Origin of the sequence: Anianabacter salinae (genome assembly GCF_019061145.1) — a bacterium.
GTDB classification, from domain to species: domain Bacteria; phylum Pseudomonadota; class Alphaproteobacteria; order Rhodobacterales; family Rhodobacteraceae; genus Anianibacter; species Anianibacter salinarum.
This window is the reverse complement of sequence record NZ_JAHQZS010000003.1, coordinates 219,582-275,207: the sequence shown is the minus strand read 5'-3', so window position 1 is coordinate 275,207 and position 55,626 is coordinate 219,582. Positions and strand designations below refer to the sequence as shown.

The window sequence follows — 55,626 nt, the reverse complement described above, 5'->3', positions numbered from 1 at the left end:
ATCGAGCGACCATTCGACGACGCATCCGCGCCCTCGACATAGACCCACTTGCCGCTGTGATCGCCGTTCACGTCATACCCGGCCTCGGCCAGCAGCGTGCGCAGCGGCACGCCGGAATATTCCATGTTGTGGATCATGCCGTGGGTGAACTGCACGCCGTTCAGCTGCGCGCCCGCCCATTCCATGCCGGTGTTGGCCGCGCATTCGCAGAAATAGACGTGGTTCTCGCGCGGGAAGCGTTCCAGATCGGCATAGTCGAACACCATCGGCGCGCCGACCATTCCATTGACCATCAGCCGGTAGTCCGCCTTGGCCAGTTCGATCGCACCGGAATGGTGACGCTCGAACGCGCAGCCCTGCGGCGTGATCGTGCCGTCAAGCGCATGGATCGGCGTGAAGTTGATCGACGAGATCGGATCGGCGGTCAGCCACGGCACGTTGCGCCGGATCACGTCATCCTCAAAGCGGATCGGCAGGCCGTAGGGCGTTTCGTCGACGCCGTCGCCGAACTCCTGCGCCCAGGGCTGTTTCTCCAGGATCAGCGGATCACCTTCGGCATGGGCGACACCGGCGGCCAGTGCCCCGGTTCCCATCGCTGCGGCCGAGCCCAGAAAGGCGCGGCGCGATGTGGTTGGTCCCTTCGGATCGCTCATTCTCACTCCTCCTTCGGACGCGCAGGGTCAGGCGTTGACCACCTGCACGCTGTCATTCTCATTGACGGTGACGGTGCCCTTGCGGGCGATGTAGCTTTCCACCACGTCCCAAATCTGCGGGCCTTCGGTGCCCTCGTTGACGCTGGCCCAGCCCGCGACGACGTAGCTGCGCGCCGGGTCGATGGCCTCGCCGGTGGCGCGCAGCGTCATCTCGCTGATGCGCTCGCCCTGCGGCTTGGTCACGTCGATGCGGTAGCCAAGTCCGCCGGTGCGGACCATGTCGCCGCCCTGCTGGTAGTAGGGATCGGGGTTGAAGATGTTGTCGGCCACGTCTTCCATGACGACCTTGAGGAACTCGCCGGTCATCTCGGTGCGGTAGGCGGCGCCGTAGGTCATCGAGGTGACGTTCCAGATATCCTCGCGGGTGATGTCTCCGGGGATCAGGCTTGGCCCCCAACGCACGCCGGGCGACAGGGCAATCTCGGCCTCGCGCTCTTCCAGCAGGGCGTCGCAGATCAGGTCGTCCCACGATCCGTTGACGTTGCCGCGCCGGTAGAGAACGCTGTCGGTCTGGCCGATCACCTCGGCCAGCGTGTCGGCGTAGGGCGCGCGTTCCGCCTCGATCGCCGCCGTCACCACCGGGTCCGGCGCGATCACGTCCGAGAAGATCGGGATCAGCTTGTGGCGGAAGCCCATCATGCGGCCGTTCTGGATGTCCAGATCGACGCGGCTGACGAACTTGCCGTTGGACCCCGAGGCGACGATGATCGTCTCGCCGACCAGCACAGGCTCGGGCAGCGCGTCATGGGTGTGGCCCGACAGGATCACGTCGATGCCGGTGACGATGGACGCCATCTTTTTATCGACGTCAAAGCCGTTGTGCGACAGGCAGACGACCACGTCGGCGCCCTGCGCGCGCACCTCGTCGACCATCGCCTGCATGTTCTCGTCGCGGATGCCGAAGCTGTATTCGGGGAACATCCAGCCGGGGTTGGCGATGGGCATGTAGGGAAACGCCTGCCCGATCACGGCGACGTTCAGGCCGCCGCGCTCGAAGAACTGGTAGGGCTTGAACATCTCGGCCGGCTCGTCCCACTCGGCGTCAAAGATGTTCTGGCCGAGCGCGGCAAAGGGCAATCCCTCGACGATCTCGTGCACGCGGTCCGATCCCAGCGTGAACTCCCAGTGAAAGGTCATCGCGTCCGGCTTCAGCGCGTTCATCACGTTGACCATGTCCTGCCCCTGCGTCTGGTAGCAGGTGTAGGAGCCGTGCCAGGTGTCGCCGCCGTCCAGCAGGATCGCTTCGGGACGGTCGGCGCGGATCGCGTTGACGACCGTGGACACGCGGTCGAGACCGCCCATCCGGCCATAGCTGCGCGCCAACGCCTCGAAGTCGCCCGAGGACAGGGCATAGTGCGACGGGCTGCCGTCGGCGATGCCGTAGAACTTGCGGAAGTCGGCGCCGGTCAGGTGCGGCACCTGCCCCCGGTTGCCGCCGACACCGATGTTCACCGATGGCTCGCGGAACAGGATCGGGACCATCTGCGCATGGATGTCGGTGATGTGGATCAGGGTCAGGTTGCCGAAGGTGTCGAAATTCAACAGATCGTCCTGCGTCAGCGCCTGCTGGGCGGCAAGGCGGGACCAGTTGCCGAACCCCGAGGCGCTGTAGAGGGCGCTGGTGGCCATGGCCGCTTGCAGAAAATCACGACGCGAGATCATCCCCGGCATCCTTTCGTCCATTGATCTTATTTATTCGCATCAGTGAATGCAACTGTTGTGAAAACGCCCGCGCCGGGAGGTCCCGGGCGGGCGCTGGTCTTAGTTGCGGACGGACGGGCCTTCGACGGACAGACCGTTGCCGCGCGAGGCGACGTAAAGCTCGAGCGCGATGAACTCGTCGCTGCCGGGCGCAAAGGTCTCGGCCATCGTGTCGCGGATGCACCCCTTGAAGCGGTCATGCGCCGCGTTCAGCTTGGTGTTCTTGAGACGATAGGTCGGGAAGCCGTTGATCTGGCCCTGGCTCAGGTGGTCAGCGCGGATCATCATGCCATAGCTGTTCTCATGGCAATTCGCGCAGGACTGTTCCAGAAGACCGTAGCGGGTGTAGTAGATTTCCTTGCCCGCTTCCCAGGCCGACTGGGCCGGACCGTCGATCGCCACGTCCACCGGAACGCCGCGCGACACCGATGCCAGCAGCGCAACCATGTTGGTCATGCCGCCGCTGGTGTAGCCCCACGCCTCGGCGCCCATGCGGGTTTCGCGGCAGTCGTTGATCTGCATCTCCAGCGTGCGAACCTCGCCCGCCTCTTCGTTCCACTTGGGATACACGGCCTTCACGCCGCGCATCTCGGTGGCATCGCCGTGGCAAGACGCGCAGCTTTCGCCAGCCGAGCCATCGACGGCCTGCCAGACTTCTTCCGCAGCGGCGACGCCCAGCATGCCGGGGTTGTCGAAGTCGTCCATCTGCATGGCCTGGGTGCCGTCACCGCGGAACCGCCAGCCGGAATAGATCGTGCTGATCCCGTCAAGATGCGCAGGCGCGGCGGTTTCGGTCACGATCTCGATATCGCCGTTGATGACCAGCGAATCCTCATCGGGGTCCGCCATCGCCGGAACGGCAAGGCCTGCCACGATCGCGAGTGCGGCGACCAGCGAGCGGCCAGGAGCGTAAGCTCTCTTCATTCGTTTTCCTCCCTGTGAAGGCGTCGCCAGTGGACCCGGCGACGCAGCTCTCGCGTGTCGTCAGGCGACGCTGATCGACTGGGTGTCGGTGTAGACCGAGCCGTCGTCGTCGTACCAGGTGAAGGTGAATTCACCCGATTCCGGTACGGTGGCCGAGAACTCGACATAGGGGTTGGTCGAGATCGCGGGCTCGAGGGTCATGTCGATCACGTTCTCGCCGTTGAAGTCGACGACGAAGCGATTGATGATCGAACGCGGGATCGGGTTGCCGCTGGAGTCCTTGCGCTGGCCGGATTCCATCGGGTGCGAGATCAGCGTCTTGATGACGATGGCCTCGCCGGCCGAAGCGGACTTCGGCACTTTCACGCGGGGTTTTACGTTGTCTGCCATGATCTTGGTGTCCTTGTCCTGAGCCTTAGCCGCCGCAGCCGCCGATGGTGACCTTCACTTCCTTGCGGTCGCTGACGAAGCTGCCGTCGGCCATCTTGGCAACGGCGACCACGTCCTGCGTTCCGGCAAGGCGGATACGGGTCGAGGCGGACTGCGAGGCCGCGAGCGGGCCGAAGTTGAACGTCGCCACAGCCGGGGTCGGGTTCCCTGCAGCAAATACGGCGATCGAGACCGCACCGGGTGCGGACACTTCGATCGGAACCGTGTTGCCGTTCTCGGCGATCTCGGGCGCGGTCAGCGTGATGCCGCCAGAGCCAGGCTCTGCCCCGCCGGTGAACTCGGCGATATTGTCCTCGACGGCGGCAAAGGCGCGGAAGGGCAGAAAGGCTGCAACCGCGGCGCCAAGGCCTGTGAGGATCGACTGGCGTCGTGTGAAATTCATGTCATTCTCTCCTGTCTCGGTAGCCTACATGTCCTTGAGGGTCATGAGGTAGGCAACCACATCTTCGACTTGCTGGGCCGTCAGAAGCGGAGCAACCTCCCCCTCTGCGGCCTTGCCGGTGAACTTGTTGCCCGGACGGATGAAGCCTTCGGTCTTGTAGAACGACGGCATCATCGAGTCGGGGAACATGATCTTTGCGTTCGTCACGATCCCGCGCAGCTCAGCCTCGGACCAGCGATCGGCGACGCCGTCGAGGATCGGGCCGATTTCGCCCTGGAAGGCATATTCGGGAAGATCGGTGACCTGGTGGCAGGCAACGCAGTTGCCCGACCCCTTGTTCATCAGGATCCGGCCCGCTGCCGGATCACCGGGCTGACCGGACAGCGACATCTCGACCGCACCGTCGGTGAAGGCGACCGCAGTCGGTGCGATGGCGTTGCCGTGGCTTTCGGCGTTCGCGGCGGACGCCGCGCAAACCGCAAGGGCAACGATAAGCTGCGATGTTTTCATAGATCCTCCCTGATCCCTTATTTTCGGTATACGGTAGCGCACCGTTCGACCCGGACGCAACATTAAATTCATTAACTTGAATTTTGAAATATGTTGCGCCGCAGCATTCCTCGGTCGGTTCTCAGTCGGTGCCGCCCTGTTCCAGCATGCGGGCGTGATACTTCTGAAAGTTCTCGTCTCCGTCATAACCATGCTCCAGCACCCATGCCAGCAGGTTCCGCGTGGTGCCGGGACCAAAGGCACCGGGCATCACCGCAACGGCAGCGTCCTCGGCGGTCACGCCTTCGGGCACCTCTTCGGGGAAGAACATCAGCGTCGGAGTGAACATCACCCCCCAGCGGCGGATCGCATCCTTTTCAGACATCGATTCGCCGTCGAAATCGGTGATCTCGACATCGCCGAACATGTTGATCTGCACGACGAAGTAGTTGTCATTCAGCAGCGCCGAGATGTCGTCGCGCGGATAGACCTCTTCGTGCATCTTCGTGCAGTAGATGCAGCCGCGCTGCTCGATCATCACCAGCAGGCGCTTTCCCTCGGCATTGGCCTCGGCGAGATCCTCGCGCAGGTCCTTGAAGGTGTCGTGCATCCACTCGGTCTTGTGCAGGCCGTCGTCGCCGATTGTCACGGCCGCCGCCGTTCCGGCCCAGATCACGGCCAGAAGCGTCATCAGAACACGTTTCATCTCAATCCTCCCGTTCAGCCAATCGTCGGCCATATCGTCAGCATCGCGTTGGCGATCCAGTTGACCATGTTTGTCGCAATCAGGATGCCGAACACCACCAGAAGCGCGCCCATCGCCTTTTCGATCTTGCCCAGGTGGCGACGGAACCCGCGCATCCAGCGCAGGAACGGCCCGATGAAGAAGGCGGCCAGCACGAAGGGCGCCGTCATCCCCACCGCATAGGCCAGCAAAAGCCGCATCCCCTCGCCCACCGAATCCTGACCGCCTGCCATGAACAGGATCGCCGCCAGCACCGGCCCAACGCAAGGCGTCCAGCCAAAGGCGAAGGCAAGCCCGATCACGTAGGCGCCCAGGAGCGACGTCTTGGACGTGTCGCCCGCGTTGGTGTTGAACTGACGGTAGAGAATGCCGATGCGGATCACGCCAAGGAAATGCAGGCCCATCGCGATGATGATCGCCGCCGCGATCCACCGCAGGATGCCGAACCAGTCGCGCAGCACCTGGCCAAAAGCGGTCGCCGTGGCCCCCAGCGCGACAAAGATCGTCGCCACGCCAAGCGCAAAGAAGATTGACGCCAGAACCGCACGGTTGCGCGTTCCCGCCGGAATCTCTGATCCGTCCTGCAATGACTGGACACTGGCTCCTGCAAGGTAGGACAGGTAGAAGGGGACGATAGGCAGGACGCAGGGCGACAGGAAGGACAGAAGCCCCGCAAGCAAGGCCCCTGCGAGCGTAACATCGAACATGGCCCCTCCCTCGGCTTGCCCGGAATACATAAACACATTATGATTGGCGAATATGGTAGGTCAATCGACATTCCTTTCCGCACTCAGACTGGGCTTGGCAGCACTCGCGCTTCAGGCCTCGGCCTTGTGCGCGCAGGCGGAAACCCGGCTTCTGATGGCCGAAGAAGCGGGCTGCATGTGGTGCGCCCGCTGGAACGCCGAAGTCGCGCCAGAATATCCGCTGACCGCCGAGGGACAGGCCGCGCCGCTCTTGCGGGTGGATATCCACGATCCCCTGCCGGACGGCATCACGCTAGATACACGCTTGCATTACACGCCGACCTTCGTCTTGATTCGCGACGGACAGGAATTAGCTCGCATCGAGGGGTATCCGGGGGAAGATTTCTTCTGGGGGCTGCTTCAGCGGATGCTCGATGACGCTGGGATCGACCATGACCAGGCCGGATGACGCAATGGACGGAAATGATCGCCTGACGGACGACGCGATGGACCACGCCGAGGGCGTGCCGTTCCTGTCGCTGCCGCGCATCACCGCAGACATGTGCGACGACGACATGGACCGGATGATGACGAACGCCCAGCGCGCGTCGAACTTCCTCAAGGCGATCAGCCATGAAGGCCGGTTGATGATCCTGTGCCACCTCGCCTCGGGCGAGAAATCCGTGACCGAGTTGGAAGACTTGCTGTCGGCCCGTCAGGCTGCCGTCTCGCAGCAACTGGCTCGCCTGCGTCTCGAAGGGCTGGTCACGCCGCGCCGTGATGGCAAGGCGATCTACTATTCCTTGACGGACGACCGCCCCGCGCGGATCATCGACGTTGTCTATGACCTGTTCTGCAGGCCGGACGCGCCGGAGGACAAACAACACAAATAACTCCGGCGCCTTGGGAAGGGAGCCTTGGGATGCTGGATCTTTTCGGAGAGCCATTGATGGTGGCCGTGATCGGCTTCGGCGGCGGTCTGTTGCTGGGTCTTGCTGCGCGGCTGGGGCGGTTCTGTTCGCTTGGCGCGATCGAGGATGCGCTTTACGGCGGTGACACCCGCCGGTTGCGGATGTGGGGCGTGGCCATCGGCACTGCGGTGCTGCTGACCTTCGCGGCGGCGGCAGCGGGCTGGGCGTCGCTTGACCGCTCGGTCTATCTGGGAACCGCGTGGAACCCGGTGGCAGGCATCCTTGGCGGCCTGTTGTTCGGCTATGGTATGGCGCTGGCGGGAAACTGCGGCTTCGGCGCGCTGGCGCGGGTCGGCGGCGGCGATTTCCGGTCCTTCGTGATCGTCCTTGTGATGGGATTGTCCGCCTATGCGGTGCTGTCCGGCCCGTTTGCCGCGCTGCGGGTCTGGGCCTTCCCCGGCTATGCCCTCACCGGCACCGCGCCCGGCATCGCGCATCATCTGGCAAGCTTTGCCGGGGTGCCTGTCGTGGCCACCGGCATCCTGATCGGCGGGGCGATCCTGGCGTTTTCGCTGGCCGACCGGCGCTTTGCCTCCACACGCGGCATGGTGTTCTGGTCGGTTGTCGTCGGCGTGGCGATCGTGTCGGGCTGGGTCGGCACGACCTGGGTGGCGACCAACGGGTTCGACGGGCTGCCGGTGGTGTCGCACACCTTCGCAGCGCCGCTTGGGGATTCCATGCTGTACCTGATGACCGCGTCCGGCCGCAGCGTCAGCTTTGGCGTCGGGTCGGTGGCGGGGGTGCTGGCAGGCGCCTTCGCGGGCAGTCTTGTGAAAGGACATTTCCGTTGGGAAGCCTGCGAGGACCCGCGCGAATTGCGCCGCCAGATCATCGGCGCGGCGCTGATGGGCGTCGGCGCGGTGCTGGCGCTCGGCTGCACCGTGGGTCAGGGGTTGTCGGCGTTCTCGGTGCTGGCACTGTCCGCTCCGGTCACCGTCCTGGCAATTTTCGCGGGCGCGGCGCTTGGCCTGCGGCAGTTGATAACCGGGCTGATGCCCGCAGAATGATCGGTGTCCCCGGCGGCATCGCTGCCGCCGGGGAAGTGGATCAGGCGGCGTCGAAACGGTCGGCGTCCATCACCTTGACCCAGGCCTTCACGAAGTCCGCCACGAACTTCTTCTCGGCGTCGCTGGCGGCATAGACCTCGACCAGCGCGCGCAGCTGCGAGTTCGAGCCGAACACCAGATCGACCCGCGTGCCGGTCCATTTGACCGCGCCGGTGTCGCGATCCTTGGCCTCGTAGACGCCGTCCTCGCCGTCCTTGGCGGCCCACTTGATGCCCATGTCCATCAGGTTGACGAAGACGTCGTTCGTCAGCTGGCCAGGGCGGTCCGTGAACACCCCGTGCTGCGATCCGCCATAGGTGGCGCCCAGCGCACGCATACCGCCGACAAGCACCGTCATCTCGGGCGCGGTCAGCGTCAGAAGCTGCGCCTTGTCGATCAGAAGCTGCTCGGTCGGCAGGGTGTAGTCGGTCTTGAGGTAGTTGCGGAAGCCATCCGCCATCGGTTCGAGCACGTCGAAGGATTCCGCGTCGGTCTGCTCAGCGGTGGCGTCGGTGCGGCCCGGGGTGAACGGCACTTCGATGTCGTGGCCCGCGTCCTTCGCCGCCTTTTCGACCGCAGCCGAGCCGCCCAGCACGATCAGATCGGCCAGCGACACGCGCTTGCCGCCGGATTGCTTGCCGTTGAAGTCCGACTGGATGCCTTCCAGCACGCCCAGCACCTTCTTCAGCTGCTCGGGCTGGTTGACCTCCCACCCGGCCTGCGGGGCAAGGCGGATGCGCGCACCGTTGGCGCCGCCGCGCTTGTCCGACCCGCGGAACGTCGAGGCAGAGGACCATGCGGTGTAGACGAGTTCCTGCACGGTCAGGCCGCTGTCGAGCAGCTGTGCCTTCAGAGCATTCACATCGGCGGAGTCGATCAGGTCATGATCGCGCGCCGGGATCGGGTCCTGCCAGATCAGGTCTTCCGCAGGCACTTCCGGTCCAAGATACCGCGTCTTGGGGCCCATGTCGCGGTGGGTCAGCTTGAACCACGCGCGGGCGAAGGCGTCGGCGAACTGGTCGGGGTTCTCGTGGAACCGGCGCGAGATCTTCTCATAGGCCGGATCGACGCGCATCGCCATGTCGGCGGTGGTCATCATGGTGATCTGCTTGCCGGACGCGTCATGGGCCTTGGGCGCCATGTCTTCCTCGCGCACGTCCTTGGGCTGCCACTGCCACGCGCCTGCGGGGCTCTTGGTCAGCTCCCACTCGTAGCCGAACAGCATGTCGAAGTAGCCGTTGTCCCACTTGACCGGGTTCGGCGTCCAGGCGCCCTCGATCCCCGAGGTGATGGTGTCGTCGCCGTTGCCGATACCGTGGCCCGACATCCAGCCAAGCCCCTGCTCGACGATGTCCGCGCCCTCGGGTTCCGCCTGCACCAGCGATGCGTCGCCCGCGCCGTGGCACTTGCCGAAGGTGTGGCCGCCAGCCGTCAGCGCGACGGTTTCCTCGTCGTTCATCGCCATGCGGGCAAAGGTCTCGCGGATATCATGCGCCGAGGCTGCGGGGTCAGGGCGACCGTCGGGGCCTTCGGGATTCACGTAGATCAGGCCCATCTGCACGGCGGCCAGCGGGTTCTCAAGCTCGCGCTCGCCCGAGTAGCGGCTGCCGGGCTTGTCGGAGGTGGCGAGCCACTCTTCCTCGGTGCCCCAGTAGATGTCTTCCTCGGGTTCCCAGATGTCCTCGCGTCCGCCGCCGAAGCCAAACGTCTTGCCGCCCATCGACTCGATGGCGACGTTGCCCGCCATAATCAACAGGTCCGCCCAGGACAGCGCGCGCCCGTACTTCTGCTTGATCGGCCACAGAAGGCGCCGCGCCTTGTCGAGGTTGGCGTTGTCCGGCCAGGAGTTCAGCGGCGCAAAGCGCTGCGAGCCCGAGGACGAGCCACCGCGCCCGTCGCCGGTGCGGTAGGTGCCCGCCGAGTGCCACGCCATGCGGATGAAGAACGGCCCGTAGTGGCCATAGTCCGCAGGCCACCACGCCTGGCTGTCCGTCATCAGCGCATGCAGGTCCTGCTTTACGCCGTCATAGTTCAGGGTGTTGAACGCATCGGCATAGTCAAAGCCTTCGTCCATCGGATCACCCAGCGGCGAATTCTGATGCAGGATCTTAAGGTTAAGCTGGTTCGGCCACCATTCGCGGTTGCTCCGCGCACGGTTGGTGGCGTGCATCACGGGGCACTTGGCGACGTCGTTTCCGTCCATGGTTCTCTCCCATACAGAGGTATCGAGTGGATTGCGCGGGCGGCTCCGCGCCGCGCCTTGCCCTGCATATGGGGACGAAGCGTCGCAGATTCCGCCATTGAGAGGCGGTTTAGCGTAGAATTAGAATTTGTTTAAGTTGCAATTATTGATAATTGTGATTTGAAATACTTATCACGATGACATCGGACACTTGGGCCGCGGTCAGACCTCGGGCGATGCAAGCTGGCGGCGAGCCGCAGTCAGACCTGCAAGTGCAAGGTCTTGACTGCGCGCGCTGCGCGGCGCGGCGCCCTGATCTGCCAGCGCGGCGCCGTAAGCCTCTGCCAACGCGCCCTCGCCCGCAACAACGACCGTCTGACCCAGCCAATACGGCCGCGCGGCCGCCAGTTCCGCCCCGATCAAGGCCCCCGAAATCCGCGCCTGAACCGCCGCTGGGGCAAGCGCATCGAGGTCGGCCTCTGCCCGCACCGCGCTCAGCATCGACGCCAGACCGGCGGGACGCGACATCGCCTCGGCAAGCGCCGCCGTGAAGGCGTCCCGGTCGTCGTTCTGCTGGTTCATGTCCGTGCCAAGCATCTCCAGCATCTCGCCGGTCATGAACGTGGCAAAACTCACCACCTCGCCCGCGCTCAGCCGGGCCCAGACCGTCGAGGCCGCGCCGCACAGGCACAGCACGCCGTCGAACCCCGGCGCTACGGCGAAAAGCCCCGCGATGACCGTCTCGCCGCCGCGCATCACCGCCCGCGGCTGCCGCTGCGCAAGTCCCGGCAGAACGCGCAGGTCGAGGCGCGGATCGGGTGTCGGCACGCGCGCAGCCTCAGCGATCCCCGGCGCAGCGCAGGGCACCGTGCGCAACGGCGCAGCGCCTTCCAGTCCGCAGGCGATCACCGGCACGGGATCGATCCGGTCCGCCAGAGACATGCCCGCAACAAGAGGCAGAAGACGCGCCGCGACATCGTCAGGTGTCACCGGCTGCGCGGCTTCCTGCAGGACATGCCGATCCAGCACCGAGCCGTCCGCCGCCATCAGCCAGACCCCAAGCGCACCCTCGCAGCACCAGACGCCGATCCAGTCCAGCCTAGCCATCGGCGGCACCGATGAGCCTGGTCCAGCCACGACGCAAGACAGGCCCGCGACGGGCACTGGCGATGGGTGTCAGAACACGCTCTGTCATCTCGTTTCCCGCTGGTGACGGGCGCGGTGTAGCCGATCCTGCCCGCCCCGACCACACCCCTGCAGAAATGGGGGGATGACCAATTCACCGGAATTCAAAGAATCCGGATCGAGAAGACAGTCCTGTTTGCTTCTGGGCTTTGCACGTCGATATTCCAGTTGCAGGCTTCGCAAATACGTTTGACGATCGCCAGACCAAGACCCAACCCGAACGAGCCTTCCTCGGCCGCATTTCTGGCACGGTAGAAGGGGCGGAAAATCTTCTCCTTCTCTTCTTGCGAAATGCCGGCGCCATTGTTGCCTACGCGCAATTCACCCTGTCGGAACGTCAGGTCAATCTGCCCACCTCGGGCACCGTGACGTATGGCATTGCGCAGCAGGTTCGACACAACCGTTGCCAATGCTTCACGTGGCACCTCAACTGGAGTCGGATCACAGTGCCCCAATACGATGAAAACCTCCCGCGCTTCAGCCTCCGCGGCGTGCAACGAAATGACTTCCGCAAATAACTTTGCAATCTCTACGCGGGACCTGATGCCATAATCTCCATCACGCGCCAGCAACACGAAACTTTCAATGGTTTCGCTCATGTGATCAAGGGCAGCAATCATTCTTATCAAGCGACGTTCGTTTCGCACCTCAAGATTGGGGTTGCCGACGATTACTTCACAACCCGACCGAACAACCGTGATCGGCGTGCGTAGTTCATGTGCTACGTTCGCGATGAACTCTCTCGAGCGCTCATCGGGATCGTAGAGCAAGCGCACATATTCAGTATATGTCAGCGCCAAGGTAGAGGTACTGGCACCTTGCGACTGGAACGCTTCGCGCGCGGCATGCGACATTTGTCTCCCAATCCGTCGCCGCACCATGGGATCATAGCGCAATAGAAATCCGGCCCACCAAGGAGCAAGCGCCACGGTCGCCGCCACGAGGACCAACGCGGTTCCTCCAAGCAGGCGCAACAAGGTAGCGCGCTGTTCCAAATGCGGTGCCGAAGCATACAATACGATACTTCGCCTTCCCTCTGTCATCGGCCTTACGACTGCGTGAATAGTGCCTTCAGGGCGTTGCAAAAGGTGGTGACCGACAGGTAAGGCCGCGATATCGGGTGGTGGGACTTCGGCCAAAGGGTCGCGTCGTGGCAGAACCCAAGCCACTCCCAGGATTGTATCGATCCCGCCGCTCGTCAGAGCGGGCGCCAACGTATTGGCTCGTGCCTCAGCTTTTCGGAACTCGAAGGAACGTTCGGCCTGCAGGGTGACGAGATAAGCCGCAATAACCGAGACGAGAACCGCGAAGACAACGAAAATTGTCAGCTGGGTCGCCAGCTGGAGTTTCGGGATCGAGGTTGCTTTGACAAACATCAGGGAACAGCGCTACCGGCGTCCAAAAACTCGGGCGACAGCCGGTAGCCTATGCCATGAAGCGTTTGAATTGCGACCGGCAGGCTGTCCGAGTGCAAGGCTCGTCGCAGGGTCGACATATGGGCACGCACTGCCTCGGACCGCATTTCATCATTGCCCCAGACGATCCGTTCAATCTCGGCACGACCGAAAGTTCTCTGCGGCTGTTTGAGAAAAGCCAGCAGGATCTGAAGACTTTTGGGTTGCAAGACCACTTCGCTGCCTTGCAACCAGACCGTCTGGGAAAGGGGATCATAGCTTATTGGGCCTGCAGCCAGCGGCTGCAGAACCACCGCTCCACCGCGTCTGTTTACCAAAGCCTTCAGACGCGCCAGCACTTCTTCCATGGCAAATGGCTTTGCAAGATAGTCGTCCGCTCCGGCTTCGAACCCTTGGACCTTGTCCTTTACAGAATCTAGCGCAGTCAACATGAGGATCGGCACATCGACATGCCGATCCTTCCGCAGCACTCGACACACATCCATACCCGAAAGCCGGGGAAGAAGTAGATCAAGGACAACGGCGTCGAACTCCTCAGCAGCCAGCATTCCAAGCGCTGCATAGCCATCCTGCACCCACTCAACCTCGTTGCCCGCACCTTCCAGGTAATCATAAAGATTACCCGCGATGTCTTCATTATCCTCAACGATCAGAATGCGCATGCCACAACACTCACCTTCAGAGGGGGTACGTCAACGAAAAGCTGATCAGCGCATGAAAGAGGCTTCAACAACAGGGACAAGCAAGGGCAAGGCAAACAGATCCGGAAATACTCCAACCAGTAATGTCATGATGGCACAGACAACCAATGGCCACAGCATTCGCCCATCCACTTCCGTACCGAGGCGAACAGGCGGAAGCCGCGACAGCCTAGCACTCCGCTCTCCAGTCCACCCCATGAAAATCGCAAGCGCTCTCAGGTAGTAGGCAGCAGACAGCATGCTGGACAAGATCAACGCCGCTAGGGCGACCATGCTTCCGGCATCCTGCGCCCCGGCAAAGAGATACCATTTGGAAATGAAGCCGGCCGTCAACGGCAGTCCGATCATGCTGAACGCGCCGATCGCGAAGGCCAGTACCGTCAGCGGCATCTCCCGAGCCAGTCCAGCCATCTCAGACACGTATTTCTTGTGGGTCGCGACGTAGATTGCCCCAGCGCAGAGGAATAGCGTGATCTTCGACAAACCGTGATTGAGGATGTGCAACATCCCGCCCATCGCCCCATCTGGGTTCGCAAGAGACGCACCCAGTACAATATAGGCCAGTTGGCCGATGGTCGAAAACGCAAGCAGGGCCTTTAGATTATCCAGCCTTAACGCATAAAGCGACGCCGCAACGACCGTGAAAGAGGCCAACCAAATTCCAATCTGGTCCAGCCCCAGGCTAGTCAGCACCGGTGCGCCGAAGACATCACTGAGTATGCGTAGTACACCGTACGCCCCTGCGTTCACCACCGCCACCGCATGCAAGAGTGCCGACACCGGAACAGGCGCCACCATCGCCCCGGGCAACCATCCGTGCAACGGCATGATTGCGACTTTCGCGCTGCCTGCCAGGAACAGAACAAAAGCAAGGGTCAGCATCCCGCGATGGGTCTCGGTGTCCAAATCTGCGAACAGCCCGCCCTGCACAAAGCTGAGCGACCCGGCAAGATGCCAAGTCAACCCGATCGCCGGCAGAAGGAACGCAATGGACGTACCCAGATGATAAGCTAAGTAGCGCCGCCCTCCGGCATGTGCCTCGTCCGTGTCATCATGCGTGACAAGAAAATAGGTTGCGACCGTCATTGCCTCGTAAAACAGATAGAGCGAGACAAGGTTTGCGGCAAAGGCCACGCCGACGGTGAAAGTGATGGTCAAAGCAAAAAGCGCCTGGAACCGGCTTTGGTTGCCCGACTTCAGAATATCGAGGTAACCGAAAGAATAAATTGCCGTCACCAGCCACAGTATCGACGCGATCAGGGCGAAGGTGAGACCAAGTCCATCAACCCGAAACGCAAGGCCAGCGCCGGGCAGCAGCGTCGAGATCTCCAAAGTCAAAACCTGACCGTCCAGAACGGCGGGAACCATGTAGAGTAACACCAGCGTCTGACATACCGCCGCAACAAGAACCGCCGTATTGCGCATTCGCACTGAGGCGTGGAAAGCTCCTACGCCGACCAGCCCGGCAAGAGAGGAGAAGATAGCGAGAATCGGGGCTAGGGAAACGGCACTCATGTCAATGCTCTCCGTTGCAAGGGAAGGATTGGGCGATGTCTGGGCGCGTTGAACGCGAAGAAGAACTGTTCACGACGCGTCCTCCGACATGTTCGCACGCTCCATTTCCACGGCATTGGTGAGCTCGGGCGTTTTCCCGTTCTTCTCTGCGACACGCACGGTCTGGCGTTGAATCTCCGCCGCGACACTGGCGCGGGTCATGCCTTCAGGCAGACTCGGGAACAGCCCGAGCACAACGACTGCGAGTATCATCCCTGCGCCAACCAAGGCTTCGGGACCACGCAAATCGCCGATACCGACAACCCGTCCGGGAACAGGACCCAGAAAGCCGCGCTGATACGCAGTGAAGAAATACCCAGCCCCCAGCAATACGCCTGTGACCGCGATCAGGCCGAAAGCCCAGCCTGCCTCAAAGACACCCTTCAATGACAGTATCTCGCCTGCGAAACCGCTCGTGCCTGGAACCCCGATCAGGGCCAGCCCGGAGACGAAGACGACCGCTGTCAACCGTGGTGCCTTGGCGATCAAACCACCCATTGCGCGCAGGTCCGATGTTCCAAGGCGCCGCTCGATGAACCCGACACATATTGCGAGGGCCGCCGTTGCAATACCGGCGTTCAGCATCATCAAGATTGCGCCACGCCAGCCGTCCTCGGTGCCCGAGAACACGGCCGCCGTCATCAACCCCACATGCCCGATAGACGAAAAGACCAGCAGGCTGCGCAGATCGCAACGCGTAAGCGCGATCAGCCCGGCATAGACCACGGCAACCACTTCCAACCCTATGATCCAAGGTGCGAAACTCAAGGAGGCATCCGGCGTGAGCGGCAGAACGAACCGCAGAAACCCATAGGTTCCTAGTTTCACGCCAAGCAACCAAGCCATGATTGAGACCGGTGCCGAAGCCACGCTTGACCCTAGCCACAGATGCAGAGGTAGCGCTGGGGCCTTCAGCCCGAACCCAAAGACCAGAAAGGCAAAGACCACCAGTTCCGTGCCCTGCGGCAGACCGGCAGCGGCCAGATGATCAATATTGAAGGAAAGGACGCCGGTCGTTTCCTCCGCAGAACCGCCTGCCAGCACCAGACCCGCCATGATCGGTAGCGACCCGAGCAGCATGAATATCATGTAGCGCCGCGCTGCGCCTGCCGGGTCATCCGCGCGGCCTCCCAACTTGATCAGGAAATACCCCGGAACAAGGGCAACCTCGAAGAAGACGAAGAACAACATCGCATCTGCAGCGGCAAAACATCCAAGCGTCGACGACAGGAGGACCAGCAGATTTACATTCACCCATCGCCCACCTCCCTTAGGAAAGCAAAGCATCAGCGCCACGAATAGAAAGGCCGTCATCGGCAGAAAAAGAATGCTGATACCATCCACGCCAACTGCATAGTCCACACCCAGACCGGGCAGCCACGCCACGCGTTCCAGCATCTGATATCCAGAGAAATCGGACCGGAATACCAAGACCGCCAGAACCGAAAGAAGTGCAGACAGTGATGCACCGGTGACCGCCCATAGGCGCGCGGTTCGGGGATTTGGCGTCACGGCAGACAGGATGGCGGTCAGCAAGGGCAGAAAGATCATGAAGGAGAGGATGGGAAATCCAGGGGTCTCCAGAAAGGTCAAGTCCTGCATCAATCAGCTCCTTCAGTTGGCGTCGGTGGTGTTGTGGGATTGATGGAAAGCGCTGGGCAAGACTTGGGTCACTGCAGAGTGTTCCCTGATGGGTTGCCGCGCCGAAATGGCTTCGACTGTGGGCCTTGCAAGAGCGATGAAAGGGCCCGTGTTCAGGCCAACCAGCAACACAACAGCGGCCAACGATCCTGCGATCAGGCGTTCGCCGCCTCGAAGGTCACTGAATCCCGAGCCGTCCTGACCCGGGCGGGCCGGTTCCATAAAGGCGCGCATGAAGAAGCGTAGCAGATAGGCAGCGGTCAACACGGTGGACGCCGCAACAGCCAGGGCCAGCGACCAATGTGTCTTGACGGCCCCGATGACAACAAGGTGCTCGCCGTTAAAACCGGACGTCCCCGGCATACCGACCGCAGCCATGGCAGTCAGCAGGAACACTCCTGCGAGCCATGGTGCGCTGGACAGCAGATCGCCCAGATGTCTTACGTCGGGGGATGCGACACGTTCGGCGATGAAAGAACCAAAGACATACAGTCCCGCAACCGCCATCCCGATGGTAAGCATCTGCAGCAGCCCACCCTCAATCCCGTAAACATTAAATGAAAACAGGCCGATCACGATAACCCCCATGTGGGCAATGCTGGCATAGCCAAGCAGCCGACGCAGATCTGTCTGGATCAAAGCCATGAGCCCGCCATAAACCGCGCCGATTGCGCCGAGGACCGCGATGATCCAGCCATATTCGGCGGTTGCGTCCGGCAGCGGCGCTATGACGAAGCGGAGGAAACCGTAGGTGCCGATTTTCAAGCCGACTAGGAAGACACCCAGTCCCATGGCCGGACCCGCGTTCAAAACCTGCGGCAGCCAAGCGTGCAGCGGAAACAGCGGCGCACGGATCGCAAAAGCCAGAGATAGCAATACGAATGCACCACCCTGAACCGAAGCTGGAACAGGTGACGTCGCCATAAGCCCGTAGTGGGACCCGCCCAAGTAGCCAGCCAGCAGTTCCAGTCCAACGAGGGACAGACCCGCAGCCAGAACCATGGTAACTGCAAAGCTTCGTGCAGACCCGCCATTGCCTGACCCGGTCTCCGTTACCCGCCCAAAATACCTGAGCAGATACCAGGCTGGGAACGCCTCGGCCGACAAGCACAGCCAGAACAACCGCATGTCGGCGACGACAAAGGCCCCGGTCAAGATCGTAGACAGTGCCATGAGGGCCGCGAAGTATCGGGTCTCGCGAAGTGTGGACCGGGTCAACTTGGAGACCTCAGGCCCGGTGCGAGCGGAGTTCTGGGCCAGCTCGCACACGTCGCTCTGAATGCCCTCCCAGTGCCGTGGGCGGGTTGCCAGCAGACAGAACAGCGTCAGGATCGCGGTAAGCGGGAGGAACAGGATGCTAAGCCCGTCAATACCCAGACGGTAGAAGCCCACCGTCTCGGCAAGTTGTAGCCCAGCATGGTCGGTCCGAAATGCGATCATCACTACGACCGCTAGAAAAAGTTGCGTCAAGGCAGCGGCAATGGCGAACTTGCGCGCACCGACTGGTGACCCGCCAAACCAGAGCAAAAGGGTGGCAATCGCAGGAACCAAAAGAAGCAACGAGAGCAATGGAAAGCCTGCTTGTTCGACCGCAGTCAAAGTGGACATGTTCATGGGTTACGCTCCCGCAAGGGCCAGAAGGGCCACCAAGATGATCACGCCGACGCTGACCACAGGTCGCCCGAGCGCTCGTTCTACAGCCAACGCACTTCTGCCAAGCAATCCGGAGCTTCGGTCGAGAGTTTCTTCAAACCCTTCCGTCGCCTTCGTTTCCGCATGTCGCGCGGCCTCGGCCATTTGCATGCCGACTATTCCAGGAATTGACTCCACGGCTGCGCGTGGCGCAGCGTCAAGCCATCCGATGGTATCACCTGCCGCATTCGCAGTGCGTTCGGTCAGCAAGGGCAAGGCCTGAGCCAGACGGTGATCGGCTCGGGCAAGACGCTCTGAGAAGCGCAATACAGAGGCCATCAAGACCGACTTCAGCACAGCATCGACCCAGAACCGGTTCCGTGCCGCCCGGTGCAGCGCGCGCAGCAGGGTGTTGCCGGACAGGCCAGCCTCGGGGGATGACCGTGTGACGTGCAAGACTGAATAAACCGAGTGCAGGGCCGCGAGCGCCAGAAGAAATGCCAGAAGCGGGGCAAGCGCAGGGACCGCCAATGCCGCATTGCCTTGTGGCAACCCAAGAAACTCGCCGAACCCTGCATCCCCGGCTTCGACGGGAAGAATCTGCAAGAGCACTCCGGCCATGGCTGCGATGACAATTGTCACGGCCGCCTTGGCGGCGGGGCCCAGACGAACCCGCGCCGGCACATGTTCATGGCTGTGGTCATCGTGTCCGGTTTGGGCAGAGCGCACGGCTTTTGCCGCCATCCAGAACAGCAACGTTGTGGCCAACGCCGCAGCACCCAAAGTAACTGCAACCCGCAGCGTCAGCCCGATCTCCGTTCCGGTCATCGTCAACAGCGGCGGAGTAAGCGCCATCACAGCGGCGAAAAATAGCGCGACGCCTACATTTGCAGGGACAGGGTCCGGTACCGATTTGTCCGAGAAATCCGGCCGCCCATGCAATATGTGCAGGATCGACGGTGCCGTCAGGAACTGATAGCCGGTGTAAAAGGCGTGCGCGATGATATAGAAAATCGCCCATTCATAGGCGCCCAACCCGCAGATGACGAACATCATGCCAAGGTGCATGGCCGATGTATTCACAAGAGCGCCCTTGATGTCGTTTGCGGCCTGCGATGTCAGGGATGCGATGATCGCCGTCAGTCCGCCGAATACAGCGAGGATCGTCAGTACTGCAGGTGCCAGCTCGAACAAGGGTGACAGTCGCACGACCAGAAAGACACCCGCGCTCACCATGATTGAGCCGTAGAACAGCGTACTGGTCGGTCCAGGGCCCTCCATGGCGCGGTTCATCCAACCACCCAGTGGAAACTGTCCCGATTTTGCCATAGCTGCCACCGCAATACCCAAGGCCGCGGCAGGCGCTACCCATGGGTCTGCGGACAACAGCGCTTCGGGGAGTTCCGAAAGCCGTACGGTTCCAGCACCGATTGCCAGGATGATGATTGCAAGAATGAAGGCAGCATCGCCCAACCTATTCGTGACGAAGGCTTCCGTTGCAGCCCGGGCCGAGGCCGTCCGTTCGGTGTAATGGCCGATCAACAGGAAAGAACACAGGCCAACGCCTTCCCAGCCGAGGAACATCAGGACAAGATTGTCCGCCAGGACAAGCATCAGCATCGTCACAATGAACAACGCATAAACCAGGAAATAGCGGCTGAACCCGATTTCGTTGTGCATATAGTTTATCGAGAAACGGCAGATCAGGACCCCGAAGACCGTAACCAGCGCTGCCATCATGGCCGAGAGCGGATCAAGCCGGAAGGCGATGTCAACAGACTGACCGCCGATCTGGAACCATTCCATAACCCTGACCGTTGCAGTCTGTGGCGTAGCAAGTCGCGAAGCGAACAGGCCCACCCCACCCAATGCGGAAATCCCCGTAGCAGCCAAAGCCACCATCTGAACCTGTTTCCATCCAAGCCACCTGTCGCCGGAAAACAGGCTCGCGCCAATCGCAGCCACAGCAAGCATGGTTGGCAGAAACATCAATGCGAGAAATATGTTGTCCATCTGGTGTCCCCTTCAGTGCAAAACCGCATCCCAGCGGGCTTGCGGTTCCTTGATCCGAGCCGGCGGCAGGAAGCAGTCATGCTTGCCACGGATCCATTCATAGCTGTGGTCGACCTCGGCCAGCTCGGTCAGCGGCTTGTCCCACTGCTCGAAACCGACCCCCGGCACGAAGCGATGGAAGGTACAGGTTTCGGGGTCATGGGCGATCAGGTGGACCCATTGTCCGTTCAGCAGCTCCTGAATGCCCGGCTGGCGGCCATAGATTTCGCCCAGCACTGCAAGGGGCGCATCCACGATCAACTGAAGGCGCATCGCCTCGTGAACCTCAGTCATCTGACGTGGCAGGCCGGTGGCCAGATCACCCTCGGCTCCAGGCATCACACCGATCATGCCAACAACGTTGTGTGGCACCTTGGTGCCCGAGCCGTAACCATCGGGGTTGACGGTAGAAAAGTAATATTCAAGGTTGATCCCCGCACCAACCGGCCCGACAGCCAAGAGGATCCGTTCGAGAACGGTGCCATCCGAATCCTGCGTCGGATCGTAGGAAATAACGAAGCCACGCCTGTCAAAAAACAGCCCCTGCGTCAGCGCACGACGCCCAACAAGCGCAAAGGCATTCGTTGCATGACCCCATTCCGGGCGCACCTGGCTTAGATCCTGCGAGCGAGCCTTCACATGCGACCACGACGATTCCGTTGATGCGTCCTTGGGGGCGGACCGAAATCGGCGGCAGCGTTCGCGCGCGGCACGGCGCGAGGTTTCTTCCAGATCCTTGGCGACGACTTCCCACGCTCCGGACAGTTCGTCTGGAATGTCCTCGACATCAAAAATCAGAATGTCATCGTTGCAGGTGTTATGCTCTGCCCCGACAAGCCAGCTGTCGTCGGGGATATCGATACCTCGCGACCGCAATACCTCGCGCACGGCCGGTTCATTCGCCAGAGCCGCGAAAAGACGCGCGTTGGGCCCCCCTGCCTTGCCGCCGCACGCACCGCAATCATGCGCATTCTCGTGCGGATTGTTCACACTGAACGATCGATGGGCGCATATGACCACGATCGGTGCAAACTGGTAGGTCAGGCCCCAATTCCGCAGCTGTGCCTCGACCCGGTCGGCAGCTTCTTCGATCGAAAACCCGAAAGGGAGCGCCTCCGCATGCAGCCCCAGCCTCGCAAGAACATCCTCGGGAAGCTTGGTGTGGGTCAGCCTTGTTGCGACTTCGGGCAAATATCGCGATTGTACGTGGTCGGACACCCGCTGGTAGCCAAGCGGGGCAAACACCCGGCCGACCATTGGAACTGCGTGAAACAGTCCTGTCAGTTGCGCGGTCACATAGGCCACCAGCGGATTTCGCCTGGCCTCCCACATCACCGCTGCAAATGCATCGGAATAGACCTTTCTGCCCTGGACCAGTGGCCAGGTCGTGTCCAGGTCGCTATCACGCGGCACTTCCGCGATGCGGTGACCGGGGGTCGCAACTGCGGGGCATAGCGGCGTATGATCGTGGCCGCCCAAGGGGCTGTGTGCGATGGCAATTCCAAAGAAGCCCGCAGCGCCGAGGGTTTCGTGGTCTGGGTCAAGCTCTGCATAGTATCGGTGCAGGTTTTCTTCGCGCTCGTCGATACAGAACACCACTTGCGATCGCGGCCGCCGATCCCGGCCGTTGATCCACCGTCCGCGCCCCTTGTTCTGGGCAAGGGCGTTCAACACCTCGTCACGATAGTGCGTTTCAAAGGCTTCCAGCCAAATCCGGCTTGCCTTGCGAGAATCCACCTTGTCGATTTCGGAAAGCAGAACAGCCAAGGCGCCCGGTGCGTCGGCAAGTTGCTGCGGTGTCAGACCAAGGGCCGCACAGACGCGGGTTGCGCGATTCGAGGTCTGCGCGACATGCGCCTTTCTCTGTTCAACCGCGCTGACAAGCCATGCACGCCGCGCCAGATTGACGATCTGGCGACGCTCAACAGCGGTCGGCGGACGCATTGACAGCATGAGCGAGGCGGCTTCTGCAACGACCGGTTCCAGATCACCCCGGTGCAAGGCCAAGCGAAGCGACACTTCGGCACTGTTGCGCATGGCCCAATCCGCAAGCGCGTTCTTTTGCGGTGCTATGCCACACACTTCCTGAAGGATACGACCGACCACGGAAAGTTCAGTGAACAGACGAACCGCAAGATACTGGATCGTATCGGCGGGATGCAGCGCCTGCTTGGGGTGTCGGGGATGGATTTCCATCCAGAACATCATCCCGGCCCAGCCCCTTAGTTGTACCAGCATCCGGCCCAGAAATGGCTCCCATGCGGCTTCTGGGATACCGATCCGATCCAACATCGCGATCAACGCCTCGCCGGCATCCTCGGGCAGGGCCGAAAGTTCATCCTGCCAACCTTCGAGTGCCTCAAATCGCAACAGCTCGTCGAAGGGGGCTGCCTGCCGCCAAGCCGCAAACAGGCCCAGGTGACGATCAGGCATCCGCAACGAGGAAATGCCTTCGTCAGTAAATGCCGAAAGGTGCCTGATCATCGCGGCGTTGACCTTCTGTGCAACGTCGATACCAGTCAGCTCCCGCACCAGATCCGACAGATCACGCCCCTGGTACAATCCCTCTACCAGGTCGTTTGCCTGGTCCAAGCAATGCGCCTCGAAGATTTCAGTCGCGGTGCCGGCTGCAAGTTTGCGCGCGGCGGCACGGTGCTTTGTGTCACCCGCAACTTCTGCCAGACGGCACAACTCGGTCAGTTCGGCGTCGTCAACATAGCCGGCGACCAACGCCGTCTTCAGTCGGGATAGAGACGGCTGCTCTTCCGGGGCCACGCTCCGGATCATCGTGTTCAACAGGTCCAAACCCTGAACGTCGAGAGGGCGCAGGGTATCGAAACCAGCACCACTTCCAAACGGAGTGGCTTGATGGTCGATCATATGCGGCCCGTCGGGGTAAAGGTTCGCAAGTACAGCGGAATGCAGGGCACGTACCGCATAGCCTGCGGGCTGATCCAGGAAGCTGGCAACGATCGAATCCAGTTTGCCTTCGCAATCAAGTCGTTCGGCGGCGATTTCTGCCACCAAACGGGACTCGATGGCCAACGCCAACGCCGCCAGGTCGCCCCAACGATCAATCATCAGCGCGAGATATAAATTTGCACGAGGATAGGAAATGCCCATGTCGGAGAGGGACCGATCCGCATCGGCACCCACATTCTGGCCCGCTGCCTCGCACAGGGCCTCTTCGATCATGCCGTCGACATCAAGGCCGAAGTGGCGTCCGAGCCAGGCTCCCAATGTCAACGTCTCGCCGATTTCCTCGCGTATCGTCGCGACGGTTGCCCGGCCTTCGGCGGCCAGCCTTCGCTCCAGGACCAATTCATCTGGACCAAGCGCCAGCAAGCCACTTTCCGGATCAAAACTGTTTCTGATCGCAACCGGCGTAAGCGGCGTCACGGCTCCGTTTCGAAGGGTCGCCTTTACCAGCTCGGCCCGGGTAATCGGACGCCCGGCAACCGTCGTGACAATGGTTTCGGGGCCAAAGTCGGGTTGCATCGACAGACTGGTGTCCAGATCCACTTCGGTGATCCGGCCATCAGACAAGTCCTGGAGGAACTTCGCCTCCGGCTCGTAGCCTTCTATTCCCAGCGTCTGACGTGCCGTTTCGATACCTTCGTGAAAATGCGATGACTGCAAGCCCAAGAGCGTATTATTGTGAACAAAGGTAATGTTCATCGGTCCCTGTTCACTAAGCATATGCGCCGTGTGATGCACCGCGTGGACGAGGTGTTCCTTGCGCTTGGCTTCGGAACTCTTGGCAGAAGTCGCCGAGTTGCGGGGCTTCGCTTTGGATGATGTTGCCATGGTTACGCTCCGGTTTTTCAGGGTTGCACGGCGGGCAGCACGCCTGCGGCCAGATTGGCGATTGGTGATGGGAACAGACCGAGCAAAACCATCAGGATGGCGAGCGGCACAATCCCGGCGAGATCAAGCGCTCCAAGGTCACGCAACACGACGCCTTCGCGCTGCGACGGTGCCAGAATCAACCTTCGAAAGACCCGCAGCGAATATGCCGTTACCAACAGGATCCCGATCCCGGCGATGGCCACGGATTGACCCCAGCGCTCGTAGCCTCCCATCAAGACCTGAAACTCACCAACAAAGCCCGACAGGCCGGGCAGTCCCATCGATGCCAGCAAGGCAAGGGTCATCAGAATTGCAAAGCGGGGTGATCCACGACCGATCCCCGACGACAGGATCAGGCTGCGGCTGTGCGTCTGCGCGTAGACAACTCCGACCAATGCGAACAGCGCGGCTGTCACAAGGCCATGGCTGAACATCTGCACCGCAGCACCGCGTACCCCGATTTCTGTCATCGATCCGATGCCCAGAACGACAAAGCCCATATGGCTGACAGAGGAATAGGCTATCATCGCCTTTAGGTCGTCCTGCCGGAACGCCAGAACAGCACCATAGATGATGGTGACAAGCCCGAGGACCAACACGGCACTCCCGAACATTTGGAAGGCGCCGGGCACCATCTCGGACAGCCGGATCATACCGTAGCCACCCATTTTCAGCAGAATTCCCGACAACATGATGGAAGCTGGAACCGGTGCTTCGACATGCGCCATGGGCAGCCAGCCGTGCAACGGAACCACGGGAACCTTGACGGCCATTCCGGCAAAAACACAGATAAAGACGAAGACCTGAAGTGATGCAGGCGCGGACTGCATTGCCTCGGCGATCACAGACATCTCGAAACCATGGGCGATGCCCTGCGCAGTGGCCTCGAGATAAGCGGCCATGAGTCCGATAAGCATCACGACCGAACCCGCGAGTGTGTACAGAAAGAACGAATAGGCAGCGCGCGCGCGCCGCTGTCCGCCCCAAACACCGATGAGAAAGAACATGGGTATCAAGGCAAGTTCCCAGAAAAGGTAGAACAGGAACCAGTCCCGCGCCAGAAACACCCCCATGACCGTGGCTTCCAGCAACAAGAACCAAACAAGGAACGGGCGGTTTACCTTCCCCATAGTGCCGGGGACAGCGACCAGTGCAGCGACGCTCAACAAGGCGGTGAGCAAAGTCATCAGCGCTGTAAGCCCGTCGAGACCAATATGAAACTGGACGCCGATTTCGGTTATCCAGGCGATATTGGTGACGTATTGGACCCCAGCTCCACTTTCGATTCTCAGGGCCATGATCAGCGCTGTGGCCAGCACGACTCCGGCAGCGGCAATAGCCGTCCAAAGCGGTCCACGACCGTCGTTTCCGGCAGGTGCGAAAATGATTGCAATTGAGCCAAGGATCGGCAGGCCAAGCAATAACACGGAAGCGCCCATCACAGTCTCCATAGATCTAGATTTTCCGGCAGCACGTGCCGCGCGCCCTGGTTGGCGCGCGGCATGGTATCGTTCAGGTCAGCCAACAGCCCGCATCGCGCCGACAGGACTTTGGGCAAGAGGCCGCAGCTCATCTTTGCCGACCACATGAACACTGCCGCCGCCTCGGGCATACTCCGCTTCGAAGTCGTGAAGCTGCTCATGCACGGTGTGGTCAATGTAGCGGACCCCGGACAAGTCCAACGTCAACGCGCGGCCCTGGGGCAGTTCGTCCAGCTTGCCGCGCAAAGACAGGAAGTTCAGGAACCCGTGGGAACCCCTCAGGCGCAAGGTGATCTTCTCGCCCGTGCCAATGACCTCGGCATCGGCCGTGACGCTGCGTACACCGCGCACGGCGTTCACGATGGCGGCGACGATAAAACCGGCCGCCACTCCCGCGAGCAAGTCCTCGAAGGCGACGATCAGCGCCGTGAACACCATGTAGAAAAGCTCTTCCTTGCCAGTCTTGTAGGCGTGTACGAACTCTTTCGGATGGGCGAGACGGAAGCCGATGAACATCAGCATTCCAGCCAATGCAGCCAGCGGGATCATGTTCAGAACCACCGGCAACAGCACGACTGCCAATGCCAGAAAGACGCCGTGAAACAGGTTTGCCCATCGGGTCCGCGCACCGTTCATGATGTTGGCGGACGAGCGGACCACTTCCGCGATCATCGGCAAACCACCGACGAAAGACGAAATGATGTTCACGGTGCCGTTACCCATCAGTTCGCGGTTCATGTTAGCGCGACGCTTCCATGGGTCCATTTTCTCGATGGCCGTGGCTGTAAGCAGCGACTCCAGACTGGCGACAAAGACGTAAGTGATCACGAACTTCCAGAACAACGGGGTCGCGACTTGGCTCCAGTCCGGCGACAGATAGGCATCCGCGATGTTGGTCGGAACCGCGACGAGGTAGTCATCCTCGACACCCAGCAGCTCTGCCAGCGCGATCGCGATGACTACAACTGCGAGCGGAGCGGGCACGAACTTGGCCACTGCACCAAGCCGACCCCATAGTATCATGAGAATGAGGCTGGCCAATCCAATGGCCGCGACATTCGGCACCAGGCTTGCGATGCTTTCCGGGATGGCTTCGATCGTGTGGATCATGTGCCCGGACACTTCGACGCCAAGCGCCAGGTGAAACTGCTTGGCCATGATGATGATACCGATGCCCGCAAGCATCCCATGAACGACGTTCAGAGGAAAAAGGCTGGTCAATTTGCCAAGTTTCAGAAGACCCATGCCGATCTGAATGACGCCGCACACCACACCAACAGCAAGGGCCGCGCGGAAGCCACGCAAGAGGTCGACATCGCCCGTGGCCGGGTCAAGCCCAAGTCCATTCACTGCACCGAACACCACGGCGATCAGGCCCGCCGCTGCACCATTGATGGTCACATATGATCCGCCCAGCAACGAACCTGCGATTCCACCGATCACGGCCGTAATCACACCGGCAATCGGGGGCGCACCCGATGCAATCGCGATGCCCAGACTCAGGGGAAGCGCGATCAGGAACAAAATGAATCCGGCAGGAATGTCATATTTTGCGTTCTGAATCAGACCCGGGAGCCAATCCTTCGGAACCGCCCCCACATCGCGGGCCGCGTCTGTAGCCTGATCGGCCATGTCCTTATCCTCCACATGCGGCCGACGTCCTCCACGACGACCTGCATGCAGAGGTATGCAGGGGGCGGTATTTTTTCGCAGATGGATGTGATAAAAACGAAAGACGGCGCTTTCAGCCCAGAACGGGCACTGTTACAGCTTGGTAACTCGGCTATTTGGGGACCATTCGATCATGAACGTCAAGACGTCAGAATTGGTCATCTTCGCCTACGTTGTAAGCTTGATTGGAACGGCAGCCATTGCGTTGGGTGTGATCTTCACCACCTTGGGACACTCTGGCCTTGTGTTCATCGGCTCCGGCATCATTGCATGGATTTATGCCGGCATGGTGGCGCTTTCCGTCGCTTGCCAGAAATCACTGATCGAGTTTTTTTCATCCGTGTTGCTGTTTGGCGGACTGATGATGTTAACTTTCTAAGTGGTTTGAACGTCTCTGTTGCACAAATCTCGCGTGAGATTCATCTCATGAGTCCGGCGTGGCAGCTTGGCTTCATGAACAGACCACCAACACCGACCTACAAGTCTAGGAATTGGCTAACCTATGAGGTGCCCTTAGTTTCCTAGATGCCTGCCTGGTTCCGTTTCTGCTGCCTGATCTCGAAGTCAATGGGCGACAGCATGCCGTTGTTCGTATGCTTGCGCTTTGCGTTGTAGAACAGCTCGATGTATTGGAACACGTCTCGCCGCGCGTCGTCGCGGGTCGGGGAGGTGCGACGCCGGATACGCTCTCGCTTCAGCAGCTGGAAGAAGCTCTCGGCGACGGCGTCGTAACAGTTCCCGCGCCGGGGCAGGCCGAGGGGTCGGGGGCTCGTCCGGGGGCGGGCTCTCCACGCTGTCCAAGTGCCAATTCAAAATTGTCCGGACGCGTTCTCCGGACGCTGTCCAAGCTGTCCAGCCATCCCCCTGCCCGACCCTAGAAGATGCTCAGCACGCAGGTGCGGCGACAAGGCAACAGGAAGGCAATAGGCGTCCCCGGCAGGGGTGATGACACGCAAAGACAACGGTGGCAGGACAAATTAAGGGGCAGACAAGAGGGGCTGACCGAAGCGCCCAGAAGATTTACCCATCAAATACAACAGCTTAAAACCGTGAAATGGCGGAGACGAAGGGATTCGAACCCTCGAGACCCTTCCGGGCCTACTCCCTTAGCAGGGGAGCGCCTTCGACCACTCGGCCACGTCTCCGCCTGCCCGTCTAGCGACATGGCTGGGGCGGGGCAAGAAGAAAACCGGGCGGTCAGTCGCGGGGTGCGGCGTCCATCGGGATGCTGGTGGCGACGCGCTGCGCGAGGTCGTAGCTGAAGCGCGCGGTCAGGGCGTTGGCCAGCGCGGGGTCGCGGGCCATCAGGTTCTTGAGGGCGGCGGAGTCCCACTGCGCGAACAGGGTCCCGGGCCGCAGCGTCACCGACGCGCTGGCGACGCCGCCGTGCAAGAGGCTGATCTCACCGACAAACCCCGGCCCGCGTGCGGTATGCGCCTCGCCCGCCTTTTCCAGACCGAAGCGGTCGGCGTCGATGTAGCGCAGATGCGTGTTCGGCTGGCCTTCCTCGATGACGCGGCGGGCCTCGTCGACATAGCTCCAGCTTGCAAGGCGATTGATGCGGCGGAACTGGCCGGGGGTCAGCGTGCGGAAGGTCTCGAACAGGCGCTGGTCGCGCTTGGACATCCCAAGGGTCGAGCGTTCTCGCGCCACGACCGCGATCATCACGAGATTGACGAGGACCAGCGCCGGTGCGGTCAGGCCGGGATCGAAACTCGGCTCGCTCAGGGTCCAGGCGACGGCGGCCTGGCACAGCAGGCCAAGCCCGACGAGAACGCGCAGCGCCAGCTCGTCGCGCATGAAGAACCCGGTGGCCTGAAGCAGAAATCCAAGGCCCAGGAACCACAGAAGCGGGTCGTCGATCATCCAGCTTTCTCCCCTCGCCGTCCGGCAGAGGATCGCGGGCTCAGGCGTTGAACAGGAAATGCAGGACGTCGCCGTCCTTCACCTCGTAGGTCTTGCCCTCGACGCGCATCTTGCCGGTGTCCTTGGCGCCCTGTTCGCCGCCATTCGAGACGAAATCGTCATAGCCGATGGTCTCGGCCCGGATGAAGCCCTTTTCGAAGTCGCCGTGAATGACGCCCGCCGCCTGTGGCGCAAGCGTGCCATGCCGGATCGTCCAGGCGCGGGCCTCTTTCGGACCCACGGTGAAATAGGTCTGCAACCCAAGAAGCTCGTAGCCCGCGCGGATCAGCCGGTCGAGGCCCGCCTCGGTCAGGCCAAGCTCGGACAGGAACATCTCGGCCTCTTCGGCGTCGAGCTGGCTGATCTCTTCCTCGATCTTGGCGGAAATCACCACGCTGGCCGCGCCCTGCCGCGACGCCATCTCGGCGACGGCGGCGGAATGCGCGTTGCCCGACGCCGCCTCGTCCTCGGACACGTTGCAGACGTAGAGGATCGGTTTCGACGTCAGAAGTTGCAGCATCCCCCAGGCCTTGCGGTCCTCATCGGGCACCTCGACCGTGCGCGCGGGCTGGCCATTCTCCAGCACCGCCTGCGCCTCTTTCAAGAGGCGCTCTTGCAGCATCGCCTCCTTGTCGCCGCCGCGCACCTTGCGGACAAGGTTCTGCATCCGCTTTTCGATGGACTCCAGATCGGCCAGCATCAGCTCGGTCTCGATGGTTTCGGCATCGGCCACGGGATCGACGCGGCCTTCGACATGGGTCACGTCGCCATCCTCGAAACAGCGCAGCACATGGGCGATGGCGTCGCATTCGCGGATGTTGGCAAGGAACTGGTTGCCAAGACCCTCGCCCTTGGACGCGCCCTTCACCAGGCCCGCGATGTCGACGAAGGTCATCCGCGTCGGGATGATCGCCTTGGACTTCGCGATCTCTGCCAGCTTCATCAGGCGCGGATCGGGCACCGCGACGTCGCCGACGTTCGGCTCGATGGTGCAGAACGGAAAGTTCGCCGCCTGCGCGGCGGCGGTCCGTGTCAGCGCATTGAACAGCGTCGACTTGCCGACGTTCGGCAGACCTACGATCCCGGTCTTGAAACCCATGTCACCCTCGCATTGCTGAGACGAGGCGCGATGTATCCCCGTGCTGCCCCGCTGGCAAGGCGAAGGGCTGATCCGCCTGCGAGCACCATTGATTTCCCCCGGCGTTTTCTGCACATCGGGCGGGCACATCCCGAAAGGCCAGCCCATGACCCGCATCGACGCCAAATTCGCCGCGCTGAAGGCCGAGGGCAGGAAAGCCTTCGTCGCCTATGTCATGGCGGGCGATCCCGACGCGGAAACGTCGCTTGAGATCATCAAGGGCCTGCCGGGCGCGGGCGTCGACGTGATCGAGTTGGGCCTGCCGTTCACCGACCCGATGGCGGACGGTCCGACGATCCAGCTTGCCGGGCAGCGCGCGCTGGAAGCCGGGCAGACGTTGCAGAAGACACTTGACATGGCGGCCGAGTTCCGCCGCGGCGACGACACCACGCCGATCGTGCTGATGGGCTACTACAACCCGATCTATTCGCGCGGCGTGGACAGGTTCCTGACAGACGCCAAGGCCGCAGGGATCGACGGGCTGATCATCGTCGACCTGCCGCCCGAGGAAGACGACGAGTTGTGCATCCCGGCCCAGAAAGCGGGGCTGAACTTCATCCGTCTCGCGACGCCCACGACGGACGACAAGCGCCTGCCAAAGGTTCTCGAGAACACCAGCGGCTTTGTCTACTACGTCTCGATCACCGGCATCACCGGCTCGGCCGAGGCGCAGGCCGCCGATGTCGCGCCCGAGGTCGCGCGGATCAAGCGCGCCACCGACCTGCCAATCATCGTCGGCTTTGGCATCAAGACACCCGAGGCGGCCGAGGGGATCGCGGGCATCGCAGACGGCGCGGTCGTCGGCAGTGCCATCGTGGCGCAGATCGAACAGGGCAAGCCGGTGGCCGAGATCCTGGACTTCGTGCGCTCGCTCGCGGACGGCGCCCACCGCGCCTGATCCAGACGAAAGCGCCCCGCCACGTTGGGCGGGGCGCGGCCGATCCCGGCCTGACGGGAGAGGATCAGGCCCGGTCGTCGACCACGAAGGTCACATCGCCCTCGACCGAGATGGCGTAGGCCACGACGTCTTCCGCAGCATAGCCTTCCGCCTCAAGCTTCGACGCGATCGACTGGTGGCTCTCGATCTCGCTGCGAAGCGCGTCAAGCTGCGCCTCCTGCTGCGCGATCGCCTGTTCGACCTCGGCGGATTGCTCGCCGGCTTCGGCGTTGAGGCCCGACATCGTCACGATCTGAACCGAGGCGTCCTCGCCCAGATCGTTCAGCGCCATGGCGGCGTCGGCCCCGGCGGAGGCGGTGAGGTCCGAGATCAGGGTTTCCGTGTCCATCGCGCCGCTGCCGGACATGCCGCTGGTGGCGGCTTCGCCGGACGCATCCGCGCCGCCCTGTGCGGTCATGTCGGTGTCGACGCCGACGCCTTCGGCGCCCACGTCCGCACCCACATCGGCGCCAACGTCGGCTTCGGTGTCGGTGGACAGGCTTTGTGCCAGCGCGCCGGTCGAGACGGTGGCGGCAAGAAGTCCTGCGATCAGGCTTGTGGTCTTGGTCATGGTGTTCCTCCTTCGGAATGATGGCGCCGCTTCCGGCGCTTGAGCCAGAGCTAGGCACAGCCCGCGCCGGATCGTAGCCCCAGGCCCCCGCCGCGCCCCGGTTGCGCGGCGCCTTGCCGGACGCTTCGTCAGGCATCGGCCAAGCCCCGCCATGTTCCCGGCCTGCCGCCACGTCAGGCGGTGCGGACGATCCGCTTGCGACCGCGCCATGCGACCGACAGACTGGCGCAAAGGCAACCGGAAGGGCGGCAGCACATGACGGGCGGCATGACACAGGAACGGATCGCGGAACTGGCCGAGGCGCTGCTGGACGCGCGCGACAGCCAGCGGCAGATCGCGCCGCTGTCGGACACCGAACGCGCCTTCACGATGGAGGACGCCAAGGCGATCGGCTTGCGCATCCGGTCCTTGCGGCTGGCCACGGGCGAGGTGCCGGTGGGGCGCAAGATCGGCTTCACCAACCGCACCATCTGGGAGAAGTACAACATCACCGGCCCGGTGTGGGGCGACATCTGGGACAGCACGCTGCACCTGACGGACAGCGGCACGGCGACGGTTCCCCTGCCCCGCCTGACCGAGCCGCGCATCGAGCCCGAGATCGTCTTCGGCCTGTCCGCCCCGCCCGAGGCGGCGATGGACGATGCTGCCCTTCTGGCCTGCATCGACTGGGCCGCGCACGGGTTCGAGGTGGTGATGTCGCCTTACCCCGGCTGGCGTTTTGTCGCGCCCGACTGCATGGCCGCCTTTGGCCTGCACGGCGCGCTTTATGTCGGGCCGCGCCTGCCGCTGGCGGCGCTTGGCGACGACCCGGTCGCCGTGCTGTCAGGGCTGACCTGCGAGTTGTGGAACGGCGAGACCCGGATCGGCGAGGGGCGCGGCGCATACGTCCTTGGCGGGCCGGTGCAGGCGCTGCGGTTCCTGCTGGACGCGCTGGCCGCCGACCCCAGCCAGCCGCCGCTGCGCGCGGGTGATGTCGTTACCACGGGCACGCTGCTGGACGGGATCGAGATGCAGGCGGGCGAGCGCTGGCGCAGCGAGATCCACGGCGCTCCCTTCGAGACGCTGGACGTCACCTTTACCTGACACCTCCCGCGACATCGGTGATCGTTGCGCGGACCGCCGGGCGCGGCTAACACCGTCCGGTAGCCCGTGGGAGGACCAGCTTTGCCCGTCATCACCGAGATCGAGGACCTGCGCCGCATCTACAAGCGCCGCGTCCCCAAGATGTTCTACGACTACGCGGAATCGGGCAGCTGGACGGAACAGACCTTCCGCGAGAATTCGTCCGACTTCGACAAGCTGTACCTGCGCCAGCGTATCGCCGTGGACATGGCGGGCCGGTCCACGGCCAGCAAGATGATCGGGCAGGACGTGGCGATGCCGGTGGCCCTGGCGCCGGTGGGCCTGACGGGGATGCAATCGGCGGACGGCGAGATCAAGGCCGCCCGCGCCGCCGAGAAATTCGGCGTGCCCTACACCCTGTCCACCATGTCGATCTGTTCCATCGAGGACGTTGCGGAGCACACGTCAAAACCGTTCTGGTTTCAGGTCTACACGCTGAAAGACGATGACTTCATGAAGCGGCTATTCGCGCGGGCGAGCGATGCCAAATGCTCGGCGCTGGTCATCACGGTCGATCTTCAGATCATGGGGCAGCGCCACAAGGACATTCGCAACGGGCTGTCCGCGCCGCCCAAGTTCACCGCCGCCTCGATGATGAACCTCTCGACCAAGATCCCGTGGGGGCTTGAGATGCTGCGCACCAAGCGGCGGTTCTTCGGCAATATCGTCGGCCATGCCGCCGGGGTCGCTGATCCCTCGTCGCTGGCCAGCTGGACGAACGGCGCGTTCGATCCCTCGCTGAACTGGGAACGGATCAAGGAATTCCGCAGCTGGTGGGACGGGCCGCTGATCCTCAAGGGCATCCTCGATCCCGAGGACGCCAAACAGGCGCTGAACGTCGGTGCGGATGCCATCGTGGTGTCGAACCACGGCGGGCGGCAACTTGACGGGGCGCTGTCGTCGATCCGGATGCTGCCGCAGATCCTCGACGCGGTCGGCGACAAGATCGAGGTTCATCTCGACAGCGGCATCCGGTCGGGCCAGGACGTTCTGAAGGCGCTGGCAATGGGCGCGCACGCCACCTACATCGGCCGTGCCTATGTCTACGGGCTGGGGGCCATGGGCGAGGCGGGCGTGACCCGCGCGCTGGAAGTGATCCACAAGGAGCTGGACACCTCGATGGCCCTTTGCGGAGAGCGGTTCGTGGGCGATCTGTCACGCGACAACATGCTGATCCCGCGCGACTTCATGGGCGACTGGCTTTGAGGCCCGCGACCCGCAGCGGCACCAGCACCAGAGGCATCGCTAGAAGCAACAGCGCGATGCCGACATAGGCGGCACGCAGTCCCACGGCGGCGCTCATCCAGCCCATCAGCGGCGGGCCGATGAAGAAACCGAGGAACCCCAGCAATGCGCAGCGCGAAACGGTGATCGCGCGGCGGCCGGGCGGCGCAAGCCGTCCCGCCAGCGACAGCGCCAGCGGCGCGGTGACCGACACGCCGAGACCAAGAATGCCAAAGCCGACATAGGCCAGCCACGGCGCATGCGCGCCAGCCGCGACCAGGCTGCCGGTCGCCGACAGGACCGCCGCTACTCCGATCACCCGCATCTCGGCGCCGCGGATCGTCAGAAGATGCCCCATGAACCGCCCCGCCCCCATGGTAAAGCCCAGCACCGCAGGCCCCAGCGCGCCCTCGGCGGCGCGGCCGCCCAGCGTGCGTTCCACATGCAGCGCCGACCAGCCCTCGGTCGCGTTCTCGGCCAGAAAGCCCACCAGCGTGACGATTCCGGCCAGCACGGCGACGGTGTTGAACCCGGACCAGAACCGCGATCCCGTGCCTTCGTCGTCGGCATCGCCCGCAGGCATCCACATCGTGACCGACATCGCGGTCACGATCACGCCGACACCGACGAACACCCAGACCGGCGCCACCCCCACCTCACGCGGAAGCGCCACCGCCGCCGCACAGATGCCGTAGATCACCGAGTATCCGGCATGGTTGAGGTTCATCAGCGACCGGTTCGCCCGCGCCTCGACCGACGCGATGCGCAGGTTCGTCGCAATGTCCAGCAGGCCCGTCGCGGCCCCCGCGCACAGCACGGCGGCAGTGAACACCGGCACGCTGCCCGCCGCGCCCACCATGACGAAGGACAAAACCGAGGCCAGCGCGGCCAGCGGCTGTGTCGCGCGGCCCAGCACCTTGTCGGCGACGGGCGCCATCCACATTGCCGCGACCGCCCCCACGGCGGCGGCCAGCATAGCAAACCCGAACGCGGCGTCGCCCATGCCGAGCCCCGCCTTGATGTCGGGGATCATCGCGGCAAAGGCGCCCCAGAACAGGCCGATGGCGGACAGGGCGGGCAGCGTCTGGCGGCTGAGGGATAGATCGAGGGACAGGCGAGTCATGGCGCAGACATGACCCGGCTTTCACGCCGCCCGCAACCGGCGAAAAACCCCTTTCCAATCTGGCCTGTTCGGACTATACGCGGCGCTCTGAAAAGACGGGCATACACCCTTGGAGGATGCCCGAACCCATGAATTTAGGAGTACCCATCATGGCAGGTGAGATCCCGGATCTTCACGCCACGGTGCGCTCGGGGACAGGCAAGGGGGCCGCCCGTCAAGCACGCCGTGAAAACCTCGTACCAGGCATCGTCTACGGCGGGGGCGTCGATCCGCTTCCGATCAACCTTCCCTACAACGTGCTGATCAAGCGCCTCAAGGCGGGCCGCTTCCTTGCGACGCTGTTCAACCTCAAGGTCGACGGTCACGAAGACGTCCGCGTCATCTGCCGCAGCGTCCAGCGCGACGTGGTCAAGGACTTGCCGACGCATGTCGATTTCATGCGCCTGCGCCGCGCGTCCAAGATCAACCTCTACATCCCAGTCGAGGTTGTCGGTGAAGACACCGCGCCGGGCCTGCGCAAGGGCGGCGTTCTCACGATGGTCCGCCCCGAGGTCGAACTGATGGTCACTGCCGGTGACATTCCGGAAAAGATCATTCTGGACGTGTCCAAGATGCAGATCGGCGACACCGCGACGATCTCGATGGTGGACCTGCCCGCAGGGGCCAAGGCGACGATCGACCGCGACTTCGTGATCGCGAACATCTCGGCGCCGTCCGGCCTTGCGTCGCAGGCCAACGACGAGGACGAGGATGAGGTCGCGGCTGACGAAGTCCCCACCTCCGAGATGGGTCCGCCCGACGGCGAGCAGTCCGAGGACTGATCGCTTCGGTCACTCAGATGCGAAACGGGGCCCCGGCGGGGCCCCGTTTTGCTTTGGGGTCGGCACAATTCCTCAGGTTTCGCGCTGCTCACGCGTCTCGATGTCGAGAACGATCAGCCCCTCCACACCGCCGACTGCGCTGTCGACGATCCGCGCACCAAGCGCACGATGCTCGGGGTGCTCGGCGTAGGTCTTCAGGTCCGCCCAGGCGTCGAAGTCGATGACGAAGGCATGCATGAAGCCGCGCTCGATCTGTTCGGGGCTTTGCGAGCGTCCGCCGGTGAAGCCCCGCGCGCCCAGCAGCGTGTCCGTCAGGTCGGACAAGGCGCCGAAGATCTCTGAAATCTCTTGCTCCGCGATGTCCGGCTTGAACCGGACCAGCACCATATGCCGGATCATGACGCCGCCCCGCCCCAAAGGCTCCGCGCGCCCGTCACCGCAACTCCTGCACGGTCTCGAACAGCTCCAGCTCCGGCGGGCCCAGATAGAGGTCCTTGTTGCCGCCCGCGCCCTTGTGCGCCTCGCGGAACGCTTCGGATTTCGTCCAGTCCTGAAAATGCGCCTCGGTCTCCCATGCCGTGTGGGACGCATACAGGCGATAGCCATCCTTTTCCGGGCCCTTCAACAAGTGAAACGCCATGAAGCCCGGCACGGATTTGAGGTGGCTGTCGCGGCTGGTCCAGACCACTTCGAACGCCGCTTCCTGCCCCAGCTTCACATGAAAGCGGTTCATCGTCAGGTACATCGTGCCCTCCTCTGGCAAAATCGCGCTACCTCGGTCATGTAAGGGCCAGCCCCGCGGCTTCAAAGGAGCGATCCCATGCGGCTTTTCGTCGGCCTTGGCAATCCCGGCGCGAAATATGCGCGCAACCGGCACAACATCGGCTTCATGGCGGTGGACCGGATCGCGGCAGATCACGGGTTTGCGCCGTGGCGCGGCAAGTTCAAGGGTCAGGTGACTGAGGGGCGGCTTGGCGCAGACAAGGCGATCTTGCTCAAGCCCGAGACCTACATGAACAATTCCGGCCAGTCGGTCATCGACGCGGTGAACTTCTACAAGCTGACGGCGGACGACGTCGTCGTGTTCCATGACGAGCTGGACCTCGCCCCCGGCAAGTGCCGGGTCAAGGACGGCGGCGGACATGCGGGGCACAACGGGCTGCGATCGATCCACGCACATCTTGGCCCCGAGTATCGCCGCGTGCGGCTGGGCATCGGGCATCCCGGCCACAAGGACCTCGTGGCACACTACGTGCTGCACGATTTCCACAAGGCCGACGAGGACTGGCTGGACGACCTGATCCGGGGAATTTCCGATGGTGCGCCTGCGCTGGCGGATGGCGACGGCGGCAAGTTCATGAACGCGGTGGCGTTGCGCACCGCGCCCGCACGATCGAGCGACAAGCCGAAGGGCGAGGCGCCCGCCGCCAAGGCCGAGGCCCCGACACCAGAGCCGGAACCCGACGCCCGCTCGCCCCTGCAAAAACTGATGGACCGGTTCAAGTGAGCGTCCGCGCGGCGTTCGAGGCACAGGCCCGCGCCTGCGCCGCGCTTGGCTCTCCCTTCACCGCACGGCTCTGCACGCTGGCAGCGGACAGGCTGGACCGAGACACGGCGGTGGGCCGCATGATCCTCGACTGGCCCGGCGATCCGTCGAACATGGCCGACTCGGTGCCGCTGCGGTTCTGCGGCGTGCTGCACCGGCTGGTGCTGCGCGGCGATCCCGGGCTGGCGCCGCACTGGCCGCCGCATGACCCTGGCGACGACGCGCTGTGGGCCGCGGTGATCGCCGCGCTGGACCTGCACGCCGAGACGCTGGCCGACTGGGTGCGCTCGCCGCCGCAGACCAACGAGGTGCGCCGTGCTGCCGCGATGATCCCGGCGCTGCATCTGGTGGCGGCGGCGCACGGTCTGCCGCTTGCGCTTCATGAACTGGGGGCGAGCGCCGGGCTGAACCTGCTGGCGGACCATTTCAGCGTGCAGGCCGGGGATAGCCAGTATGGACCCGCGGACGCCGAGGTGCGGCTTGTGCCCGACTGGACCGGCAAGGCACCGCCCCCCGCCGAGCTTGTCGTGGCCTCGCGCCGGGGCGTCGATCTTCGCCCCGTGCAGGCCACCGTGACAAGCGACCGCGAAAGGCTGTTGTCCTACCTCTGGCCCGACCAGCCCGAGCGCCTTGCCCGCACCGAGGCGGCGCTGGCACTGGCAAGGCGCACCGACCTTGCCGTCGATCAGGGCGACGCGGGGGCGTGGCTGGCGAAAACCTTGCAAGGCACCGCGCGCGACGAATGCGCGGTCGTGGTCCACACCGTCGCCTGGCAGTATTTCCCCGAACCGACGCGTGCCGCAGCGCTGGCGGCAATGCACTCCTACGGCACCGACAGGCCGCTCGCCCGCATCAGCATGGAGGCGGACGGCGATCAGCGCGGCGCGGGATTGAGCCTGACGCTCTGGCCCGGCGGACGCACGCTGGCGCTGGGCCGCGCCGATTTCCACGGGCGCTGGGTGGACTGGACCGGCCCGGCTGCTATCTGAATCCGCATGACACCTGATGCATCCCTCAACGTCATAGGCGACGTTCTACTGCCCTGCTCGCTCGATCCGCTGACGGGCTTCTTCCGCAACGGCGCTTGCGACACTTGTGCCGCCGATCAGGGCAGCCACACCGTCTGCGCCGTGATGACCGAGGAATTTCTCGCCTATTCGAAATATGTCGGCAACGATTTGTCCACGCCGCGCCCCGAGTTCGGCTTTGCCGGGCTGAAACCGGGCGATCACTGGTGCCTCTGCGCGGGGCGGTTCCTGCAGGCGCACGACGAAGGCTGCGCGCCAAGCGTCAACCTTGCAGCGACACACATGCGCGCGCTGGAGATTGTCCCGATCGAGGTGCTGCAGGGTCACGCGCTGGCGTAACCCTGCGGCCCGATCAGTATTTCCCCATCTCGAAGCCGAGGTGCCGCGCGACGGTGAAGATGTCCTTGTCGCCGCGTCCGCACATGTTCATGCAGATGATGTGATCGGCAGGCAGGTCCGGCGCGATCTTGGCGACATGGGCCAGCGCGTGGCTTGGTTCCAGCGCGGGAATGATCCCTTCGGTCTCGCAGCACAGCGTGAAGGCCTCCAGCGCCTCGCGGTCGGTGATCGACACGTATTGCGCGCGGCCGATGTCGTGCAGCCAGGAATGCTCTGGCCCGATGCCGGGATAGTCGAGACCCGCCGAGATCGAATGCCCCTCAAGAATCTGCCCGTCGTCGTCCTGCAACAGATAGGTGCGGTTGCCGTGCAGCACGCCGGGGCGACCGCCGGTCAGCGAGGCGCAATGCTCCATCTTCTCGTTCACGCCGTGCCCCCCGGCCTCGACACCGATGATGCGGACTGTCGTGTCATCGAGGAACGGATAGAACAGACCCATCGCGTTCGACCCGCCCCCGATGGCGGCGATGATCGTGTCCGGCAGACGGCCCTCGGCGGCCTGCATCTGTTCCTTGGCTTCCCGTCCGATGATCGACTGGAAATCGCGCACCATCGCGGGATAAGGGTGCGGCCCCGCGACCGTGCCGATGCAGTAGAAAGTATCGCGCACGTTCGTCACCCAGTCGCGCAGCGCGTCGTTCATGGCGTCCTTGAGCGTCCCGCGCCCGGAGGTCACCGGGATCACCTCGGCGCCCAGAAGCTTCATGCGGAACACGTTGGGCGCCTGCCGCTCGACGTCATGCGCGCCCATGTAGACGACGCATTGCAGGCCGAACTTGGCGCAGACGGTGGCGGTGGCGACGCCGTGCTGCCCTGCCCCGGTCTCTGCGATGATGCGCGACTTGCCCATGCGGCGCGCCAGGATGATCTGGCCCAGCACGTTGTTGATCTTGTGCGCGCCGGTGTGGTTCAGCTCGTCGCGCTTCATGTAGACCTTGGCGCCGCCCAGACGCTCGGTCAGCCGTTCCGCAAAATACAGCGGCGAAGGGCGCCCGACGTAATGCGTCCACAGATAGTGCATCTCGTCCCAGAAGCTCTGGTCGGTCTTGGCATGCTCGTACTGGGCTTCCAGTTCCAGGATCAGCGGCATCAACGTCTCGGAGACAAAGCGCCCTCCGAAATCGCCGAAGCGGCCCTTTTCGTCGGGGCCGGTCATGAAGCTGTTGAGAATGTCGTCGGGCATGGCGCGTCTCCCTTTGGATCAGGCAGATGTAGTCCCGTGGATGGCGAGGGTAAAGCAGGCTCTCGCGAGGGCCTGAACGCAAATCCTCATCGAGGATTTGCCCGCAGACTTTCTAGGAAAGTCTGCCTCCGCGGCCTGTCAGCAGGACCACCGGCTCGGAGTTGCAGAAGATGACCAACTGGCCTGCATTCTCAAGCACGGTATATCCGCGCCGCTCGATCTCTTTCACGAAACGGGCGCGGCCCACCATGCGCTCCATGTCGCGGGTCTTGCGCCGCACGACACCGCCGTCGAGCGCGGCACGCGCGCCAAGCAGATGGCGAAACCAGTCGTCGGGGGTTTGCGGCGGGATGGCGTGGCGCGTGTAGCTCATGCGCCCGAGTGTTGTCGCGGCCTGGTAAACGGGCGGTTAAATTGCGCGCACCGCAGCGCCGAACGCGGCGATCTTCGCGGCATCCTTGATGCCCGGCGCGGCCTCGACCCCCGACGACACGTCAAGCTGCCGCGCACCGGTCAGGCGCACCGCCTCGGCGGCATTCTCGGGCGTCAACCCTCCGGCCAGCATCCACGGCACCGGCCAACGGCGCCCGGCGATCAGCCGCCAGTCAAAGGCGACACCGTTGCCGCCCGGCAGAATGGCATCCCGCGCCGGTTTTGCATCGACCAGAAGCTGGTCCGCCACCCGCGCATAGGCGTCCAGCGCGGGCAGGTCGCCCTCATCCGCGACGCCGACGGCCTTCATCACCGGCAGGCCAAAGCGCGCGCTGACTTCGGCCACGCGGTCCGGGCTTTCGCTGCCATGCAGTTGCAGGATGTCGATGCCCATGCGGTCCAGCATCTGATCCAGCATCGCGTCGGTCGGATCGACCGTCAGCGCGACCTTGGCAATACCGGCAGGGACCGCGTTGACCATCGGCACGGCATCCTCAAGCTCGAGATGCCGGGGCGATTTGGGAAAGAACACAAAGCCGACATAGCTCGCACCTGCCAGAATCGACGCCGCCACATCGGCGGACGAGGTCAGCCCGCAGATCTTGAACCGGACGTCAGACATCAGGCGCGGCGCTGGGCCGGGGCATTCTCCAGAAGCGCGATCACGTCGTCGCCGCCCTCTTCGCGCAAACCCGCCTTGCGCACCTCGCGTTCAAGTTTCTCGCGCTCGCGCCGTTCACGCGTGGCCTGAGCCCGGAACCGGTGCTCGCGCAGCCATTCCCAGACGAAACCGATGAGCAGGCCCGCGACGATGCCGCCGAAGATCGGCACGAAAAGAGGAACAGTCACACTGGGCGCAAAGCCGATCAGCGTGCCCATGTCCTGCGGCAGCAGCCACAGGGTCACAGGCGCGCTGTTGGCGAGCGCGACCACGATCAGGCAGACGGCAAGCGTGCCCAGAAAGGCGTAGCGCAGGTAACGCATAAAAAATGGTCTTTCAGTCGTTTCCGTTCATCCGGTCGCGCAGAAGCTTGCCGGTCTTGAAGAAAGGAACACATTTTTCATCGACATGCACCGATTCGCCCGTGCGCGGATTGCGGCCCGTGCGCGCATCCCGCTTCTTGACCGAGAAGGCGCCAAAGCCGCGCAACTCGACACGGTCGCCGCGCGCCATGGCATCGATGATCTCTTCGAAGATCGTGTTCACGATGCGCTCGACATCACGCTGATACAGGTGCGGGTTCTCGTCGGCGATTTTCTGGATCAGCTCAGAGCGGATCATCGCGGTCTCCCTTGTCCCTTGCTGCATCTCCGGCAGCTTTCACCTAGCGGCCATTATAGGAGAATAAATCATTCGTCCGAAACTATTTTGGAGAGGGGCGCTGTGAATTTGGCGCCCGATCGGCGGTCAATGGCGCAAAAATCGGCCATCAGGGTGACCTAGCGTCACCGAACGCCGCCAAGGAGGATCAATTTGCGAATCACCCGCTGAAACAAATGGCCCCGCCTTGGGCGGGGCCATTGGTCGTCCCAAACCGGGACTGCGTTACTTGCCGTCACCCTTGAGAGCGGCGCCGAGGATGTCGCCCAGCGACGCGCCCGAGTCGGACGAACCGTACTGCTGGACCGCCTCTTTCTCTTCGGCGATCTCGCGCGCCTTGATCGACAGACCCAGACGACGGGTCTTCATGTCGACGTTGGTCACGCGGACATCCACCTTGTCGCCGACGCCGAAACGCTCGGGGCGCTGCTCGGCCCGGTCACGCGACAGGTCGGAGCGGCGGATGAAGGACTTCATGCCTTCGTATTCCACCTCGATGCCGCCTTCTTCGATCGACGTCACGGTGACCGTGATGATCGAGCCGCGCTTCACGCCATCCGCCGCTTCGGCAAAGGGGTCGCCGTCAAGCGCCTTGACCGAAAGCGAGATGCGCTCTTTCTCGACGTCCACCTCGGTGACGACGGCCTTGACCACGTCGCCCTTGCGGAAGTCCTGGATCGCCTCTTCGCCGCGCTGGTCCCAGCTCAGGTCGGACAGGTGAACCATGCCGTCGATGTCGTTGTCGAGACCGATGAACAGACCGAATTCGGTGATGTTCTTGACCTCGCCCTCGACCTCGGTGCCGGACGGATGGGTTTCCGCAAAGACTTCCCACGGGTTGCGCATGGTCTGCTTGAGACCCAGCGACACGCGGCGCTTTGCGGTGTCGATCTCAAGGACCATGACTTCGACTTCCTGCGAAGTCGACACGATCTTGCCGGGGTGCACGTTCTTCTTGGTCCAGGACATTTCCGAGACGTGGACCAGGCCTTCGACGCCCGGCTCCAGTTCCACGAACGCACCGTAGTCGGTGATGTTCGTGACGCGGCCGGTGTGGACCGAGTCGAGCGGGAACTTGGCTTCCACGGCATCCCACGGGTCGGCCTGAAGCTGCTTCATGCCGAGCGAGATACGGTGGGTTTCCTTGTTGATCTTGATCACCTGAACCTTGACCGTCTCGCCGATGGCGAGGATCTCGGACGGGTGGTTCACGCGGCGCCACGCCATGTCGGTGACGTGCAGCAGACCGTCGACACCGCCAAGGTCCACGAACGCACCATATTCGGTGATGTTCTTGACCACGCCGTCGACCGCCTGGCCTTCGGTCAGGTTGCCGATGACCTCGGCGCGCTGTTCGGCGCGCGATTCTTCAAGAATTGCACGGCGCGAGACAACGATGTTGCCACGGCGGCGGTCCATCTTGAGGATCTGGAACGGCTGCTTGAGACCCATGAGGGGGCCTGCGTCGCGCACCGGGCGCACATCGACCTGAGAGCCGGGCAGAAACGCCACGGCGCCGCCCAGATCGACCGTGAAGCCACCCTTGACGCGGCCGAAGATCGCGCCTTCGACGCGGGCTTCGCCTGCATAGGCGGTTTCCAGACGGTCCCAGGCTTCTTCGCGGCGGGCCTTGTCACGGCTGATGACGGCTTCCCCGCGGGCGTTCTCGACACGGTCGAGGAACACCTCGACTTCGTCGCCGACGTTGATGTCGGCCGTCTCACCGGGGTTTGCGAATTCCTTGAGATCGACGCGGCCTTCCATCTTGTAGCCGACGTCGATGATGGCCTGTCCCGCTTCGACAGCGATGACTCGGCCTTTGACAACCGAACCTTCGTCCGGCGTGTCGATTTCGAGGCTTTCGTTCAAGAGGGCCTCGAATTCCTCCATGGATGTCGTGTTTGCCATGTGGCGTCGCTTTTCCTTTTTCATCATCGTTTTCTGGCCGGGCGGTTGTCTCCGCCGGTCTTGGCTTGGTCTTTTGCTCCACCGGGGCCGGATACGAAAACAATCAGGGTCGGAGAATGTCCGACCCTGCCCGAGGTGCATATCCGGACTCTGATGGCCCGTTCGACGCGCGTGTCATAGGCGATGATCCCCCGGCTGGCAAGAGGCGGCGCGGCGCGGCCCTACCCGCGCGCCTCGCCGACCAGCGCGACGGCCTTTGCCAGCGCCTCGTTTATGGTCATGTCGGTGGTGTCGAGTTCCACCGCATCCTCGGCGGCGCGGAGCGGCGCGTCGGCGCGGGTGGCGTCGCGGCGGTCGCGCTCTCTGAGGTCGGCGAGAACCGCCTCCTCGGTGGTCTGAAAACCCGCGTCGTTCAGTTCGCGGAACCGCCGCCGTGCGCGCACCGCGTCGGACGCGGTGACGAACAGCTTCACCTCGGCCTCGGGGCAGATCACCGTGCCGATGTCGCGCCCGTCCAGCACCGCGCCGCCGAGCCGCCGGGCAAAGGCGCGCTGGAAGTCCACCAGCGCGGCGCGCACCTCGGGGATGGCGGCGACCTTGCTGGCCGCCTCGGCGACCGGCGCGCTGCGCAAATCGTCGCGGTCCAGGTCCTCGGGCACCAGCGCGCGCGCCGCCTCGATCGGCAGCAAGCCATCCATGACGCGCCGCCCGGTGGCGCGGTATAGAACGCCGGTGTCGAGATGGGCAAAGCCGAAATGCGCCGCGAGCGCCTTGGAAATCGTGCCCTTGCCCGCCGCCGCAGGTCCGTCGATGGCCACCGTGAACGCGTAGTGCGTCGTCATTCCGTCACCTCCTTGCGACGCCCGACCAGCCGCGCCGCGATCAGCGCCAGGATGGTCAGGACAGCGATGCTCCCCAGCACCCATTTGCCAAGACTGGCCGTATTGGCCGACGCGATCATGGCCCCCGGCACGCTGTCCGGATCGGCCATCAGCAACGCACGCACCCGCGCGTTTTCCAGATAGTCGAACATCGCCGCAAGCAGCGGAAACACCGACAGCACCGCCCGCAGCACCGGCGAGCCAGCACCGAACAGCCGCCAGATCGCCACGGCCAGGAGCGCGCCATAGAGCAGCGGAAAGGCGTTGTCCAAGCGGTGCTGCGGCCCAAGATAAAGCGCGCGGCCCTCGGCGGTGAGCGCCGACAGGAAGGCGCGCGCCTCGTCCACGCCATACCCGAAGGGGCGCGCATCGAGCGGTGCAAGTCCGCCCGACGCGCTGGTGATCGCCGGGACCGTCCAAAGCGCCATGGCCGCATAAAGGCCCAGCGCCGCCAGCAGCAGCACCCAGAACACCACGCGGGCGCGGCTGGAACGGGCAAGGAAACGTCTCAACATGGGGGCGAGGCTAGCCGATGGCCTGCGACTTGTCAGGCCGGGATCGATGTCGTCTCGAACACGGCTCCAAGCGCGGTCATCAGCGGCTCGAACACCGGAAACGACGTGGTGATCGGGCCTGCGTCATCGACCGAGACGGGGCGCTGCGATGCCAGCCCGAGGCACAGGAACGACATCGCGATCCGGTGGTCCAGATGCGTCGCGCAGTTGGCCCCGCCCGGCACACCGCCCGGCCCCATGCCGTGCACGATCAGGGTATCCTCGTCCTCCTCGATGCGCACGCCGCAGGCCTCAAGCCCGCGCGCCATGGCGTCGATGCGGTCGCTTTCCTTCACGCGCAATTCCTTGACGCCGCGCATCACCGTCTTGCCCTGCGACAGTGCCGCGACGACCGACAGGATCGGGTATTCGTCGATCATCGACGGCGCGCGGTCGGACGGCACCTCGATGCCCTTCATGGTGCCCGAGAACCGGGCGCGCAGGTCGGCGACCGGCTCGCCGCCTTCCTCGCGCGGGTTCTCGAAGGTCAGGTCCGCGCCCATCTCGCGCAGCGTGGTGAACAGACCCGCGCGCGTGGGGTTGAGGCCGATGTTCGGCACCAGCACGTCAGAGCCTTCGACGATCAGCGCCGCGCAAACCGGGAACGCAGCCGAAGACGGATCGCGCGGCACCGCGATGGTCTGCGGGCGCAGCTCCGGCTGGCCGGTCAGGGTGATGACGCGGCCTTCGGGGCTGTCTTCGGAGGTCAGCGTCGCGCCGAACCCCGCCAGCATCCGCTCGGTATGATCGCGCGTCGCTTCCGCCTCGATCACCACGGTCTCGCCGGGAGCGTTCAGGCCCGCCAGCAGCACGGCGGATTTCACCTGCGCGGACGGCACCGGCACGGTGTAGCGCACCGGCACCGCAGCCGCCGCGCCCACCAGCGTCAGCGGCAGCCTTCCGCCCGCGCGCCCGTGCGACGTCGCGCCGAACAGCGCCAGAGGATCGGTCACGCGCCCCATCGGGCGTTTGCGCAAGGACGCATCGCCGGTGAACGTGGCGTTGATTGGCGAGGTCGCCATCGCTCCCATGATCAGCCGCACGCCGGTGCCGGAATTGCCGCAGTCGATCACGCTCTCGGGTTCGGCAAAACCGCCCACCCCGACGCCGTGCACCGACCAGTCGCCGCCGCCATGTTCCGTCACCTCGGCCCCGAACGCGCGCATGGCCTTTGCGGTGTCGATCACGTCCTGCCCTTCAAGCAGGCCGGTGATCTTCGTCTCGCCCACCGCCATCGCGCCCAGGATCAGCGACCGGTGCGAGATCGACTTGTCACCGGGCACGTCTGCGGTGCCGGTCAGCGGCCCCGCCTTGCGGGAGGTCATCGGAACAGGTGCGCCGTGGCCGGACATGGGCTTTCCTTCTGGGTGAGCGGTAACGGTGCCTCGATTATCCCGAAGGCGTGAAGGCGTCCACGGGCAATTCGGCCTCGCCGCGCCGGAAGGTCAGGTAGTGCTGCGGCCGCCCCTCGCGCACCGCCTTTTGCTCATAGCGCGTGCGCAGCCAGTCGTCCCAGGGCCTGCGCCAATCGCCGGGCCCCTCGGACAGCCATTGAAAGCCATGGCGCGGCACCTCTTTCAGCGTCTGGCGCACGTAGTCGGCAATGTCGGTGGCGACGCGGAACTCGGCCCCCGGCTTCATCGCTCGGTGCAGCGGCACCAGATGCTCGGGCGTGACGAAGCGGCGGCGGTGGTGCCTTTTCTTGGGCCAGGGGTCTGGATACAGCAGGAACGCCTTGTCGATGGACCGGGGCGGCAGCACGTCGAACAGATCGCGCACATCGCCGGGATGGATGCGGATGTTCGTCACGCCCGCATCGCGGATCTTGCCCAGCAGCATCGCCACGCCGTTGATGAACGGCTCGCAGCCGATGATGCCGACCTCGGGGTTGCGCGCGGCCTGGTGCACCATGTGCTCACCCCCACCGAACCCGATCTCCAGCCAGACCGGGCGATCCCCGAACAGCGCGCGCAGGTCCAGCGGCGCGCGGCCGGGGTTCACGTCCCAGTCGACGGGGCCGGGCGAGAGCGGTTCAAGGTCTTCCGCAAGATACCGCTGCTGGCTGCCTCGCAGGGTCTTGCCAAGGCGGCGTCCGTAGAAATTGCGCCACGGGGCGCCGGTGGGGGCGGTGTCATCACTCATGGCCCGGGCAGGTGCCAATCCCAAGGGCCAAGGTCAAGTCCCGGTGGCTTCGGGCGTGGGCGTCATGGGGGCAAAACTGTCCACGACACCGGCGGCCTGCACAGCGGCCGCGATGTCGCTGTCCGGCACGGCGGTCCAGGACACGCTGCCCGAGACGAACCCCGCCGCCTTCAGGTCACGCCCAAGCGCGGGCAGGTCCAGCACCCCCAGCGTGACACCGTGAAACTGGCGGTCGCCCTCGTCCTTGGGCTGCCAGATCGCGGACAGGCGGTTCAGCACCAGCGGCGCGCGGCCCGTGAAGCCCTCGATCTGGGTGATCGGCCCCTCGGTCCAGAAATCGCGGCGCAGGATATAGGCGACGTCCTGGTCGGAGCGCCCGACATATGCGAACAGATGCCCGGCCGAGCCATCGGCCATGACGATCTTCCACGCCGCCTTGTAGCGGGCGATCTGCGTCGGAATGTCATGGTCCTGCGGGTGGAAAACCTCATAGCCTTCCTCGGCAAGCCGCGCCTCCAGCGCCTCTTCGCCGATCAGGCCGCTTTCAAGACGGCCAAGTTTGCTGCGCGAGACATACAGACGTTCCGGCCCTTCCGGTGCGATCCCGGTGGCGAAGTGATCGCGGAACGCCGCCTTCATTTCGGGCGTGGCCGCCGAGATGCCGCCAAGGCCGAACCCCTGCCCCGGCACCACCAGTTCCTCGACGCGCATCGGTGCGCCGCTGACAACTTCGGCGCGCAGACCCGGCTGCATCAGGCTCAGGAACGCCTGCTGGAATCCGGCCAGCCCGCCCTGGTGGCGGGGACGCTTGGGGATGAAGACGACCCCCTCGACCGGAGCCTCCAGCCCCGGCAAGGCCCAAAGCCGCGCGGCGCTTTCCACCAGGAAATGTCCGAAATGCCCGAACAGCACCCCGCCCCAAAGCCAGCGGCCCGGCAGCGTCGGCATCTCGCCGTCCGGCAAGCCTGGTGTGCGCGTCATCCGGCGGTCGAAACGCCAGGTGGCCCCGTGAAAGCAAGGCGCGCCATCTGAGTGCAGCACGCCGCAGGGCTGCATGAAGCGCGGCGTCGAGGGCGGCACGACCACGGCAGGCGCGACGGTCACGATCTCGCGCGACCAGCCGTCATCGGGCCGGGGGGCGGTATTGCTGTCTGGGTCCGACACGCCGTGTCCTGTCTGTCGCTGCCTCGCCCCAAGGCTAGAAAAAAACCGCCCCCGCCTCAAGGCGCGCTTGCCGCGCAGGCCCGCGCAGGACTAGCGTCCCCGAAAAAATCGGGGGCGACGCGCAGATGATCGGCAAATACAGGTTCGGCAAGGGCGACATCGCCGCCAACATCCGCGACAGCTATGGCTTCGACGGCGACCTTCTGGACATCTTCGTGAACAACACCGGGCCGGTGGTGCACAAGTGGCACCATTACATCCCGCTCTACGACCGGTATTTCGGCGCGTTCCGGGGCACCGGGTTCAAGTTCCTGGAAATCGGCGTCGCCAAGGGCGGCTCGATGCAGATCTGGCGCAAGTTCTTCGGTGACAAGGCCACGATTTTCGGCATCGACATCGACCCCGCCTGCGCACAGTTCGACGGCAAGGCAGGACAGGTGCGCATCGGAAGCCAGGACGATCCTGCATTCCTGAAAGCCGTGGTCGAGGAAATGGGCGGCGTCGATGCTGTGCTCGACGACGGATCGCACCACATGGACCACGTCCACAAAACGCTGGAGATCCTGTTTCCGATGCTGTCCGCGCCTGGGGTCTACATGATCGAGGACATGCACACCGCCTATTGGCCGGACTATGGCGGCGGGCCGGAGGCCGCGGGCAACTTCTTTCGCACCGCGACGGGCCTGATGCATGACATGCACCACTGGTACCACGCCGCAGCGCCGCATCACCCGGCGACAAAGGGGTGGGTCGGCGGTCTGCACGTTCATGACAGCGTCGTGGTGCTGGACAAGCAGGACGTCGCGAGGCCGGTGCATTCCAGCGTCGGAGCGCGCTGAGGGGCGCAAATCCTTTCAAAGGATTTGCCCGCAATTTCTTGAAGAAATTGCGCCCCAAAACAGCGGAAAGGGGCCGCTTGGGCCCCTTTCCTTGCCAAGCAGTTGGTGCCTGCTCAGATCGCCTTTTTCAGCGCCTCTGCCAGGTCGGTGCGTTCCCACGAGAACCCGCCATCCGCCTCGGGCGGGCGGCCGAAGTGGCCATAGGCCGAGGTGCGCGCATAGATCGGGCGGTTGAGGCCCAGATGCTCGCGGATGCCGCGCGGGGTCAGGTCGATGGTCTTGCGGATCGCCTGTTCGATCGCCGCCGGATCGACTTCGCCGGTGCCGTGCGTGTCGGCATAGATCGCAAGCGGGCGCGCGACGCCGATGGCATAGGCCAGCTGGATCGTGCACTTGCCCGCCATACCCGCCGCGACGACGTTCTTGGCGAGGTAGCGCGCGACATAGGCGGCCGAACGGTCCACCTTGGTCGGGTCCTTGCCCGAGAACGCGCCGCCGCCATGCGGGGCCGCGCCGCCGTAGGTGTCGACGATGATCTTGCGGCCCGTCAGGCCCGCGTCGCCGTCCGGTCCGCCGATCACGAAGGTGCCCGTCGGGTTCACATGCCATTCGGTCGCGTCGGTGATCCATTCGGCGGGCAGCACTTCGCGGATGTAGGGCTCGACGATGGCGCGGATGTCGGCAGAGCTCTGGTGATCGTGCGCATGCTGGGTCGACAGGACGACGTTCTCGACATGCACCGGCTTGCCGTCCTCGTAGCGCAAGGACAGCTGCGACTTGGCGTCGGGGCGCAGCGTCGGCTCGGCGCCGGATTTGCGTGCCTCGGTCAGGCGGCGCAGGATCGCGTGGGCATAGTGGATCGGCGCAGGCATCAGCTCGGGCGTCTCGTCGGTGGCGAAGCCGAACATGATGCCCTGGTCCCCTGCCCCTTCCTCGCCGCGCTCGCCGGTCACGCCCTGGGCGATGTGCGCGGATTGCTCGTGCAGGTGGTTCTGGATCTCGCAGGTGTTCCAGTGGAACTTGTCCTGCTCATAGCCGATGTCGCGGATGCAGGCGCGCGCGATGTCGGGCACGCTGTTCATGAAATCCTTGAGCTTGGCCTGATCGGTCAGGCCGACCTCGCCGCCGATGACGACAAGGTTCGTCGTGGCGAATGTTTCGCAGGCGACGCGCGCCAGCGGGTCCTCGGCGATGAAGGCATCGAGGATCGCGTCCGAGATCCGGTCGCAAACCTTGTCGGGATGGCCTTCGGACACCGATTCCGAGGTGAAGATGTAATTCTTGCGTGACATGAAAAGCGCTCCATTGGGGTTTCCCTGCCACGCCAGGAAGCCGTTGTGGCAGTTGGATGACGCGGATTAGGGCCGAGACCCCGAAAGGTCAACGAAGGATGCGGAGCCGCCGCAGGAAAAGCCCGAAGGCGAAGAGTGCAAGCAACAGCATCACAGGCGTGTCACCCGTGCGGGAATAGAGCGTGGCAGCGCGCGGCGCAGGCACGGCGACGTCGATCGCGCCCGCCTGATCAAGCGGGATGCTGTCCAGCACGCGCCCCTTGGGGCCGATCACCGCAGAGACGCCGGTGTTGGCGACGCGGATCAGCGGAACCCCCTGTTCGACCGCGCGCAGACGCGCCTGCGCGAGGTGCTGATAGGGGCCCGAAACATGGCCGAACCACGCGTCGTTGGTGATCTGCACCATCACATCCGCGCGGCCCGCCACGCCGTGGATGTCCTGCGGAAACACCGCCTCGTAGCAGATCAACGGCAGGACGGCGCCCAAGGGGCCACCCTCGATCAGCCGCAGCGCGGGGCCGAAGGAATAGCCATAGCCCATGTCGGCGGTGAAGATGTCCAGCCCGATGCGTTCCATGAGCCAGGGCGCGGGGACATATTCGCCGAAGGGCACAAGGTGCACCTTGTCGTACAGTTCGGTCACGTTCGCCGTCTCGTCGAGGACGACGAGGCTGTTGTAGTAGCGCCCCGCCTCCCAGCGCTGCATGCCAAGGATCACCGGCACCCCGGCAGCCCGTGCGATCCGGTCCAGCGCGGGGCCAGCGTCGTTCAGAAGATAGGGGATCGCGGTTTCCGGCCAGATGACGATATCGGCGCCGCCCCCGGCAGTGGCGGCAAGGTAGCGTTCGAAATGTTCCGCGGCGAGGTCCGCGTCCCACTTGATGTCCTGCGGAATGTTCGGCTGCACCAGCCGCGCGACGGGTCGGCCTTCGGTCACCGGCATCGGGCGGCCAATCAGGTAGCCCGCCGCGAACACGCCTGCGACCACCGCAGCCAGCCCCGCCAGCGCCCCCCGGCGCGGCCATAGCGCAACGCCGATCGCCGTCAGCCCCAGCGTCAGCAGGGTCAGCCCCTGCGCGCCGACCAGCGAGGCAAGCTGCATCGGGGGCCAGCCGACCCAGGCATGGCCCGGCAGCGCCCAGGGAAACCCGGTGAGGATGTAGGACCGCAGCAGTTCGGCAATCGACAGCGTGACGGCCACCGCCAAGGCCCGCGCCCCGCGCGACGGGCCGCCGAGCCAGGCCGCCGCCGCAAAGGCCGCGCCCCAGAACAGCGCCAGCCCCGCCGACAGGAACACCAGCGCAAAGGGCGCCATCCAGCCGTGCCGGGCGATGTCGACAAGGAACGGCTCGACGATCCAGCTGAGCGTGAGCGCGAAATATCCCGTGCCCGCCGTCCAGCCCAGCCAGCCCGCGCGGCGCGGTGAGGCCGCCCGCCCCAATAGGACGAGCAGCGCCGCAAAGGCCGCGACGGTGGCGACCGGCAGATACACCGGTGCCTGCCCCAGCCCCGCCGCTGCCCCCACAAGCGCGGCGGTCACCCAGACCGCGCGCCCCGGCGCAGGACGGGCGAGCGCGTCAGCCGCCTTGCGGAACACGAACGCGGAGCCGCTTGATCCGGCGCGGGTCGGCATCGACCACCTCGAATTCCAGACCCTCGGGATGCGGGATCACCTCTCCGCGCGCGGGCACCCGGCCCGCAAGCATGAAGACTAGCCCGCCAAGTGTGTCGATTTCCTCTTCTTCGTCCTCGTCCACCAGCTTCAGCCCGGTCTCGGCCTCGAACTCCTCGATCGGGGTCTTGGCCTGCGCAAGGTAGGTGCCGGGCTTTTCGGTAGTGAAGTTGCGGTCTTCCTCGGTGTCGTGCTCGTCCTCGATCTCGCCGACGACCTGTTCGATCAGGTCCTCGATGGTCACAAGCCCGTCGACACCGCCGTATTCGTCGATCACCAGGGCCATGTGCATCCGCTGGCTTTGCATCTTCTGCAAGAGCACGCCGATAGGCATCGACGGCGGCGCATAGAGCAGCGGGCGCAGCATGGTCACAAGGCTGAAGTCTTCCGTCGGGCCGTTGAACCCGAATTCAAGCGCAAAATCCTTGAGGTGGATCATGCCCGTCGGGCTGTCGAGCGTGCCGTTGTAGACCGGCAGCCGGGTCATCCCGCTGTCGCGGAACACCTTGACCAGATCATCCTTGGTGATGTCCTGCGGCACCGCCACGATTTCGGCCTGCGGGATCGCCACATCCTCGACCCGCATCCGGCGCAGGTTCAGAAGCCCCAGCGCCAGTCCGTTCGTGTTGCGTCCGTTGATCCGCTCGCGGGCGGTTTCCTCGTCGGTTTCCTCGTCCGGGGCGCCGAACGCCTCCGCAATCCAGGAAAACAATCCCTTCTTCGGTCTTATGTCCTGATCGAGCGCGCCCTGCGCTGCGTCAGAAGAACCGGCGTCGCTGTCGCCCATGAGTCCTTTCCATCCTAGTTCGCCGTCCCGGCGTGGTCCGAATATGGGTTCGCAACCCCGAGACGCGCAAGTATCTCGACCTCGAGACCTTCCATAAGGGCGGCGTCGGCGTCGGTTTCGTGGTCATACCCCAGCAAGTGCAAGGTTCCATGAACGATCAGATGCGTCACATGGTCCGCAATCGGCTTGCCGGCCTGCGCGGCTTCCCGCGCACAGGTCTCGAAGGCGATGGCGATGTCGCCAAGTTCCGTGTCGCCCCCTGCACCCGGGGACGCAGGCGCCGCGCCGGGCGTATCCGGCGCGCGATCCTCGGACGGCCAGGACAGCACGTTGGTCGGCTGCGCCTTGCCCCGGAACGAGCCGTTGAGCTGCGCGATACGCTGATCGTCGCAGGCCAGCAGGCTGATTTCCCACGCGGCGGGGTCAAGCCCAAGGTGCCGCAGCGCCGCCTGTGCCGCCGTTCCCGCCACCGCGTCGATGCCATGCGCTGTCCAGCGCGGATCCTCGATGATCGTGTCGACCGTCATGGCGGGTGTCCTATGCCGCGCGGGTGCGGCGCGAAAGGCCCCATCGTGCGCACATGACGTCTGCATCTGCCGATCCCCTGCTCACCCGACGGGCGCTTCGGCTTCGTAAGCCTCGATGATCTTGGCCACGAGGTGATGCCGCACGACGTCCTTGGACGTGAAGTAGTTGAACGAGATGTCGCGGATGCCCTTGAGCAGCCGCTCGGCATCGGACAGGCCCGACGACACCCCGCGCGGCAGGTCGATCTGCGTGCGATCGCCCGTGATGACCATGCGCGACCCTTCGCCCAGGCGGGTCAGGAACATCTTCATCTGCATCGTCGTGGCGTTCTGCGCCTCGTCGAGCACGACGAAGGCATTGGCCAGCGTGCGGCCGCGCATGAAGGCCAGCGGCGCGATCTCGATCTTCTTTTCCTCGCGCAGTTTCTGCACCTGCTTGGCAGGCAGGAAATCGTTCAGCGCGTCATAGAGCGGCTGCATGTAGGGATCGACCTTTTCCTCCTGCGTGCCGGGCAGAAAGCCCAGCCGCTCGCCCGCCTCGACGGCGGGGCGGCACAGGATGATCTTGTCGACATGGCCCTCGATGAACATCGACACGCCTACGGCGACGGCCAGATAGGTCTTGCCGGTGCCCGCCGGTCCGATGCCGAATCCCATCTCGTGCTTGAACAGGTTGGCGACGTAGTTCTTCTGCGCCTCGGTGCGCGGCTCCACGGTCTTCTTGCGGGTGCGGATTTCGGTGCGCCCGCCCTGGAACATCTCGATCTGGTCGCCGTCATAGCTGCCGGTGCCCTCGCTCGAGGCGCCCATGCGAACCTCTCCGTCGATCTCTCCGGCGTCGATGCTGCGGCCCTGTTCCAGCTTGCGGTACAGCCCGCCAAGGACTTGCGCCGCGCGGTCGCGCATCTCTGCTTCGCCGTGGACGGCAAGCAGATTGCCCCTGCGGTGGATGTGTACGCTCAGCGCCTGCTCGATCTGCGCCAGGTTGCGGTCGAATTCACCGCATAGGTCAATGAGAAGCCGGTTGTCCGAGAACTCGAGTAGCGTTTCGAGGTCAGTCTCCGCCGATGGGGGCGGGGTCACTACGCTGAGGGCCAAGTAAATCTCCCTGTAGAGGATGCCACGGATACAGCGTGACGCGCCCGCGACCGCTTCGCAAGGTTGAGCACGGCAATGTCACGCAGGTGTAACGCAATCGGGCCGCGGTGGGTTTCCCACCGCGGCCCGTGCTGTGTTTCTGGGCTGTGCAAGGTCGCCGGTTCAGATCGGATCGCCGAGGCCAGAGCCCGACTTGAACGGCCCGATCGCGGTGTTCGGCGGTGCGGCGCCAGAGCAGACCGGCTTGCCGTACTTGTCGAGCCGCTGCGACAGGTAGCCTTCGATCCCGTCGTCGATGATCCAGTGGTCGCAGCCGTTCGGATCGATCCAGATGCCGGCCTTGAGCTGGCTGAGATGCTTGGAATCAAAGCCGCGATCGACGGTCTTGTCGGTCTTGTTGTCGACACATCCCGCGAGCGTGGCAGCGGCCGCGAGCAGGGCGAACCCCTTGATGACGTTCATGTACCAGTCCCCCTAGCGAATGCAGATGATCTCGACGCGGCGGTTCTGGGCCATCCCCTGCGCCGAAGAGTTGGGCGCAA

Annotated in this window: 55 protein-coding genes, 1 tRNA gene, 1 pseudogene and 1 riboswitch (2 of these 58 running past the window's edge); of the genes and pseudogenes, 12 read left to right on the top strand and 45 right to left on the bottom strand. The window is 63.8% G+C overall.

The window, feature by feature from the left end:
- The 8 genes from soxC to KTJ87_RS10285 form a co-directional block, all read right to left on the bottom strand.
- On the bottom strand, positions 1–653 hold the 5' portion of the coding sequence (gene soxC / locus KTJ87_RS10320; protein ID WP_267139037.1) for a sulfite dehydrogenase. The gene continues 625 nt to the left of window position 1, outside the view; 653 of the gene's 1,278 nt are visible here — the first part of the coding sequence; it begins with the start codon at positions 651–653; its stop codon lies off the left edge, out of view.
- A 27-nt stretch (positions 654–680) separates the two neighbouring features.
- On the bottom strand, positions 681–2,375 hold the full coding sequence (gene soxB / locus KTJ87_RS10315; RefSeq protein WP_267139036.1) for a thiosulfohydrolase SoxB: 1,695 nt from the start codon (positions 2,373–2,375) through the stop codon (positions 681–683).
- 99 nt (positions 2,376–2,474) lie between these two features.
- A complete protein-coding gene (gene soxA, locus KTJ87_RS10310; RefSeq protein WP_267139035.1) occupies positions 2,475–3,338 on the bottom strand; it encodes a sulfur oxidation c-type cytochrome SoxA in 864 nt (287 codons plus the stop codon).
- 60 nt (positions 3,339–3,398) lie between these two features.
- The gene (gene soxZ, locus KTJ87_RS10305) at positions 3,399–3,728 is read right to left on the bottom strand and encodes a thiosulfate oxidation carrier complex protein SoxZ (RefSeq protein ID WP_267139034.1); all 330 of its coding nucleotides are present in this window, start codon (positions 3,726–3,728) and stop codon (positions 3,399–3,401) included.
- Between the two features lie 25 nt (positions 3,729–3,753).
- Positions 3,754–4,170 carry a thiosulfate oxidation carrier protein SoxY gene (gene soxY, locus KTJ87_RS10300; protein ID WP_267139033.1) on the bottom strand — a complete coding sequence of 139 codons (417 nt, stop codon included), beginning with the start codon at positions 4,168–4,170 and terminating at the stop codon, positions 3,754–3,756.
- Between the two features lie 24 nt (positions 4,171–4,194).
- Positions 4,195–4,680, bottom strand: coding sequence for a sulfur oxidation c-type cytochrome SoxX (gene soxX / locus KTJ87_RS10295; protein WP_267139032.1), 486 nt, complete (start codon positions 4,678–4,680; stop codon positions 4,195–4,197).
- Between the two features lie 121 nt (positions 4,681–4,801).
- Positions 4,802–5,365, bottom strand: a complete 564-nt coding sequence (locus tag KTJ87_RS10290) for a thioredoxin family protein (protein ID WP_267139031.1) — start codon at positions 5,363–5,365, stop codon at positions 4,802–4,804.
- Positions 5,366–5,379: 14 nt separating this feature from the next.
- The gene (locus KTJ87_RS10285) at positions 5,380–6,111 is read right to left on the bottom strand and encodes a cytochrome c biogenesis CcdA family protein (RefSeq protein ID WP_267139030.1); all 732 of its coding nucleotides are present in this window, start codon (positions 6,109–6,111) and stop codon (positions 5,380–5,382) included.
- A 94-nt stretch (positions 6,112–6,205) separates the two neighbouring features.
- Between KTJ87_RS10285 and KTJ87_RS10280 the strand changes: the two genes are divergently transcribed.
- Genes KTJ87_RS10280 through KTJ87_RS10270 form a run of 3 tightly spaced genes read left to right on the top strand, consistent with a single transcriptional unit; the run spans position 6,206 to position 8,068 of the window.
- Entirely contained in the window at positions 6,206–6,559 is a 354-nt protein-coding gene (locus tag KTJ87_RS10280; protein ID WP_323371735.1) for a hypothetical protein, read from the top strand.
- A 37-nt stretch (positions 6,560–6,596) separates the two neighbouring features.
- Positions 6,597–6,983, top strand: coding sequence for an ArsR/SmtB family transcription factor (locus KTJ87_RS10275; protein WP_407650489.1), 387 nt, complete (start codon positions 6,597–6,599; stop codon positions 6,981–6,983).
- 29 nt (positions 6,984–7,012) lie between these two features.
- Entirely contained in the window at positions 7,013–8,068 is a 1,056-nt protein-coding gene (locus KTJ87_RS10270; RefSeq protein ID WP_267139029.1) for a YeeE/YedE family protein, read from the top strand.
- 40 nt (positions 8,069–8,108) lie between these two features.
- Here KTJ87_RS10270 and katG read toward each other — a convergent pair whose 3' ends face one another.
- From katG to KTJ87_RS10215, 11 genes are all read right to left on the bottom strand, one after another.
- Positions 8,109–10,310 (bottom strand): catalase/peroxidase HPI, encoded by a 2,202-nt coding sequence (gene katG / locus KTJ87_RS10265; RefSeq protein ID WP_267139028.1) that lies wholly within the window; start codon positions 10,308–10,310, stop codon positions 8,109–8,111.
- A gap of 201 nt (positions 10,311–10,511) precedes the next feature.
- The gene (locus tag KTJ87_RS10260; RefSeq protein ID WP_267139027.1) at positions 10,512–11,396 is read right to left on the bottom strand and encodes a 2-dehydro-3-deoxygalactonokinase; all 885 of its coding nucleotides are present in this window, start codon (positions 11,394–11,396) and stop codon (positions 10,512–10,514) included.
- A 182-nt stretch (positions 11,397–11,578) separates the two neighbouring features.
- Positions 11,579–12,850, bottom strand: coding sequence for a sensor histidine kinase (locus KTJ87_RS10255; RefSeq protein ID WP_267139026.1), 1,272 nt, complete (start codon positions 12,848–12,850; stop codon positions 11,579–11,581).
- Positions 12,850–13,551, bottom strand: a complete 702-nt coding sequence (locus tag KTJ87_RS10250; protein WP_267139025.1) for a response regulator transcription factor — start codon at positions 13,549–13,551, stop codon at positions 12,850–12,852. Before KTJ87_RS10250 ends, KTJ87_RS10255 begins: the two co-directional genes overlap by 1 nt.
- A gap of 45 nt (positions 13,552–13,596) precedes the next feature.
- Positions 13,597–15,105 carry a proton-conducting transporter transmembrane domain-containing protein gene (locus KTJ87_RS10245; protein WP_267139024.1) on the bottom strand — a complete coding sequence of 503 codons (1,509 nt, stop codon included), beginning with the start codon at positions 15,103–15,105 and terminating at the stop codon, positions 13,597–13,599.
- A 69-nt stretch (positions 15,106–15,174) separates the two neighbouring features.
- Positions 15,175–16,746, bottom strand: coding sequence for a complex I subunit 4 family protein (locus KTJ87_RS10240; protein ID WP_267139023.1), 1,572 nt, complete (start codon positions 16,744–16,746; stop codon positions 15,175–15,177).
- Between the two features lie 12 nt (positions 16,747–16,758).
- Positions 16,759–18,399, bottom strand: coding sequence for a complex I subunit 4 family protein (locus tag KTJ87_RS10235; protein WP_267139022.1), 1,641 nt, complete (start codon positions 18,397–18,399; stop codon positions 16,759–16,761).
- A 3-nt stretch (positions 18,400–18,402) separates the two neighbouring features.
- The gene (locus tag KTJ87_RS10230) at positions 18,403–20,430 is read right to left on the bottom strand and encodes an NADH-quinone oxidoreductase subunit 5 family protein (RefSeq protein WP_267139021.1); all 2,028 of its coding nucleotides are present in this window, start codon (positions 20,428–20,430) and stop codon (positions 18,403–18,405) included.
- Positions 20,431–20,442: 12 nt separating this feature from the next.
- Positions 20,443–24,276, bottom strand: coding sequence for a putative inorganic carbon transporter subunit DabA (locus tag KTJ87_RS10225; RefSeq protein WP_267139020.1), 3,834 nt, complete (start codon positions 24,274–24,276; stop codon positions 20,443–20,445).
- A gap of 17 nt (positions 24,277–24,293) precedes the next feature.
- Positions 24,294–25,757, bottom strand: coding sequence for a complex I subunit 4 family protein (locus KTJ87_RS10220; RefSeq protein ID WP_267139019.1), 1,464 nt, complete (start codon positions 25,755–25,757; stop codon positions 24,294–24,296).
- 78 nt (positions 25,758–25,835) lie between these two features.
- Positions 25,836–27,431: a SulP family inorganic anion transporter gene (locus tag KTJ87_RS10215; RefSeq protein WP_267139018.1), complete on the bottom strand. Its 1,596-nt coding sequence runs from the start codon at positions 27,429–27,431 to the stop codon at positions 25,836–25,838.
- Between the two features lie 172 nt (positions 27,432–27,603).
- Here KTJ87_RS10215 and KTJ87_RS10210 point away from each other — a divergent pair, with 172 nt between their 5' ends.
- Positions 27,604–27,849: a hypothetical protein gene (locus KTJ87_RS10210; protein ID WP_267139017.1), complete on the top strand. Its 246-nt coding sequence runs from the start codon at positions 27,604–27,606 to the stop codon at positions 27,847–27,849.
- 142 nt (positions 27,850–27,991) lie between these two features.
- Here the strand turns inward: KTJ87_RS10210 and KTJ87_RS10205 are convergent.
- The 4 genes and pseudogenes from KTJ87_RS10205 to ychF form a co-directional block, all read right to left on the bottom strand.
- Positions 27,992–28,219: pseudogene (locus KTJ87_RS10205) on the bottom strand (IS3 family transposase); the annotation flags it as partial.
- A 306-nt stretch (positions 28,220–28,525) separates the two neighbouring features.
- A tRNA-Ser gene (locus tag KTJ87_RS10200) sits at positions 28,526–28,615 on the bottom strand.
- A gap of 52 nt (positions 28,616–28,667) precedes the next feature.
- Complete coding sequence (locus tag KTJ87_RS10195; RefSeq protein ID WP_267139016.1) at positions 28,668–29,336, bottom strand: cyclic nucleotide-binding domain-containing protein; 669 nt, start codon at positions 29,334–29,336, stop codon at positions 28,668–28,670.
- A gap of 40 nt (positions 29,337–29,376) precedes the next feature.
- Positions 29,377–30,474, bottom strand: coding sequence for a redox-regulated ATPase YchF (gene ychF / locus KTJ87_RS10190; protein ID WP_267139015.1), 1,098 nt, complete (start codon positions 30,472–30,474; stop codon positions 29,377–29,379).
- A gap of 145 nt (positions 30,475–30,619) precedes the next feature.
- Here ychF and trpA point away from each other — a divergent pair, with 145 nt between their 5' ends.
- Positions 30,620–31,411 carry a tryptophan synthase subunit alpha gene (gene trpA, locus KTJ87_RS10185; protein ID WP_267139014.1) on the top strand — a complete coding sequence of 264 codons (792 nt, stop codon included), beginning with the start codon at positions 30,620–30,622 and terminating at the stop codon, positions 31,409–31,411.
- A 64-nt stretch (positions 31,412–31,475) separates the two neighbouring features.
- Here trpA and KTJ87_RS10180 read toward each other — a convergent pair whose 3' ends face one another.
- A complete protein-coding gene (locus tag KTJ87_RS10180) occupies positions 31,476–32,021 on the bottom strand; it encodes a hypothetical protein (protein ID WP_267139013.1) in 546 nt (181 codons plus the stop codon).
- 267 nt (positions 32,022–32,288) lie between these two features.
- Between KTJ87_RS10180 and KTJ87_RS10175 the strand changes: the two genes are divergently transcribed.
- Together KTJ87_RS10175 and KTJ87_RS10170 are read left to right on the top strand one after the other, a co-directional pair.
- Positions 32,289–33,104 carry a 2-keto-4-pentenoate hydratase gene (locus tag KTJ87_RS10175; protein WP_267139012.1) on the top strand — a complete coding sequence of 272 codons (816 nt, stop codon included), beginning with the start codon at positions 32,289–32,291 and terminating at the stop codon, positions 33,102–33,104.
- Between the two features lie 81 nt (positions 33,105–33,185).
- The gene (locus KTJ87_RS10170; RefSeq protein ID WP_267139011.1) at positions 33,186–34,349 is read left to right on the top strand and encodes an alpha-hydroxy acid oxidase; all 1,164 of its coding nucleotides are present in this window, start codon (positions 33,186–33,188) and stop codon (positions 34,347–34,349) included.
- On the opposite strand, the gene KTJ87_RS10165 is transcribed toward KTJ87_RS10170, so the two are convergent.
- Positions 34,330–35,490: an MFS transporter gene (locus tag KTJ87_RS10165; protein ID WP_267139010.1), complete on the bottom strand. Its 1,161-nt coding sequence runs from the start codon at positions 35,488–35,490 to the stop codon at positions 34,330–34,332. The genes KTJ87_RS10170 and KTJ87_RS10165 overlap by 20 nt on opposite strands.
- 149 nt (positions 35,491–35,639) lie before the next feature.
- Here KTJ87_RS10165 and KTJ87_RS10160 point away from each other — a divergent pair, with 149 nt between their 5' ends.
- Positions 35,640–36,311: a 50S ribosomal protein L25/general stress protein Ctc gene (locus tag KTJ87_RS10160; protein WP_267139009.1), complete on the top strand. Its 672-nt coding sequence runs from the start codon at positions 35,640–35,642 to the stop codon at positions 36,309–36,311.
- A gap of 72 nt (positions 36,312–36,383) precedes the next feature.
- On the opposite strand, the gene KTJ87_RS10155 is transcribed toward KTJ87_RS10160, so the two are convergent.
- Together KTJ87_RS10155 and KTJ87_RS10150 are read right to left on the bottom strand one after the other, a co-directional pair.
- Positions 36,384–36,710, bottom strand: a complete 327-nt coding sequence (locus KTJ87_RS10155) for a Dabb family protein (RefSeq protein WP_267139008.1) — start codon at positions 36,708–36,710, stop codon at positions 36,384–36,386.
- A gap of 34 nt (positions 36,711–36,744) precedes the next feature.
- Entirely contained in the window at positions 36,745–37,056 is a 312-nt protein-coding gene (locus KTJ87_RS10150; RefSeq protein ID WP_267139007.1) for an antibiotic biosynthesis monooxygenase family protein, read from the bottom strand.
- Between the two features lie 75 nt (positions 37,057–37,131).
- Here KTJ87_RS10150 and pth point away from each other — a divergent pair, with 75 nt between their 5' ends.
- From pth to KTJ87_RS10135, 3 genes are read left to right on the top strand one after another with little or no spacing between them, the layout of a single operon-like run.
- Positions 37,132–37,818 (top strand): aminoacyl-tRNA hydrolase, encoded by a 687-nt coding sequence (gene pth, locus KTJ87_RS10145; RefSeq protein ID WP_267139006.1) that lies wholly within the window; start codon positions 37,132–37,134, stop codon positions 37,816–37,818.
- Complete coding sequence (locus KTJ87_RS10140; RefSeq protein WP_267139005.1) at positions 37,815–38,846, top strand: DUF2332 domain-containing protein; 1,032 nt, start codon at positions 37,815–37,817, stop codon at positions 38,844–38,846. Before pth ends, KTJ87_RS10140 begins: the two co-directional genes overlap by 4 nt.
- 6 nt (positions 38,847–38,852) lie before the next feature.
- Positions 38,853–39,224, top strand: a complete 372-nt coding sequence (locus KTJ87_RS10135; RefSeq protein ID WP_267139004.1) for a DUF2237 family protein — start codon at positions 38,853–38,855, stop codon at positions 39,222–39,224.
- Positions 39,225–39,237: 13 nt separating this feature from the next.
- Here KTJ87_RS10135 and trpB read toward each other — a convergent pair whose 3' ends face one another.
- The 11 genes from trpB to KTJ87_RS10080 form a co-directional block, all read right to left on the bottom strand.
- Positions 39,238–40,467 carry a tryptophan synthase subunit beta gene (gene trpB / locus KTJ87_RS10130; RefSeq protein WP_267139003.1) on the bottom strand — a complete coding sequence of 410 codons (1,230 nt, stop codon included), beginning with the start codon at positions 40,465–40,467 and terminating at the stop codon, positions 39,238–39,240.
- Positions 40,468–40,579: 112 nt separating this feature from the next.
- Positions 40,580–40,840, bottom strand: coding sequence for an N-(5'-phosphoribosyl)anthranilate isomerase (locus KTJ87_RS10125; RefSeq protein WP_267139002.1), 261 nt, complete (start codon positions 40,838–40,840; stop codon positions 40,580–40,582).
- Positions 40,841–40,876: 36 nt separating this feature from the next.
- The gene (locus tag KTJ87_RS10120) at positions 40,877–41,521 is read right to left on the bottom strand and encodes a phosphoribosylanthranilate isomerase (RefSeq protein WP_267139001.1); all 645 of its coding nucleotides are present in this window, start codon (positions 41,519–41,521) and stop codon (positions 40,877–40,879) included.
- Entirely contained in the window at positions 41,521–41,883 is a 363-nt protein-coding gene (locus KTJ87_RS10115; protein WP_267139000.1) for a lipopolysaccharide assembly protein LapA domain-containing protein, read from the bottom strand. Before KTJ87_RS10115 ends, KTJ87_RS10120 begins: the two co-directional genes overlap by 1 nt.
- A gap of 13 nt (positions 41,884–41,896) precedes the next feature.
- Entirely contained in the window at positions 41,897–42,181 is a 285-nt protein-coding gene (gene ihfB, locus KTJ87_RS10110) for an integration host factor subunit beta (protein ID WP_267138999.1), read from the bottom strand.
- Positions 42,182–42,445: 264 nt separating this feature from the next.
- Positions 42,446–44,152, bottom strand: coding sequence for a 30S ribosomal protein S1 (rpsA, locus tag KTJ87_RS10105; RefSeq protein ID WP_267138998.1), 1,707 nt, complete (start codon positions 44,150–44,152; stop codon positions 42,446–42,448).
- Positions 44,153–44,349: 197 nt separating this feature from the next.
- On the bottom strand, positions 44,350–44,970 hold the full coding sequence (locus KTJ87_RS10100) for a (d)CMP kinase (RefSeq protein ID WP_267138997.1): 621 nt from the start codon (positions 44,968–44,970) through the stop codon (positions 44,350–44,352).
- Positions 44,967–45,524 (bottom strand): hypothetical protein, encoded by a 558-nt coding sequence (locus tag KTJ87_RS10095; protein WP_267138996.1) that lies wholly within the window; start codon positions 45,522–45,524, stop codon positions 44,967–44,969. The genes KTJ87_RS10100 and KTJ87_RS10095 overlap by 4 nt, the downstream gene beginning before the upstream one ends.
- A gap of 32 nt (positions 45,525–45,556) precedes the next feature.
- Complete coding sequence (gene aroA / locus KTJ87_RS10090; RefSeq protein WP_267138995.1) at positions 45,557–46,915, bottom strand: 3-phosphoshikimate 1-carboxyvinyltransferase; 1,359 nt, start codon at positions 46,913–46,915, stop codon at positions 45,557–45,559.
- Between the two features lie 37 nt (positions 46,916–46,952).
- Complete coding sequence (trmB, locus tag KTJ87_RS10085; RefSeq protein WP_267138994.1) at positions 46,953–47,705, bottom strand: tRNA (guanosine(46)-N7)-methyltransferase TrmB; 753 nt, start codon at positions 47,703–47,705, stop codon at positions 46,953–46,955.
- Positions 47,706–47,738: 33 nt separating this feature from the next.
- The gene (locus KTJ87_RS10080) at positions 47,739–48,869 is read right to left on the bottom strand and encodes a glycosyltransferase 61 family protein (protein WP_267138993.1); all 1,131 of its coding nucleotides are present in this window, start codon (positions 48,867–48,869) and stop codon (positions 47,739–47,741) included.
- A 125-nt stretch (positions 48,870–48,994) separates the two neighbouring features.
- On the opposite strand from KTJ87_RS10080, the gene KTJ87_RS10075 reads away from it, so the two are divergent.
- Positions 48,995–49,708, top strand: coding sequence for a class I SAM-dependent methyltransferase (locus KTJ87_RS10075; protein WP_267138992.1), 714 nt, complete (start codon positions 48,995–48,997; stop codon positions 49,706–49,708).
- 113 nt (positions 49,709–49,821) lie between these two features.
- Here the strand turns inward: KTJ87_RS10075 and metK are convergent, their stop codons facing one another.
- From metK to KTJ87_RS10040, 7 genes are all read right to left on the bottom strand, one after another.
- Positions 49,822–51,000, bottom strand: a complete 1,179-nt coding sequence (gene metK / locus KTJ87_RS10070) for a methionine adenosyltransferase (RefSeq protein WP_267138991.1) — start codon at positions 50,998–51,000, stop codon at positions 49,822–49,824.
- Positions 51,001–51,006: 6 nt separating this feature from the next.
- Positions 51,007–51,055: riboswitch (SAM-SAH riboswitch) on the bottom strand.
- Between the two features lie 33 nt (positions 51,056–51,088).
- Entirely contained in the window at positions 51,089–52,633 is a 1,545-nt protein-coding gene (gene lnt, locus KTJ87_RS10065; protein ID WP_267138990.1) for an apolipoprotein N-acyltransferase, read from the bottom strand.
- Positions 52,578–53,459, bottom strand: a complete 882-nt coding sequence (locus KTJ87_RS10060; protein WP_267138989.1) for a transporter associated domain-containing protein — start codon at positions 53,457–53,459, stop codon at positions 52,578–52,580. The genes lnt and KTJ87_RS10060 overlap by 56 nt, the downstream gene beginning before the upstream one ends.
- A 14-nt stretch (positions 53,460–53,473) precedes the next feature.
- Positions 53,474–53,986, bottom strand: coding sequence for an rRNA maturation RNase YbeY (gene ybeY, locus KTJ87_RS10055; protein WP_267138988.1), 513 nt, complete (start codon positions 53,984–53,986; stop codon positions 53,474–53,476).
- An 81-nt stretch (positions 53,987–54,067) separates the two neighbouring features.
- Positions 54,068–55,084: a PhoH family protein gene (locus KTJ87_RS10050; RefSeq protein WP_267138987.1), complete on the bottom strand. Its 1,017-nt coding sequence runs from the start codon at positions 55,082–55,084 to the stop codon at positions 54,068–54,070.
- Positions 55,085–55,246: 162 nt separating this feature from the next.
- Positions 55,247–55,546: a hypothetical protein gene (locus KTJ87_RS10045; protein WP_267138986.1), complete on the bottom strand. Its 300-nt coding sequence runs from the start codon at positions 55,544–55,546 to the stop codon at positions 55,247–55,249.
- Positions 55,547–55,558: 12 nt separating this feature from the next.
- Positions 55,559–55,626, bottom strand: the 3' end of a protein-coding gene (locus tag KTJ87_RS10040) for an OmpA family protein (protein WP_267138985.1). 499 nt of this gene lie beyond the right edge of the window; 68 of the gene's 567 nt are visible here — the last part of the coding sequence; the start codon falls outside the window, past its right edge; the stop codon is at positions 55,559–55,561.

What these genes read in the sequence shown, in the direction of transcription:
- rpsA (WP_267138998.1), bottom strand. Translation starts at nt 44,152, where the DNA reads ATGAAAAAGGAAAAGCGACGCCACATGGCAAACACGACATCCATGGAG.
- KTJ87_RS10155 (WP_267139008.1), bottom strand. Translation starts at nt 36,710, where the DNA reads ATGATCCGGCATATGGTGCTGGTCCGGTTCAAGCCGGACATCGCGGAG.
- KTJ87_RS10245 (WP_267139024.1), bottom strand. Translation starts at nt 15,105, where the DNA reads ATGAGTGCCGTTTCCCTAGCCCCGATTCTCGCTATCTTCTCCTCTCTT.
- KTJ87_RS10290 (WP_267139031.1), bottom strand. Translation starts at nt 5,365, where the DNA reads ATGAAACGTGTTCTGATGACGCTTCTGGCCGTGATCTGGGCCGGAACG.
- KTJ87_RS10125 (WP_267139002.1), bottom strand. Translation starts at nt 40,840, where the DNA reads ATGAGCTACACGCGCCACGCCATCCCGCCGCAAACCCCCGACGACTGG.
- KTJ87_RS10045 (WP_267138986.1), bottom strand. Translation starts at nt 55,546, where the DNA reads ATGAACGTCATCAAGGGGTTCGCCCTGCTCGCGGCCGCTGCCACGCTC.
- KTJ87_RS10150 (WP_267139007.1), bottom strand. Translation starts at nt 37,056, where the DNA reads ATGTACCTGACGATGAACCGCTTTCATGTGAAGCTGGGGCAGGAAGCG.
- KTJ87_RS10165 (WP_267139010.1), bottom strand. Translation starts at nt 35,490, where the DNA reads ATGACTCGCCTGTCCCTCGATCTATCCCTCAGCCGCCAGACGCTGCCC.
- ybeY (WP_267138988.1), bottom strand. Translation starts at nt 53,986, where the DNA reads ATGACGGTCGACACGATCATCGAGGATCCGCGCTGGACAGCGCATGGC.
- KTJ87_RS10260 (WP_267139027.1), bottom strand. Translation starts at nt 11,396, where the DNA reads ATGGCTAGGCTGGACTGGATCGGCGTCTGGTGCTGCGAGGGTGCGCTT.
- KTJ87_RS10235 (WP_267139022.1), bottom strand. Translation starts at nt 18,399, where the DNA reads ATGAACATGTCCACTTTGACTGCGGTCGAACAAGCAGGCTTTCCATTG.
- KTJ87_RS10220 (WP_267139019.1), bottom strand. Translation starts at nt 25,757, where the DNA reads ATGGGCGCTTCCGTGTTATTGCTTGGCCTGCCGATCCTTGGCTCAATT.
- KTJ87_RS10275 (WP_407650489.1), top strand. Translation starts at nt 6,597, where the DNA reads ATGGACCACGCCGAGGGCGTGCCGTTCCTGTCGCTGCCGCGCATCACC.
- KTJ87_RS10175 (WP_267139012.1), top strand. Translation starts at nt 32,289, where the DNA reads ATGACACAGGAACGGATCGCGGAACTGGCCGAGGCGCTGCTGGACGCG.
- KTJ87_RS10225 (WP_267139020.1), bottom strand. Translation starts at nt 24,276, where the DNA reads ATGGCAACATCATCCAAAGCGAAGCCCCGCAACTCGGCGACTTCTGCC.
- KTJ87_RS10270 (WP_267139029.1), top strand. Translation starts at nt 7,013, where the DNA reads ATGCTGGATCTTTTCGGAGAGCCATTGATGGTGGCCGTGATCGGCTTC.
- soxZ (WP_267139034.1), bottom strand. Translation starts at nt 3,728, where the DNA reads ATGGCAGACAACGTAAAACCCCGCGTGAAAGTGCCGAAGTCCGCTTCG.
- soxA (WP_267139035.1), bottom strand. Translation starts at nt 3,338, where the DNA reads ATGAAGAGAGCTTACGCTCCTGGCCGCTCGCTGGTCGCCGCACTCGCG.
- KTJ87_RS10115 (WP_267139000.1), bottom strand. Translation starts at nt 41,883, where the DNA reads ATGCGTTACCTGCGCTACGCCTTTCTGGGCACGCTTGCCGTCTGCCTG.
- KTJ87_RS10075 (WP_267138992.1), top strand. Translation starts at nt 48,995, where the DNA reads ATGATCGGCAAATACAGGTTCGGCAAGGGCGACATCGCCGCCAACATC.
- KTJ87_RS10160 (WP_267139009.1), top strand. Translation starts at nt 35,640, where the DNA reads ATGGCAGGTGAGATCCCGGATCTTCACGCCACGGTGCGCTCGGGGACA.
- soxX (WP_267139032.1), bottom strand. Translation starts at nt 4,680, where the DNA reads ATGAAAACATCGCAGCTTATCGTTGCCCTTGCGGTTTGCGCGGCGTCC.
- KTJ87_RS10060 (WP_267138989.1), bottom strand. Translation starts at nt 53,459, where the DNA reads ATGGGCGACAGCGACGCCGGTTCTTCTGACGCAGCGCAGGGCGCGCTC.
- pth (WP_267139006.1), top strand. Translation starts at nt 37,132, where the DNA reads ATGCGGCTTTTCGTCGGCCTTGGCAATCCCGGCGCGAAATATGCGCGC.
- KTJ87_RS10215 (WP_267139018.1), bottom strand. Translation starts at nt 27,431, where the DNA reads ATGGCCGATCAGGCTACAGACGCGGCCCGCGATGTGGGGGCGGTTCCG.
- soxB (WP_267139036.1), bottom strand. Translation starts at nt 2,375, where the DNA reads ATGATCTCGCGTCGTGATTTTCTGCAAGCGGCCATGGCCACCAGCGCC.
- KTJ87_RS10195 (WP_267139016.1), bottom strand. Translation starts at nt 29,336, where the DNA reads ATGATCGACGACCCGCTTCTGTGGTTCCTGGGCCTTGGATTTCTGCTT.
- trpB (WP_267139003.1), bottom strand. Translation starts at nt 40,467, where the DNA reads ATGCCCGACGACATTCTCAACAGCTTCATGACCGGCCCCGACGAAAAG.
- KTJ87_RS10250 (WP_267139025.1), bottom strand. Translation starts at nt 13,551, where the DNA reads ATGCGCATTCTGATCGTTGAGGATAATGAAGACATCGCGGGTAATCTT.
- KTJ87_RS10180 (WP_267139013.1), bottom strand. Translation starts at nt 32,021, where the DNA reads ATGACCAAGACCACAAGCCTGATCGCAGGACTTCTTGCCGCCACCGTC.
- ychF (WP_267139015.1), bottom strand. Translation starts at nt 30,474, where the DNA reads ATGGGTTTCAAGACCGGGATCGTAGGTCTGCCGAACGTCGGCAAGTCG.
- katG (WP_267139028.1), bottom strand. Translation starts at nt 10,310, where the DNA reads ATGGACGGAAACGACGTCGCCAAGTGCCCCGTGATGCACGCCACCAAC.
- trmB (WP_267138994.1), bottom strand. Translation starts at nt 47,705, where the DNA reads ATGAGTGATGACACCGCCCCCACCGGCGCCCCGTGGCGCAATTTCTAC.
- KTJ87_RS10095 (WP_267138996.1), bottom strand. Translation starts at nt 45,524, where the DNA reads ATGTTGAGACGTTTCCTTGCCCGTTCCAGCCGCGCCCGCGTGGTGTTC.
- KTJ87_RS10135 (WP_267139004.1), top strand. Translation starts at nt 38,853, where the DNA reads ATGACACCTGATGCATCCCTCAACGTCATAGGCGACGTTCTACTGCCC.
- KTJ87_RS10285 (WP_267139030.1), bottom strand. Translation starts at nt 6,111, where the DNA reads ATGTTCGATGTTACGCTCGCAGGGGCCTTGCTTGCGGGGCTTCTGTCC.
- KTJ87_RS10100 (WP_267138997.1), bottom strand. Translation starts at nt 44,970, where the DNA reads ATGACGACGCACTACGCGTTCACGGTGGCCATCGACGGACCTGCGGCG.
- trpA (WP_267139014.1), top strand. Translation starts at nt 30,620, where the DNA reads ATGACCCGCATCGACGCCAAATTCGCCGCGCTGAAGGCCGAGGGCAGG.
- ihfB (WP_267138999.1), bottom strand. Translation starts at nt 42,181, where the DNA reads ATGATCCGCTCTGAGCTGATCCAGAAAATCGCCGACGAGAACCCGCAC.
- aroA (WP_267138995.1), bottom strand. Translation starts at nt 46,915, where the DNA reads ATGTCCGGCCACGGCGCACCTGTTCCGATGACCTCCCGCAAGGCGGGG.
- KTJ87_RS10255 (WP_267139026.1), bottom strand. Translation starts at nt 12,850, where the DNA reads ATGTTTGTCAAAGCAACCTCGATCCCGAAACTCCAGCTGGCGACCCAG.
- metK (WP_267138991.1), bottom strand. Translation starts at nt 51,000, where the DNA reads ATGTCACGCAAGAATTACATCTTCACCTCGGAATCGGTGTCCGAAGGC.
- KTJ87_RS10210 (WP_267139017.1), top strand. Translation starts at nt 27,604, where the DNA reads ATGAACGTCAAGACGTCAGAATTGGTCATCTTCGCCTACGTTGTAAGC.
- lnt (WP_267138990.1), bottom strand. Translation starts at nt 52,633, where the DNA reads ATGCCGACCCGCGCCGGATCAAGCGGCTCCGCGTTCGTGTTCCGCAAG.
- KTJ87_RS10230 (WP_267139021.1), bottom strand. Translation starts at nt 20,430, where the DNA reads ATGGACAACATATTTCTCGCATTGATGTTTCTGCCAACCATGCTTGCT.
- soxY (WP_267139033.1), bottom strand. Translation starts at nt 4,170, where the DNA reads ATGAATTTCACACGACGCCAGTCGATCCTCACAGGCCTTGGCGCCGCG.
- KTJ87_RS10240 (WP_267139023.1), bottom strand. Translation starts at nt 16,746, where the DNA reads ATGCAGGACTTGACCTTTCTGGAGACCCCTGGATTTCCCATCCTCTCC.
- KTJ87_RS10120 (WP_267139001.1), bottom strand. Translation starts at nt 41,521, where the DNA reads ATGTCTGACGTCCGGTTCAAGATCTGCGGGCTGACCTCGTCCGCCGAT.